Annotated in this window: 52 protein-coding genes (2 of these 52 running past the window's edge); 30 read left to right on the forward strand and 22 right to left on the reverse strand. The window is 31.6% G+C overall.

Translation table 11 applies throughout. The features are described 5' to 3' along the window. From ABMY20_RS05735 to rpsF, 4 genes are all read right to left on the reverse strand, one after another. A protein-coding gene (locus tag ABMY20_RS05735; protein WP_349264826.1) for a carboxypeptidase regulatory-like domain-containing protein crosses the window boundary here: on the reverse strand, positions 1 to 95 show its beginning. It extends 3,103 nt beyond the left edge of the window; the window shows 95 of its 3,198 coding nt (coding positions 1-95); it begins with the start codon at positions 93 to 95; its stop codon lies beyond the left edge, outside the window. Between the two features lie 106 nt (positions 96 to 201). Then, positions 202 to 648 (reverse strand): 50S ribosomal protein L9, encoded by a 447-nt coding sequence (gene rplI / locus ABMY20_RS05740; protein ID WP_047788887.1) that lies wholly within the window; start codon positions 646 to 648, stop codon positions 202 to 204. 15 nt (positions 649 to 663) lie between these two features. Continuing rightward, positions 664 to 960 carry a 30S ribosomal protein S18 gene (gene rpsR / locus ABMY20_RS05745; RefSeq protein ID WP_028892048.1) on the reverse strand — a complete coding sequence of 99 codons (297 nt, stop codon included), beginning with the start codon at positions 958 to 960 and terminating at the stop codon, positions 664 to 666. A 3-nt stretch (positions 961 to 963) separates the two neighbouring features. Then, a complete protein-coding gene (gene rpsF, locus ABMY20_RS05750) occupies positions 964 to 1,305 on the reverse strand; it encodes a 30S ribosomal protein S6 (protein ID WP_047788888.1) in 342 nt (113 codons plus the stop codon). A gap of 122 nt (positions 1,306 to 1,427) precedes the next feature. Between rpsF and ABMY20_RS05755 the strand changes: the two genes are divergently transcribed. Beyond that, positions 1,428 to 2,324 carry a sterol desaturase family protein gene (locus tag ABMY20_RS05755; protein WP_173360873.1) on the forward strand — a complete coding sequence of 299 codons (897 nt, stop codon included), beginning with the start codon at positions 1,428 to 1,430 and terminating at the stop codon, positions 2,322 to 2,324. Positions 2,325 to 2,349: 25 nt separating this feature from the next. Here ABMY20_RS05755 and ABMY20_RS05760 read toward each other — a convergent pair whose 3' ends face one another. The 3 genes from ABMY20_RS05760 to ABMY20_RS05770 all read right to left on the reverse strand — a co-directional run bounded on the left by ABMY20_RS05760 (position 2,350) and on the right by ABMY20_RS05770 (position 4,804). Further along, on the reverse strand, positions 2,350 to 3,411 hold the full coding sequence (locus ABMY20_RS05760) for a hypothetical protein (RefSeq protein ID WP_349264827.1): 1,062 nt from the start codon (positions 3,409 to 3,411) through the stop codon (positions 2,350 to 2,352). A 66-nt stretch (positions 3,412 to 3,477) separates the two neighbouring features. Further along, entirely contained in the window at positions 3,478 to 4,257 is a 780-nt protein-coding gene (locus ABMY20_RS05765) for a hypothetical protein (protein WP_349264828.1), read from the reverse strand. Then, a complete protein-coding gene (locus ABMY20_RS05770) occupies positions 4,244 to 4,804 on the reverse strand; it encodes a sigma-70 family RNA polymerase sigma factor (RefSeq protein ID WP_073184150.1) in 561 nt (186 codons plus the stop codon). The genes ABMY20_RS05765 and ABMY20_RS05770 overlap by 14 nt, the downstream gene beginning before the upstream one ends. Positions 4,805 to 5,311: 507 nt before the next feature. Between ABMY20_RS05770 and ABMY20_RS05775 the strand changes: the two genes are divergently transcribed. The 4 genes from ABMY20_RS05775 to ABMY20_RS05790 all read left to right on the forward strand — a co-directional run bounded on the left by ABMY20_RS05775 (position 5,312) and on the right by ABMY20_RS05790 (position 9,917). After that, positions 5,312 to 7,528 (forward strand): bifunctional (p)ppGpp synthetase/guanosine-3',5'-bis(diphosphate) 3'-pyrophosphohydrolase, encoded by a 2,217-nt coding sequence (locus ABMY20_RS05775; RefSeq protein ID WP_047788905.1) that lies wholly within the window; start codon positions 5,312 to 5,314, stop codon positions 7,526 to 7,528. Positions 7,529 to 7,603: 75 nt separating this feature from the next. Continuing rightward, positions 7,604 to 8,053 (forward strand): transcriptional repressor, encoded by a 450-nt coding sequence (locus tag ABMY20_RS05780; RefSeq protein ID WP_047788906.1) that lies wholly within the window; start codon positions 7,604 to 7,606, stop codon positions 8,051 to 8,053. A gap of 25 nt (positions 8,054 to 8,078) precedes the next feature. Next, on the forward strand, positions 8,079 to 9,350 hold the full coding sequence (locus tag ABMY20_RS05785) for an adenylosuccinate synthase (protein WP_047788907.1): 1,272 nt from the start codon (positions 8,079 to 8,081) through the stop codon (positions 9,348 to 9,350). A 33-nt stretch (positions 9,351 to 9,383) separates the two neighbouring features. After that, positions 9,384 to 9,917: a DUF1572 family protein gene (locus ABMY20_RS05790; protein WP_253056687.1), complete on the forward strand. Its 534-nt coding sequence runs from the start codon at positions 9,384 to 9,386 to the stop codon at positions 9,915 to 9,917. 57 nt (positions 9,918 to 9,974) lie between these two features. On the opposite strand, the gene ABMY20_RS05795 is transcribed toward ABMY20_RS05790, so the two are convergent. From ABMY20_RS05795 to ABMY20_RS05810, 4 genes are all read right to left on the reverse strand, one after another. After that, entirely contained in the window at positions 9,975 to 10,694 is a 720-nt protein-coding gene (locus tag ABMY20_RS05795; protein ID WP_349264829.1) for an SCO family protein, read from the reverse strand. Beyond that, complete coding sequence (locus ABMY20_RS05800) at positions 10,691 to 11,413, reverse strand: formylglycine-generating enzyme family protein (protein WP_349264927.1); 723 nt, start codon at positions 11,411 to 11,413, stop codon at positions 10,691 to 10,693. The genes ABMY20_RS05795 and ABMY20_RS05800 overlap by 4 nt, the downstream gene beginning before the upstream one ends. Before the next feature lie 83 nt (positions 11,414 to 11,496). Next, complete coding sequence (gene nirK / locus ABMY20_RS05805; RefSeq protein WP_349264830.1) at positions 11,497 to 12,951, reverse strand: copper-containing nitrite reductase; 1,455 nt, start codon at positions 12,949 to 12,951, stop codon at positions 11,497 to 11,499. A gap of 139 nt (positions 12,952 to 13,090) precedes the next feature. Beyond that, positions 13,091 to 14,521 (reverse strand): aspartate aminotransferase family protein, encoded by a 1,431-nt coding sequence (locus tag ABMY20_RS05810; RefSeq protein WP_349264831.1) that lies wholly within the window; start codon positions 14,519 to 14,521, stop codon positions 13,091 to 13,093. A 138-nt stretch (positions 14,522 to 14,659) separates the two neighbouring features. Between ABMY20_RS05810 and ABMY20_RS05815 the strand changes: the two genes are divergently transcribed. Further along, entirely contained in the window at positions 14,660 to 16,300 is a 1,641-nt protein-coding gene (locus tag ABMY20_RS05815) for an OstA-like protein (RefSeq protein WP_349264832.1), read from the forward strand. A gap of 5 nt (positions 16,301 to 16,305) precedes the next feature. Next, positions 16,306 to 17,484, forward strand: a complete 1,179-nt coding sequence (locus ABMY20_RS05820; RefSeq protein ID WP_349264833.1) for an aspartate aminotransferase family protein — start codon at positions 16,306 to 16,308, stop codon at positions 17,482 to 17,484. Positions 17,485 to 17,546: 62 nt separating this feature from the next. Here ABMY20_RS05820 and ABMY20_RS05825 read toward each other — a convergent pair whose 3' ends face one another. Together ABMY20_RS05825 and ABMY20_RS05830 are read right to left on the reverse strand one after the other, a co-directional pair. After that, entirely contained in the window at positions 17,547 to 18,038 is a 492-nt protein-coding gene (locus tag ABMY20_RS05825) for a dual specificity protein phosphatase (RefSeq protein ID WP_349264834.1), read from the reverse strand. A gap of 10 nt (positions 18,039 to 18,048) precedes the next feature. Further along, positions 18,049 to 18,531 carry a hypothetical protein gene (locus ABMY20_RS05830; RefSeq protein ID WP_349264835.1) on the reverse strand — a complete coding sequence of 161 codons (483 nt, stop codon included), beginning with the start codon at positions 18,529 to 18,531 and terminating at the stop codon, positions 18,049 to 18,051. A gap of 915 nt (positions 18,532 to 19,446) precedes the next feature. On the opposite strand from ABMY20_RS05830, the gene ABMY20_RS05835 reads away from it, so the two are divergent. The 6 genes from ABMY20_RS05835 to thrC all read left to right on the forward strand — a co-directional run bounded on the left by ABMY20_RS05835 (position 19,447) and on the right by thrC (position 28,137). Beyond that, positions 19,447 to 21,885 carry a PAAR domain-containing protein gene (locus ABMY20_RS05835; RefSeq protein WP_349264836.1) on the forward strand — a complete coding sequence of 813 codons (2,439 nt, stop codon included), beginning with the start codon at positions 19,447 to 19,449 and terminating at the stop codon, positions 21,883 to 21,885. Beyond that, entirely contained in the window at positions 21,845 to 22,876 is a 1,032-nt protein-coding gene (locus ABMY20_RS05840) for a hypothetical protein (RefSeq protein ID WP_349264837.1), read from the forward strand. The genes ABMY20_RS05835 and ABMY20_RS05840 overlap by 41 nt, the downstream gene beginning before the upstream one ends. 1 nt (position 22,877) lies before the next feature. Beyond that, complete coding sequence (locus ABMY20_RS05845; RefSeq protein WP_159495147.1) at positions 22,878 to 23,123, forward strand: hypothetical protein; 246 nt, start codon at positions 22,878 to 22,880, stop codon at positions 23,121 to 23,123. A 307-nt stretch (positions 23,124 to 23,430) separates the two neighbouring features. After that, complete coding sequence (gene thrA, locus ABMY20_RS05850; RefSeq protein WP_349264838.1) at positions 23,431 to 25,875, forward strand: bifunctional aspartate kinase/homoserine dehydrogenase I; 2,445 nt, start codon at positions 23,431 to 23,433, stop codon at positions 25,873 to 25,875. A gap of 2 nt (positions 25,876 to 25,877) precedes the next feature. Further along, positions 25,878 to 26,807 (forward strand): homoserine kinase, encoded by a 930-nt coding sequence (locus ABMY20_RS05855; RefSeq protein WP_349264839.1) that lies wholly within the window; start codon positions 25,878 to 25,880, stop codon positions 26,805 to 26,807. 49 nt (positions 26,808 to 26,856) lie between these two features. Further along, positions 26,857 to 28,137 carry a threonine synthase gene (gene thrC, locus ABMY20_RS05860; RefSeq protein ID WP_349264928.1) on the forward strand — a complete coding sequence of 427 codons (1,281 nt, stop codon included), beginning with the start codon at positions 26,857 to 26,859 and terminating at the stop codon, positions 28,135 to 28,137. Positions 28,138 to 28,185: 48 nt separating this feature from the next. Here the strand turns inward: thrC and ABMY20_RS05865 are convergent, their stop codons facing one another. From ABMY20_RS05865 to ABMY20_RS05875, 3 genes are all read right to left on the reverse strand, one after another. After that, the gene (locus tag ABMY20_RS05865; RefSeq protein ID WP_349264840.1) at positions 28,186 to 29,310 is read right to left on the reverse strand and encodes an alpha/beta hydrolase-fold protein; all 1,125 of its coding nucleotides are present in this window, start codon (positions 29,308 to 29,310) and stop codon (positions 28,186 to 28,188) included. Between the two features lie 85 nt (positions 29,311 to 29,395). Then, on the reverse strand, positions 29,396 to 32,953 hold the full coding sequence (locus ABMY20_RS05870) for a M1 family aminopeptidase (RefSeq protein ID WP_349264841.1): 3,558 nt from the start codon (positions 32,951 to 32,953) through the stop codon (positions 29,396 to 29,398). 3 nt (positions 32,954 to 32,956) lie between these two features. Continuing rightward, positions 32,957 to 33,838 carry an ABC transporter ATP-binding protein gene (locus ABMY20_RS05875; protein ID WP_159495142.1) on the reverse strand — a complete coding sequence of 294 codons (882 nt, stop codon included), beginning with the start codon at positions 33,836 to 33,838 and terminating at the stop codon, positions 32,957 to 32,959. A gap of 207 nt (positions 33,839 to 34,045) precedes the next feature. Between ABMY20_RS05875 and ABMY20_RS05880 the strand changes: the two genes are divergently transcribed. The 5 genes from ABMY20_RS05880 to ABMY20_RS05900 all read left to right on the forward strand — a co-directional run bounded on the left by ABMY20_RS05880 (position 34,046) and on the right by ABMY20_RS05900 (position 41,218). After that, positions 34,046 to 35,176, forward strand: a complete 1,131-nt coding sequence (locus ABMY20_RS05880) for a histidine kinase (protein WP_047787838.1) — start codon at positions 34,046 to 34,048, stop codon at positions 35,174 to 35,176. Next, positions 35,169 to 35,870 carry a response regulator transcription factor gene (locus ABMY20_RS05885; protein ID WP_349264842.1) on the forward strand — a complete coding sequence of 234 codons (702 nt, stop codon included), beginning with the start codon at positions 35,169 to 35,171 and terminating at the stop codon, positions 35,868 to 35,870. Before ABMY20_RS05880 ends, ABMY20_RS05885 begins: the two co-directional genes overlap by 8 nt. A gap of 66 nt (positions 35,871 to 35,936) precedes the next feature. Then, positions 35,937 to 37,709 carry a long-chain fatty acid--CoA ligase gene (locus ABMY20_RS05890; protein ID WP_349264843.1) on the forward strand — a complete coding sequence of 591 codons (1,773 nt, stop codon included), beginning with the start codon at positions 35,937 to 35,939 and terminating at the stop codon, positions 37,707 to 37,709. A gap of 72 nt (positions 37,710 to 37,781) precedes the next feature. Further along, positions 37,782 to 39,554 carry an AMP-dependent synthetase/ligase gene (locus tag ABMY20_RS05895; RefSeq protein WP_349264844.1) on the forward strand — a complete coding sequence of 591 codons (1,773 nt, stop codon included), beginning with the start codon at positions 37,782 to 37,784 and terminating at the stop codon, positions 39,552 to 39,554. A 41-nt stretch (positions 39,555 to 39,595) separates the two neighbouring features. Further along, the gene (locus ABMY20_RS05900; RefSeq protein WP_349264845.1) at positions 39,596 to 41,218 is read left to right on the forward strand and encodes an RluA family pseudouridine synthase; all 1,623 of its coding nucleotides are present in this window, start codon (positions 39,596 to 39,598) and stop codon (positions 41,216 to 41,218) included. Here the strand turns inward: ABMY20_RS05900 and ABMY20_RS05905 are convergent, their stop codons facing one another. Together ABMY20_RS05905 and ABMY20_RS05910 are read right to left on the reverse strand one after the other, a co-directional pair. After that, a complete protein-coding gene (locus ABMY20_RS05905) occupies positions 41,219 to 42,514 on the reverse strand; it encodes an MFS transporter (RefSeq protein WP_159495138.1) in 1,296 nt (431 codons plus the stop codon). A 68-nt stretch (positions 42,515 to 42,582) separates the two neighbouring features. Next, positions 42,583 to 43,392: a M48 family metallopeptidase gene (locus tag ABMY20_RS05910; RefSeq protein ID WP_239179568.1), complete on the reverse strand. Its 810-nt coding sequence runs from the start codon at positions 43,390 to 43,392 to the stop codon at positions 42,583 to 42,585. 132 nt (positions 43,393 to 43,524) lie between these two features. On the opposite strand from ABMY20_RS05910, the gene ABMY20_RS05915 reads away from it, so the two are divergent. From ABMY20_RS05915 to ABMY20_RS05940, 6 genes are all read left to right on the forward strand, one after another. Then, a complete protein-coding gene (locus ABMY20_RS05915; protein WP_349264846.1) occupies positions 43,525 to 44,397 on the forward strand; it encodes an alpha/beta hydrolase in 873 nt (290 codons plus the stop codon). After that, positions 44,394 to 44,861 carry a peptide-methionine (R)-S-oxide reductase MsrB gene (gene msrB / locus ABMY20_RS05920; protein WP_349264847.1) on the forward strand — a complete coding sequence of 156 codons (468 nt, stop codon included), beginning with the start codon at positions 44,394 to 44,396 and terminating at the stop codon, positions 44,859 to 44,861. Before ABMY20_RS05915 ends, msrB begins: the two co-directional genes overlap by 4 nt. A gap of 145 nt (positions 44,862 to 45,006) precedes the next feature. Beyond that, complete coding sequence (locus tag ABMY20_RS05925) at positions 45,007 to 45,561, forward strand: DUF1572 family protein (protein ID WP_349264848.1); 555 nt, start codon at positions 45,007 to 45,009, stop codon at positions 45,559 to 45,561. A gap of 171 nt (positions 45,562 to 45,732) precedes the next feature. Next, complete coding sequence (gene ffh, locus ABMY20_RS05930) at positions 45,733 to 47,061, forward strand: signal recognition particle protein (RefSeq protein ID WP_073182820.1); 1,329 nt, start codon at positions 45,733 to 45,735, stop codon at positions 47,059 to 47,061. A gap of 424 nt (positions 47,062 to 47,485) precedes the next feature. Further along, positions 47,486 to 48,370: a bifunctional methylenetetrahydrofolate dehydrogenase/methenyltetrahydrofolate cyclohydrolase FolD gene (gene folD / locus ABMY20_RS05935; protein ID WP_239179565.1), complete on the forward strand. Its 885-nt coding sequence runs from the start codon at positions 47,486 to 47,488 to the stop codon at positions 48,368 to 48,370. A gap of 214 nt (positions 48,371 to 48,584) precedes the next feature. Next, on the forward strand, positions 48,585 to 49,247 hold the full coding sequence (locus ABMY20_RS05940) for a hypothetical protein (RefSeq protein ID WP_349264849.1): 663 nt from the start codon (positions 48,585 to 48,587) through the stop codon (positions 49,245 to 49,247). Positions 49,248 to 49,839: 592 nt separating this feature from the next. On the opposite strand, the gene ABMY20_RS05945 is transcribed toward ABMY20_RS05940, so the two are convergent. The 4 genes from ABMY20_RS05945 to pepE all read right to left on the reverse strand — a co-directional run bounded on the left by ABMY20_RS05945 (position 49,840) and on the right by pepE (position 53,441). Then, positions 49,840 to 50,334 (reverse strand): hypothetical protein, encoded by a 495-nt coding sequence (locus tag ABMY20_RS05945; protein ID WP_047790848.1) that lies wholly within the window; start codon positions 50,332 to 50,334, stop codon positions 49,840 to 49,842. Between the two features lie 13 nt (positions 50,335 to 50,347). Continuing rightward, a complete protein-coding gene (gene tssD / locus ABMY20_RS05950) occupies positions 50,348 to 51,388 on the reverse strand; it encodes a type VI secretion system tube protein TssD (protein ID WP_349264850.1) in 1,041 nt (346 codons plus the stop codon). A 300-nt stretch (positions 51,389 to 51,688) separates the two neighbouring features. After that, positions 51,689 to 52,312, reverse strand: coding sequence for a JAB domain-containing protein (locus ABMY20_RS05955; RefSeq protein WP_253056720.1), 624 nt, complete (start codon positions 52,310 to 52,312; stop codon positions 51,689 to 51,691). Positions 52,313 to 52,733: 421 nt separating this feature from the next. Then, positions 52,734 to 53,441, reverse strand: coding sequence for a dipeptidase PepE (gene pepE, locus ABMY20_RS05960; protein WP_349264851.1), 708 nt, complete (start codon positions 53,439 to 53,441; stop codon positions 52,734 to 52,736). A 145-nt stretch (positions 53,442 to 53,586) separates the two neighbouring features. On the opposite strand from pepE, the gene ABMY20_RS05965 reads away from it, so the two are divergent. The 6 genes from ABMY20_RS05965 to ABMY20_RS05990 form a co-directional block, all read left to right on the forward strand. Next, positions 53,587 to 54,363, forward strand: coding sequence for a carboxypeptidase-like regulatory domain-containing protein (locus ABMY20_RS05965; RefSeq protein WP_047789566.1), 777 nt, complete (start codon positions 53,587 to 53,589; stop codon positions 54,361 to 54,363). Positions 54,364 to 54,367: 4 nt separating this feature from the next. After that, positions 54,368 to 55,180: a carboxypeptidase-like regulatory domain-containing protein gene (locus ABMY20_RS05970; protein ID WP_349264852.1), complete on the forward strand. Its 813-nt coding sequence runs from the start codon at positions 54,368 to 54,370 to the stop codon at positions 55,178 to 55,180. Between the two features lie 4 nt (positions 55,181 to 55,184). Then, on the forward strand, positions 55,185 to 55,961 hold the full coding sequence (locus tag ABMY20_RS05975) for a carboxypeptidase-like regulatory domain-containing protein (protein WP_349264853.1): 777 nt from the start codon (positions 55,185 to 55,187) through the stop codon (positions 55,959 to 55,961). 90 nt (positions 55,962 to 56,051) lie between these two features. After that, the gene (locus tag ABMY20_RS05980) at positions 56,052 to 56,849 is read left to right on the forward strand and encodes a carboxypeptidase-like regulatory domain-containing protein (RefSeq protein WP_239179551.1); all 798 of its coding nucleotides are present in this window, start codon (positions 56,052 to 56,054) and stop codon (positions 56,847 to 56,849) included. A 29-nt stretch (positions 56,850 to 56,878) separates the two neighbouring features. Next, positions 56,879 to 57,370, forward strand: a complete 492-nt coding sequence (locus tag ABMY20_RS05985) for a DUF6702 family protein (protein ID WP_073182848.1) — start codon at positions 56,879 to 56,881, stop codon at positions 57,368 to 57,370. Between the two features lie 71 nt (positions 57,371 to 57,441). Further along, positions 57,442 to 57,671 carry the 5' portion of a M1 family metallopeptidase gene (locus ABMY20_RS05990; protein WP_253680327.1) on the forward strand. The gene runs 1,999 nt beyond the window's last position, so the window shows 230 of its 2,229 coding nt (coding positions 1-230); the start codon lies at positions 57,442 to 57,444; its stop codon lies off the right edge, out of view.

A 57,671-nucleotide genomic window follows, 5' to 3' on the forward strand; every position in this document is an offset into this window, starting at 1 on the left:
TTGTCTGTTACAGTTCCTTTTATTTTTGATGTGGTTACCTGGGAATAGATGGATAAACTCAAAAAAACAAAAGAAAAAATTATTAATTTCTTCATAATAGTTCTGATTTTGTTTATGTTATAACCCAAATTTAAGCATAAAAAAAATCCGCTCGACAGAGCGGATTTATACTTTATTAACATGTATTTAACAATTTAGTTACTATTCAGCAACTACTTCAAATACGATGTCAGCTACAACAGTTCTGTGTAAACGTACAGCAGCGTTGTATTTTCCTAATCTTTTTACGTTACCTCCAGTAACTTTGATAAATTTCTTATCTACTTCAGTACCAGCCTTAGCTAAAGCTGCAGCAACATCAATGTTATTTACCGAACCAAATAATTTATCTCCCGAACCTACTTTAGAAGCTATTTTGATTTCATAACCTTTAATAGTTTCTGCTACTTTATTAGCATCTTCTATTAATTTAGCCTCTTTAAAAGCACGCTGCTTTAAGTTTTCTGCTAATACTTTTTTAGCTGAAGAAGTAGCTAAAATTGCATATCCTTGAGGTATTAGGTAGTTACGTCCGTAACCATTCTTAACGGTTACAACATCGTCTTTAAAACCTAAGTTTTCTACGTCTTGTTTTAATATCAATTCCATGTTTCTACTTCTTTATTATTTTAACATATCTCCAACGTAAGGCATTAAAGCTAAGTGACGAGCTCTTTTAATAGCTTGAGCCACTTTACGTTGATATTTTAATGATGTTCCTGTTAAACGTCTTGGTAAGATTTTACCTTGCTCGTTTACTAAATACATTAAGAAGTCTGCATCTTTGTAATCGATGTACTTGATACCGTTTTTCTTGAAACGACAGTATTTAGCTTCTTTTTTAGTTTCAATATCAAGCGGAGTTAAATAACGTACTTCCCCTTGCTTATTTCCTTTTGCTTGTTGTTCTATAGATGCCATTTCTTACTTTTTTGCAGATTTAACACGGTTTCTTCTCTTTTCAGCCCAAGCTGCAGCATGCTTGTCTAACTTTACAGTTAAATAACGCATAACGCTATCGTCACGTCTAAACTCTAATTCAAACGGAGCAATTGCTTCACCTGCTACCTTGTACTCAAATAAGTGGTAAAATCCACTTTTTTTCTTTTCGATTGGATACGCTAATTTTTTTAAGCCCCAATCTTCTTTAGAAATCATTTCTGCACCTTTAGAAAGTAAATAGTCCTCAAACTTCTTTACTGTTTCCTTTATCTGAGTTTCAGATAAAACGGGATTCAAAATGAAAACAGTTTCGTAATGATTCATAATTAAATTGTTTAAAATTTATTTTAAGCCTGCAAATATACTGCTTTTTAAGCCATAAACAAATTTTACTACTTAAATAATTTAATGATTTTGTGTAAGTTTGTAACTAAACACTCTTTTTTATGCAAACCCCTGAAATACCTAATCTAGTCCATTACGCTATTCCTTTTTTTGTTTTAACAGTTTTTATAGAGGTAATATTAACTGTTAAAGTAAAATTAGAAGACTATGAATTTAAAGACGCAGCTACATCTATTACTATGGGATTAGGTAATGTTTTTATAGGGCTGTTTACAAAAGGGTTAATATTCGGAGTTTTTTTATTTCTATATCAATATCGCCTGTTTACTATTCCTTTTACTTGGTGGGCCTGGTTGATTTTGTTATTTGCTGAAGATTTTGCCTATTACTGGAATCATAGGATTGCACACGAAAGTAGATTATTTTGGGCTAGCCATGTGGTGCATCATTCTTCTACAAAATACAATTTAAGTACTGCTTTACGTCAAACTTGGTCAGGAAGCTTTTATACGTTTATATTTTGGGCACCGTTAGCAATTATAGGTTTTCATCCACTAATGATCGTGACCCAAATGAGTATTAGTTTGTTATATCAATACTGGATTCATACCGAACTTATTAACAAAATGCCTAAGTGGTTTGAAGCTGTTTTTAACACTCCAAGTCATCATAGAGTTCATCATGCAACCAACCCTCAATATCTAGATAGAAACCATGCTGGGATTTTTATTATTTGGGATAAGCTTTTTGGCACTTTTGAACCTGAAGTTGAAAAACCAGTATATGGTTTGGTTAGCAATATAAACACTTACAATCCTATTAAAGTAGCTTTTATTGAATGGTATAATATGTTTACCGATGTTTTTACCAGTAAAACTACATTTGGTAAAAGGTTTCTATATCTTTTTAAACCTCCTGGTTGGAAACATGATGGTACTGGAAAACTTTCAATGGATTTACGTAAAGAATGGGAAGAAAATAAAAAAAGAGAAGTTTAAACTTCTCCTTTTTTTATTAATCAAATTAATTAATATCAAATCGAAGACCTAATGAGATATTCCTAGTGTCAGTATTTTTAAATAGTGGATTTAAGTCATATTTAGCATATAATCCAATTCCTTGGTAAGCAACATAAGCACTTAACCCATAGTTATATTTATTCATATTAAAATTATTCTTCTGAACTTCTTCAACTGTAACTCCTTGTGCATTTTTATACTCTAAATATTGACGAGTTCCTAGTTTAAAACCCAAGAAACCACCTACTCCTATCTGAAAGCTTTGATGTGTTCTATCTGCAATTTCTCCATCAGAATATTTTTTGTTTTTTGAAAAATCAAACTCTAAGTGCATTGGAAATGTCATTTGTACATGTCGTAACCTACTTTCTGAAAGTTGCTCTGGATGAATACTTAAGTTTGTTTCATTTCCATTTACAATATGATATTGATTGCTTTTAGCTCTTAAATTATTCCATAGAAAAGAGAAACCATATTTAAAATATGCTTTTGAAGGTTCTTTTGACAAACGTGTTTTCCAAGTAAACCCTAACTCGTAAAAATGTGATTGCCAAAATTTATAGTCTGAATCATCTAAAGAACTTAACTTGTTATTTGTTAATGCATTATTTACACCTAAGGCAAAAACAAACTGTGTTGTAGTTCTTTTTTTTCTTCTTTTCTTTTCTTTTTCTATGTCTTCTTTAGAAAAATCTAATTTAAACTTAGTTCCTGCTATACTAAAAGTACTTTCGGTTGAATTTTCTTCACTACTAAATATTTTACCATCAATTTTGTCTTGGACAAGTTGTTGTAGTTTTTGTTCTTCAAAACTAACTTTTTTCTCTATTTGAGCTGCGTGATAAGCCGCTGCTTCTTTTTTTAATGCTGTTGCTTCATCAAACGATATTGTATTCTTTTCTAATTTTGTGTTAATCTCTTTTACTCTCATCTTTAAAGAGTCTTTTTGCTGCTTAGTAATACTATCAATGCTCATTGATATTTTCTTTACTTCTTTTTCAAATACTTTTTCTTGAGATTGGGCAATAGTCGTTACAAACAACACTAATAATAGTATTCTTTTCATTTCTGTAATTTTAAATTAAACTGATAATAATTTTGAATGGTTAATTATCGATAATTAATAAGCGCTTTATTTATTTCTATCAACAATCGCTACCGCAATGTCGGATATTCTTGATTTTAGTTTTTGCATAAAGTCTCCCTTAAACTCTTCATCATCAATCGTTCTCTCAACTTCTGCTAAAATGATGCTAGGATCTATTTTTAAGTTTGATTCTTTTAATTCATCTTCAATAGCTTTTAACACATCTTCTCTTTTCAACTTATGCTTTGCATAATATTCTTTAACTTCATTTGGAGTATGTGTTACTGAAAATAATAAATCATCACTATTTACTTTAACTCTTGAATTAAATTCTTTCTTTTTTGTTACTATTGGTTTATCCATCTTTGCTACTACCTCCTCTTCTCTTGGTAATTCTTGATTTTGGATGTTTTTAAAGACTTTTTCTTCTTCTCTTAAGGTAGAACTCCTAATTACTATAATCTTTTTCTTCTTTCTTATCTGTTTCTCTTGCTTCTTTTCTTCTAACTCCACCACAGCTTCATCTGTGTTCTTAATAAATTTCTCTATACCTTTATTATTAATTTTTAGTGTATCTATTGAAGTATTAACTATAACTTCTTCTATTAGCGTTTTTGAATCTGAACCTGTAAAGTAGAGAGCTACAAAGCTTATTAATAAAGCTAAACCAGCTGCATAACCTATATATAAAAACCAGTTTCTTTTCTTTGTTGCCTCCTGATTATCTAAACGAGTCTCTAACCTTTCCCATGCTGAGTTGGATGGCTTAAGCTCTCTGTTCTTTAGCTTTTCTGCTATATGTTTATCAATATTATTGCTTGACATTTCTTACTTGATTAATTTTCTCGTAACTAGCTTGTAAATATTTACGAGCTTTAAATAATTGTGACTTAGAGGTACTTTCAGAAATTTGTAATTTTTCTGCTATTTCTGAATGCTTATATCCTTCAATAGCATATAAGTTAAAAACTAACTTATACCCTTCAGGTAACTCATCTATTAACTTTTGTATATCTTCTGCCGATGTGTTTTCAAGGCTTTCCGTTGCAGCATCATTAAAAACAAAGTCTTCATCTGATACTTGAACTGGATTCTTTTTTCGTAAATAACTAATACTAGTATTTACCATAATTCTACGAATCCAACCTTCAAAACTTCCCTCTCCTTTAAATTTTTCAATATTCGTAAAAACTTTAAAAAAACCTTGTAGCATTAAATCTTCCGCATGATGTAAATCTTTAACATACTGTCTACAAACTCCTAACATTTTTGGAGAATACTGCTCAAATATTTGTTGCTGAGCTTCTCTACTTTGTCTTTTTACTTGTTTTATAAGTGATGCTTCTTTATTATGTAATGAAATAATTTTCAAATCAATAGTTACTTTTTTGTAGCCTTACAAATATAAAGACTACCTGATTTGAAAAAAGGTTGCCCGAAGAATAAAAAAACCTCCGAACTTTATTAACCGGAGGTCAAATATCATCTTATAATGATATTTCGGGGGGACTTGTTATGTAGTTACTTAATTTTAAATAAAGTATAAAGTTATGTTATAAATCTATATGTTTTTACAGGAAAAACCCTAAATATTTTTAGGTCATGTCTGTCTATTATATGTTAACATCTGCTCCGCCTCTTTCCAGATTATTATCATAAGGGTTTGAAAAAGAAAGCTATTAGAAAAACCATCAGACACCTCTATGACTACTTGGTTAGTCGTTATTTTTTTAACCAGTAAATTATCATTATTTCTTTCGTTTTTATAATTTATATAAAAGTAACGAGCTCATATAAAACATTTGTATATAAAACTTGCTCAATATAATTCTTTATATTATTTTTATTTTAATCCAGTTAAGTAAAAGAGTTTTATTGTATGAGTTATAATGTGACGATAGAAGAAGAAAATAAAGAAATAGCCAGTAGATATAAAAATTTGTTAAAAGGTACATATCAAACATTATCAGAAGACGATAAAAAACTGATACGCAAAGCTTTTGATATTGCTGTAGAAGCACATTCTGAACAACGTAGAAAATCAGGAGAACCTTATATTTATCACCCTATAGCTGTAGCAAAAATAGTTGCAGATGAAATTGGTTTAGGTGCAACATCTATTGCTGCTGCTCTACTACATGATGTTGTTGAGGACACGCATTATACTTTGGATGATATGGAGCGCTTATTTGGAGAAAACATTGCTCGTATTGTAAGCGGATTAACTAAAATATCAAACTTAAAACAAGAGCAAGACTACTCTATCCAAGCAGAGAATTTTAGAAAAATGTTACTCACATTACATGATGACGTTAGGGTAATACTTATTAAAATTGCTGATAGGTTACATAATATGCAAACTATGGATTCTATGCCGCCTCATAAACAGGTAAAGATAGCCTCTGAAACCTTGTATATTTATGCTCCTCTTGCACATCGTTTAGGACTTTATAATATTAAAACTGAACTTGAAGACCTTGGCTTAAAGTACACAGAGCCTGATGTATATAGAGATATTGCTAACAAGATAAAAGAAAGTAAAGAAGATCAACAGAGATATATTGATAGTTTTACTAGTGTTTTAAAAGAAGCTTTAAACAAAGAAGGATTTACTTATGAAATAAAGGGACGTTTTAAATCTATTTTTTCTATCCGTAGAAAAATGCGTAAACAAAACGTAACTTTTGATGAAGTGTACGACAAATTTGCTATTCGTATTATATACAAACCAACTTCTGACGATGAAAAGTTTGATGCTTGGAAAATATACTCTATCGTTACAGACTTTTTTAAACCAAATCCTGCCAGATTAAGAGATTGGATTTCTCAGCCAAAATCAACTGGATACGAAGCATTGCATATAACTGTAATTGGCCCCCAAGCTAAATGGGTAGAAGTTCAAATCCGTTCTGAAAGAATGGATGAAATAGCCGAAAAAGGTTATGCAGCCCACTTTAAATATAAACAAGGAGCTGTTAAAGAAAATGGTTTAGAAGGATGGTTAAATCGTTTAAAAGAAAGTTTAGAAAATCAAAGTTTAGATGCTGTAGATTTTGTCGAAGATTTTAAACTTAATCTTTATGCTAAAGAAATTTATGTATTTACTCCTAAAGGAGATTTAAAATCACTTCCAAAAGGAGCCTCTGCATTAGATTTTGCCTTTTCCGTACATACCGATGTTGGTTTAAAATGTCGTGGGGCAAAAGTAAACGGGAAACTGGTTCCTTTAAGTCACGAGTTAAAAAGTGGAGATCAGGTAGAAGTACTCACCGCTTCTAACAATAAACCGAATGTACGCTGGTTAGATTTTGTTATTACTGCAAGAGCACGAGCTAAAATTAAATCAGCTTTAAAAGCAGAAGAAAAGAAAATAGCAGAAGAAGGAAAAGCTATTTTACAACGAAAACTGCGTCATTTAAAAATCAATTCCAGTGAAAAGGTTATTCATGAATTAGCAAGTTATTTTGGGCTAAAAACTAGCTTCGATTTATTCTATCGAGTTGGTAATGGAGCCATAGACAACACACAACTTAAAGACTTTGTTGCTCAGAGAAGTAATCGCTTCATGGGCTTTATTAAAAGTACATTTAGGCGTTCTCCATCAAAAGAAATATCCGAAAAAGAAGAAGTTACAAACAAATACGATGCACTTGTTTTTGGTAAAGAAGAACAAACATTAGATTATACTTTGGCTAAATGCTGCTCTCCAATTCCTGGTGATAAAGTTTTTGGTTTTGTAACTATTAATGAAGGTATTAAAGTGCACAAAAACGATTGCCCAAATGCTATTTCATTACAATCAAACTATGCTTACAGAATTATGCCTGCAAAGTGGATTGATTCCACCAAGCAAGAATTTACAGCCATTTTACACCTTTCGGGAATTGACAATAAAGGAATAGTAAATAATATTACTAAAATTATTTCCAATAGCATGGATGTATTTATACATAGTATTAATATATCTGGAGATAACGGTGTATTTGACGGAAAACTATCATTAAGTGTAAAAAATAAGACACAACTCGATAAATTAATTAACAACATGAAACAAGTAGAAGGCGTTCAAAAAGTTGAACGTGTTAATACTTTGTAAATTTCGTTTTTAACATCCTTGTTTTTTATCAAGAAATAAACGTAAATTTGTCCTTTCGTAAAATTTAAAAAATAAATGAGTAATTCAGCCGAAAATCAAGAAATTGTAAAAAAAGTATTCACTTCTTTTTTAGAAGAGAACAAGCATCGTAAAACACCAGAACGCTATGCTATTTTGCAAGAAATTTATGACGCTGAAGAACATTTTGATATTGAATCTCTATACATTAAAATGAAAAACAAAAACTATCGTGTTAGTAGAGCTACTCTTTATAATACGATGGATTTGTTGCTAGACTGTGGTTTGGTTCGTAAACACCAGTTTGAAGGTCAATCAATGGCTCGTTACGAAAAAAGTTACTTCGATAAAAATCACGACCACGTAATACTTACAGATAGTGGTGAAGTAAAAGAGTTTTGTGACCCAAGAATTCAAATCATTAAAAAAACAATTGAAGATGTTTTCGATATAGACATTCACAACCATTCACTTTATTTCTACGGAACAAAAAGAAACAACAAATAAAACACAACACTTAACAACACACTAAATGGCAGTAGATTTATTACTCGGACTACAATGGGGAGATGAAGGAAAAGGTAAGATTGTAGACGTTTTAACAAAAAACTACGATATAATCGCGCGTTTTCAAGGAGGTCCAAATGCTGGTCACACACTAATTTTTGATGGAAACAAACATGTATTACACACCATTCCTTCAGGAATTTTTCATAAAACAGCTTTAAATGTAGTAGGTAACGGAGTGGTTATTGACCCTGTTATCTTTAAAAAAGAATTAGAAAACTTAGATAAGCATAATATTGATTATACATCTAAATTATTAATTTCTCGTAAAGCACATTTAATTTTACCTACTCACCGATTATTAGACGCAGCTTCTGAAACTTCAAAAGGAAAAGCAAAAATCGGTTCTACTTTAAAAGGAATTGGACCTACTTATATGGACAAAACTGGTAGAAACGGAATGCGTGTTGGTGATTTAGAATTAGATAACTGGAAAGAGAAATATAGAGCTTTAACTGAAAAGCATTTAAGTATGTTAGCATACTTTGATGTTCAAATCGATTACGATTTAGACGAGTTAGAAGCTGAATTTTCTAGAGGAATTGAAAAATTAAAAACATTACAGTTTATTGATTCTGAAGAGTTTTTAAATAACGCTATTAAAGAAGGAAAAACTATTTTAGCTGAAGGAGCTCAAGGATCATTATTAGATATTGATTTTGGAACATATCCTTTCGTAACCTCTTCAAACACCACTGCTGCTGGTGCTTGTACTGGTTTAGGAGTTGCTCCTAATAGAATTGGTGAGGTTTTCGGTATTTTTAAAGCATACACTACTCGTGTAGGCTCTGGACCTTTCCCTACTGAATTATTTGATGAAGATGGAGCTACTATGGCGAAAGTTGGTCATGAATTTGGAGCTACAACAGGACGTGCTCGTCGTTGTGGATGGTTAGATCTAGTTGCTTTAAAGTATGCTGTTGATGTAAACGGTGTTACGCAATTAATGATGATGAAAGGTGATGTATTATCCGGTTTCGATACCTTAAAAGTTTGTACTTCATACAACTATAAAGGAGAAGAAATTTCTCACTTACCTTATAATATTGAACCAGAAAATGTAAGTGTTAACTATACAGAATTCAAAGGTTGGGAAGATGATTTAACAAAAATGACTTCTGCCGATGATTTACCTCAAAACTTATTAGACTACATCGCGTTTATTGAAAAAGAAACGGGTGTACCTGTAAAAATAGTTTCAGTAGGACCTGATAGGAAACAAACAATTAATAGATAAAAATTTAGAGGAGCTCAATTGAGCTCCTTTTTTATGATGGTAAAAGAATACTTAGAGAATATCACTACCCAGTTTAAATCGTATAAAGAAGTTGCTGATAAAACGATTGCTCAATTAGAAGAAAAAGACATACACTGGAAATACAATGAAGAAAGTAACAGCATTGCTGCTATTATTGTTCATGTATCTGAAAATATGTTGTCGCGTTGGACGGACTTTTTTACTTCTGATGGAGAAAAAGAATGGAGAGATAGAGATGCTGAGTTTGAAACTCATGATTTATCAAAAAAAGAATTGATTTCTCAATGGGAAAAGGGTTGGAACTGTCTTTTTGCTGCTTTAGATTCATTAAATGAGGAAAACTTCAATCAACCGATTCTTATCAGAAATAAACAAGTTAAGTTAATTGAAAGTATTACGAGGCAAATAGCTCATTTTCCATATCACATTGGTCAAATAGCTTATGTAGGTAAAATGATTTTAAATGATAAATGGCAAACAGCTTCTATTGCCAAAGGAAAATCTAAAGAGTTTATACAAGCTCAGTTTGAAAAAAACAACTCATAAAAAAACGTCTTTTAAATTTTTAAAAGACGTTTTTAATAGGAAACATGTTTATGGCAACTAATTTTTTACTGTTTCCAAAATACTCGCTATAGTTTCTTTATTATCTACACCTAAACCTTCTTGTTGGTGCACTAACTCCCCTTCCGGATTAAATACACTGATGATATTTGAGTGTGAAAAATCTAATGGAGAAATTTGTTTGTATTTCACAGCTAGTACATTGGCAAATTCTCTAACAGATTCTTCTGTACCTTGTAAAAAAGTCCAATGCTCATCATCCATAAAGTTTTCTTTCGCAAAGGCCTTTAATCGTTCAGGGGTATCATTTTTAGGGTCAATACTAATTAAAACGTATTGTAAGTCTTCGTTATATACTTTAGGTATTTTAGCTTCAATATTACGCATATCAGCAACCAATCTGGGGCAAGCAGCTTTACACGTAGTATAAATCATAACCATTACCAAAGTTTTCCCTCTTAAATCTTCTAAATGAATCGTTTTATTCTCTTCGGTTTTCCATTCTGATGTTAAATTGAATATAGAACTTTCAGAAATATCAGTAGCTAAAGCTAACTCTTTAGGCTCTTTTTTATCTTTCTGTGTTAAATCCATTTTACAAACCGGACAACTTCCTTCTTCTGTATATATTTTATCTCCCTCACAAAGCATAGGACATTCATATGTAGTTACTAAATTTGTGTTGCTTTTTTCTTTTTTACAAGAACTTAATAAAGTAATTGAAAAAAGAAGTATCGTTATATATTTTACTACTTTCATTGTGCTATATTTTTATCTTTTACACATCTAAAACCTAAGTTTCTCATTGTGTATTTAGCTTTTAAACTTCCACGGATAGCATAACGCATAAAAGCTGCATAATTCATTAAATCTGTTGATCCTACTGCTGCACTACCACAAAACAAATTACTATCATTGTCAACGTCTTTTCTAGATTCTCCTGATACCAATACTGAATTAAAATCAGAGGTCCATTCCCAAACCAATCCATGCATATCATACACTCCCCAATAGTTTTTAAATGTTGACCCTATAACATTATTAAATGTTCTTGGCTTTTCATACCAACTTAAAATGTATTCATTATACGTTTTTAAAGTTCTTGCATCTGATAGTTTTTGATTTGCCATTCCCACATATTCCCATTCATCTACAGTAGGTAATCGTTTTCCTTGCTTTTCACAGTAACATTTTGCTGCAAACCATGAAACATTGGTTACAGGTGATTTTAAGTTAACCTTCTCCCCTATTTCTGTATCATTTTTCCAATTAATCAGGTAACTTTTATCTGTAAAAAGTTTAATTACTTTAGATTTTCTCCACTTTGGATTTTCTTTCACAAATTGTAAAAAATCTTCATTAGTTACAGGATATACATCCATTAAAAAATCTTGAATCGTTACTCTTGCTGAATCTCTTCCGTACAAAGGAATATAACTACCACCTTTAATAGGAACCATTTTAGATTGACAATTCATATTGGAAATGCCAAAGAAAAATATACAAATTGTCAATCTTAAAATAGTTTTCATTTCTTATAATTTAGAGTTTAACTACAATTTTAGTGAGTACTTTTTACTTCCATTACAGTATTTACACTAACGTTGGTTTTATTATTGCCCCAAGAATTATAAACATAGGTTAGTACATCTGCTACTTCTTGATCGTTCAACGCTTGCTTGGTCATTACACTATTATATTTTTGACCGTTTACTGTAATTTCTCCTGTTTTACCATGTAAAATAATATCTATAGCTCTCTTTACATCAGCATTTAAATAATCTGATTTAGCTAAAGGAGGAAATGCATTTGGAATTCCTTCACCATTAGCTTGGTGACAAGCAAAACACGTTTTCGTATAAATCTGTTTACCGTCTGCTATTTTTTGCGCTAAAGATTTTTCTTGCTTAGAAGCTACAGCTTTATCTTCTTTACCATTTGGCATTTCTTGAATAGTACCTCCTTCTGGATTGTAAATACCTTCTTGTTTTACTCCTGAATAAATCTTTTTGCTTTCTTCTCCCTTTACCTTTAACATTCCTAAAGCACCTTTATTAAACGCTCTAAAAATAGCATGATCTACTAAAATAAAAGTACCTGGAACATCTACCTTAAAATCCACTATTGCAGCTCCTCCTGCCGGAATAGAAGTTGTTTGTACATCTTTGTTAATCATAGAACCACCTTCAACATGAACATTGTCAAAAATTTCACCAATAACATGGAAAGATGATGTTAAGTTAGGACCTCCGTTACCTACAAATAAACGTACTGTTTCGCCAACATTAGCGGTAATTGCATTATCTCCTGTTAAAGCTCCTACACTTCCGTTAAACACTACATAATCTGCATCTTCGTCTACTGCTTTTCTCATATCAAAAGCCTGTAAACCAGGTTCTCCGTTTTCTCCTTTTGTATAAAAATCTCCTTGCATAATATAGTATTCCTTATCTACTTTTGGTAAACCTCCTTCAGGCTCTACTAAAATTAAACCATACATTCCGTTCGCAATATGCATTCCTACAGGTGCAGTAGCACAGTGATATACATATAATCCAGGGTTTAATGTTTTAAATGAGAATGTTTTTTCATGACCAGGCGCTACAAATGATGAAGTTGCTCCCCCACCTGGACCTGTTACTGCATGTAAATCAATATTATGAGGTAATCTATTATCTGGGTGATTAGATAAGGTAAATTCTACTTCATCTCCTACTCTAGTTCTTATAAAGCTACCTGGAACAGAACCACCAAACGTCCAGTACACATATTCTACACCATCTGTCATAGTTCCTTCTTTTTCAAGAATTTCCATATTTACCAGTAACTTTTTAGCTGATCTATTACCAACAGGTGCTGGAACATGAGGCGGAGCTGTTAATTCTGCTTCTATCGTTCCTTTAACTGCTATATCTGAAGCACTTTTCATTGCAATACTTTCAGATTTTTCATTTTTACAACTTGCCATTAAAAACATAGCTGCTAAAACCATTGAAATTGTTTTCACTTGTTTCATCTCTTCTATTGATGTAGTTATTAATAATCTTATAAAAGACTTTTTTATCTTTTATACAAACAAAGCTACTAAGAGAAAAGCTTTTGAAATATGATTTTTATCATAAAAACAAAAAAAGGAGCTTAGAGCTCCTTTTAATCTATTTTTCTTTTAAAATTTCTTTACCAAATTGATGACACAACTCCAAGGTTTCTTTCACATCATCCATGGTTGTTTTTGGGTTTATCAGACACATTCTAAGTACTACTTGCTTATTTAATATTGTAGTTACTAAAAACGCTTCTCTTGATTCCATTATCTTTTGAGAAATTTTCTGATTTAATTCATCAATTTCTTTTTCTGATAGGTTTGATCCAATAGGGTTATATCTAAAATTAATTACTGCCAAGGTGGCTGGTGAAATAATTTCCCAGTTTCTACTTTTACGCAGCATCTTTTCTACATTATCAGCTAATTGGATGTTGTAAGTAACAGCTTCTTTAAAAGCATCTAATCCATATGTTTTAATAGACATATAAAACTTTAAGGCTCTAAAACGTCTTGTTAACTGAATTCCGTAATCGTAAAAGTTAATCTCAGATTCATTTCCTTCAATATCGCGTAAATATTCTGGTTTTTCACTAAAAGTACCACTTAACCAAGAAGCATCTTTTACTAATAAGCAACCAATTTCATAAGGTTGGTAAAACCATTTATGCGGATCTACAGTAAGAGAGTCAGCTCTTTCAATTCCTCGTAGAGCTTTTGCTCCTTTTTCAGCTAAAATAGCGGCTCCACCATAAGCTCCATCAATATGGAACCATAAATCTTCCTCTTCACAAATGTCAGCTATTTCATTTAAAGGATCTACAGTACCTGTGTTGGTGGTTCCCGCAGAAGCGATGTAACAAAATGGTTGCAACCCTTCTAGTCGGTCTTTTGCTATAGCATTTTTTAATTTGTTAATACTAATTCTAAACTCTAAATCTGTTGGTAAAATTCGAATTTGCTCTTTTTTAAACCCTAAAACACGAATTGCTTTAATATTTGAAGAGTGTGCCTGATCAGACAAATAAATCACCGCTTTAGAAAAATCATCACCACACTTTAAACGTCTCGCGGTAACCAAAGCTGTTAAGTTTGCCATAGAACCACCACTGGTAAAAATTCCTCCTCCTTTTTCAACAGGGAAATTATACATTTTTAGTAACCAGTTCATTGTTACAATTTCTAACTCAGCTGCTGCTGGAGAAACCATCCATCCACCAGAAAAAATATTGAATCCAGTAGCTAAACTATCAGCCATAGTACTAATAAAGTTACTAGGTCCAGGTACAAATGAATATGCTTTAGGGTGAGAAATAACTGTACTGTTTGGTATTACATTATCCATCACAAAATCTAGTACCTTTTCAGCAGACATTCCTTCGTTTGGTGCTTCTTGTAAGAAAATACTATCCATTTCTTTTCTAGAAGCACTAGCAACAGGCTTTTTTTGCTCTAAAGTAGCCCAATGTTCTGCAATTATATCTACAATTTTATATCCGTAAGACTTCATCTCTTCTTTTGATAAATCAAAATGAGCGCTCATATCTTTATAATTTTTTAATTTGCTACAAAATTAACCATTTACTAAATGACAGCCTTTTATTTATCTTGATAATTTTATTTCTTTATTAAGATTTTGGCATATTCTTTTCATTATTTTTGTGCATTAAATCGTATTATTTTGAAAAAACTATTTCTACTAACTTTTATATTATTTTCTGTTGTAAGTTTTTCTCAAACAAAAAAAATCAAAATCCTTTCTACCGAACTAAGTACTGCCGATGAAAGCAAGTACCCTGGAGCTACTATACTTATAGGAAAAGTTAAAATGTCACACGAAGGAGCTACTTTAGATTGTAAAAGAGCTCTACTTTACAAAGACAAAAACTTATTTAAGGCCATTGGTGAAGTAATTATTGAACAAGGAGATAGTATTATTCAATACAGTGATTTTGCTACTTATAATGGAAATACAAAAAAGGCAAAATCTTGGGGAAACGTAGAAATTAATGATAAAGAAATGACGTTAAAAACTGATACGCTTCATTTTGACAGAATCAACCAAGTATTATACTACCCAAACGGAGGAACTATTCGTGATACAAAAAACACTCTAAAAAGTGTAAAAGGAACTTATCTATTAAGAGAAAAAAAGTTTACTGCCAAAACAAAAGTAACAGTTGTAAACCCTGAAAATCATTTAGAGTCTAACCATTTAGATTATTATACCAATACTAACTTAGCTTATTTATACGGGCCAAGTACCATTACTAATTTAAAAGATAGCACTAAAGTATATTCTGAAAGAGGTTTTTACGATACGAATACCGATATTTCATACTTTGTAAAACGTGCAAAATTATTTTTAAAAGAACGAACCGTTTCTGCCGATAGTTTGTACTATGATAAACGTAACGGTTTTGCTTCTGCAACCAACAATATAAAAGTAGTTGATACCGTTCAAAATATGGTAGCAAAAGGAAATTATGCTGAATTATACGAACTCAAAGATTCTTTATTTATAATTGATAGAGCTGTTGCTATTTCTGTATTTGAAAAAGACTCTATGCATGTTGCGGGCGATAAAATTTTACTTACTGGTAAACCAGAAAAACGTATTGCTAGAATTTTTAACAATGTAAAAATATTCAAGTCCGATTTACAAGGAAAATGCGACTCTATTCACAGTAGTCAAGAAACGGGATTAACCAGAATGTTTAAAAATCCCATATTATGGTCTAATAAAAGTCAAATTACAGGAGACAGCATTCAGTTAGTATCTAATAAAGAAACAAATAAACTTGACTCTTTAAAAGTATTACAAAATGGTTTTATGATTCAACAAGACTCCGTTCATACAGAAAACTTTAATCAAATTAAAGGAAGAAATATTTATGGTAAGTTTGAAAAAGGAGAATTAAGAACAATGTTAGTTAAGGGTAATGCAGAATCTTTATACTACAGTAACAACGAAAAAACACAAGAATTAGAAACAATTACCAAAGAAATAGCAAGTGATATTGAATTTATTTTAGAAGATGGAGAAATAATACAAACTAAATACTTTAAAAAATCTGAAGGAAAAACTTTTCCTCCTTCTGAATTCCCTTCTGACGAAAAAAAATTCAAAGGCTTTTTATGGCGAGGAGATGAACAACCCTTAACTGTGGAAGATATTTTTATAAAAGACACTACTTCTACTGTTCCTTCAAAAAGAAAAAAACAACCTGATGTTGTAAAAGAAGCTAAGGAAATGTTTATCGAAGAAACTTCAAAAAACAAGAAAGAACAAAAAAAGCCTAATCTTAAAAAATTAAAATAATTTCTGTGAAAGACGATTTTTTTAAATACCAAGGACAAACAACCCCACATCCTTTAGCTATTGAAATTTCACACGCCAAAGGAAGTTATATTTATGATAGCAACGGAAAAGCGATGTTAGATTTTGTTGCAGGAGTTTCTGCAAATAGTTTAGGACATAACCACCCTAAGGTAAATGAAGCTATAAAAAATCAATTAGAGCATTATACACATGTAATGGTGTATGGAGAATTTATTCAAAAACCACAATTAGAATTGTGTAAAGCTTTAGCTGCTACCTTACCTCCTAACCTATCATCTGTTTATCTAGTAAATTCTGGTACCGAAGCTACCGAAGGTGCTTTAAAATTAGCCAAACGTTTTACAGGCAGAAGTGAAGTTATTGCGGCTAAAAATGCGTATCATGGAAATACACAAGGTGCTATGAGTGTTTGCGGTGCTGAACAACAAAACCGAGCATTTCGTCCGTTAATTCCAGGAAGTAAGTTTATTGAATACAACAACGAACAAGACTTAGAAAAAATCACCTCTAAAACAGCGGGTGTTATCCTAGAAACCATTCAAGGAGGTGCAGGATTTATCGAACCTAAAAATGATTACTTAGTAAAAGTAAAACAACGTTGTGATGAAGTTGGTGCCTTATTAATTTTGGATGAAATCCAATCAGGAATCGGACGTACAGGAACCTTTTGGGGATTTGAAAATTACAATGTTACCCCTGATATTATTATTACAGGAAAAGGTTTAGGTGGTGGAATGCCAATCGGAGCTTTTATTGCTTCTTTTGAAATAATGAACTGTTTAAAAGAACACCCAAAATTAGGGCATATTACTACGTTTGGCGGACATCCAGTAATTGCGAGTGCTGGATTGGCAACCGTACAAGAAATCACTTCTTCTAACTTAATGGAAGAAGCCTTACGAAAAGAAAAAATTATTCGCGATGCCTTTAAGAATCATCCTGTAGTTAAAGAAATTAGAGGAAAAGGATTGATGCTTGCTTTATTAGTAGATACTCCTGAAGCTGCCTCACAAGTAATTTTAAACTGTTTAGATAAAGGGCTAATTTTATTCTGGTTACTTTTTGAAGGTAAAGCCATTCGTATTACGCCTCCACTCACCATTTCTGATGAAGAACTAAAAAAAGGATGTGATCTTATATTGAGTGAATTAGACAAATTGTAGTTTATCAATAATTCAACACCCTAAAATAGATATAACTAAACTAGTACTTTTCATAGGACACTTTATTGGGCATAGTTTATATAATGCGACCAGTTTTCCGTTAAAAACTCTCTTATTCCACTTGGTTGATAATTAGGGTAAATCTTTTGAAAATCCTCTTTAGCCAATTCAAAACTTTGATTCTCTATTTTGCCTTTAGTTGCTAAATATAATAAACCAATACTAGGTGAACGTGACACTCCTTGATTGCAATGGATAAGAACTTTATTGCCTTTCTCTAATTGTTCATTGATGAATTCCAAAGATTTTTCGAATAGAATATTTTCGAAATATTTCCCAGTTGGTGGGTCAATCATATTTAAAATGATTCTCCTTTCTCGATAAGCAATTAGATATTCAGGATGATTTTTTTCTGGTGTTCTTCCTCTATAGCCTAGGGCTTTTCTATGGCAAGGTTCTTTACAAGCTTGAACAAAGTAGAATTCAGAATCGAATTGTAATTCTTGATAGTTTATAAGATCGCCAATAAATAGATTTTTTTCGATTTCGACCATCAATTATTATTTAGTCTGTTAATTTCTCAATATCGGTTATCATAAATTTTAGCATATCCCATTCTTTTAATTTTGTGTTTTTGTTATATACATCTTTCCTTACACTTAATAAAAATTGAGCAAATTTTTTCATAGTCAATTTGGGATTTGATTCAGACTCGTTTTTATAAAAACTTTGCATCATATTATTATAAGCCGTTACCATTTCGTCTGAACCAAATGTTATTAGGTTAAATCCAGCTTTACGATATTCAACAGAACCAATCTCCGTAATTGCTTTATCTTTCATTTTTTGATTTGACTTATTTGCAAACATTACAATTAATGGATGAAGTAAAGTGTTATATGTCTGAATTCTGCGTTCCAAAGCCCTTTCCTCTATAGCTTGTAATTCTTCTTTTCGTGATTTAAAAAACCAGGTAATTAATCCACCTATTAAAACTAAAAATGGTGCGCCTAAAGCTGTTATTAATGTAATGTACTCTTTTTCCATTGGCAGTCTATTCTAATTGTGGCTAACTCGTTTTATCTCAAACTTCAGTTCTTTTATCCCGACAAAAGCATAGGATAATACAAGGTTTAGTTTTTTCATAAACTATCAAATGTATAAAAACCAACACTTTACCTAAAATAAAGTTATCAACGAATTATTGTTATTTGTTAATTAATTATACAATTCCTGCAAACCTAAAAAAAAGCACACATATATGCTTACGGAATCCCATAAGCTCAACTATTTAGATACTAAAAGTAGTTTTAGTTGTTATTAACAATCTCTGATACCTTATTTAGAAAACCAAAAATAAGTTGACACACTTTATTGAATACTCCCGTTATTGGGTCGCTAATATCACGGCATGCTCCGTTGACACCACGGCATGGGTCGCTGATATTACGGCATGCTCCGTTGACACCGCGGCATGGGTCGCTGATATCACGGCGTGCTCCGAAGACACTACGGCACGGGTCGCTGATACTACGGCGCGCTCCGTTGACACCACGGCACGGGTCGCTGATATTACGGCATGCTCCGTTGACACCGCGGCAAGGGTCGCTAATACCACGGCATGCTCCGTTAACACCGCGGCACGGGTCGCTAATATTACGGCGTGCTCCGAAGACATCACGGCATGGGTCGTTATTATCTCGTTACGATTAGTTAATACTTTTCTCTACTATGTTATTATTTTTTTTCTTAGGATATAATAAGCTAAAAGTATTTTCATTGTTTTTTAGAACATTATTTATGCTTTTAACTCAATGTTAAAGAACAAAAGATATATCATTACTTTTCTAGCTGTAACCATGGTTTCTTTTTTTGGCTCTACAAATAACCTCACTAAAAAAACATAAACAACTGATAATTAACACTTTTTTTATTATTTTAGTTCGCAAAAAATAAAAAGCTATGTCTAAAAAACCAGTTGTAACTTTAGGTAGTAATCACCAATGTCCAATGTGTAGTGGGTCTACACCTCATGTTGGAGGACCTGTTACCCAAGGAGAGCAAAACATTTTAATTAACGGTAAACCTGTGGCAACTATTGGTAGCATCTGTACATGTAATGTAGGTATGGATACTATAGTCACTGGAAACCCAAGCATTCTTGCTAATGGTAAACCTATAGCATGTATAGGTGATATGACTGCACATGGGGGAACTATTACTTCTGGTGAGAATAATGTTCTTGTTAGTAGTAGCTCCCCACAATCAACTGTAGTGATGCCTATTGATCAAATTCCATTTCCTGATATTAGTTTTAAAGACAGAATTGGGGCTGCTTTTACTGGTAACACAAAAATGCTTAAACAAGCTGAAGCCAATCAACAAAAAATAAAAGAACTTGCTGAGCAACAAGAGCAAGAAAAAAAAGAAAAAGAACTCCCAAAATTACAAGGTGAAATTATTTTTATAAATGGTTATTTAAGCGACTTTAAAACAAACAGCGAATCACACTGGAATGCTATAATGGATTTAAACCCTGATAAACCAGGTTGGTTCACCTCAAGAGGTGAAAACACTAATGAATATAAACGTACTGATCATGATGATTATTATACTGCAGAACAACGTGAAAAAGACCTCCACAAAAGTAAATTTAGAAAAATTGTTGAAGAAAAGTTTAGAAATCCTAATACGTTAATTTTTAAAACTCCCGAAAGTAAATATTATGGTTACTGGAATGATATTGCTAATGACTACAAAGCTACAAAAACCTACGCCAAATACTTTAATGCAGAAGGTAGAGTACACTACATTAATGGTTCACATGGGCTAGGAAGTAGCGGAGCACATAGAGTTGATCATGGTATTGCTTTAGGCTATGAATGGGCTCGTTATAATTGGAAGCTCATCAAAAAAGAAAAGGTTGATGCTAAAAAAGAAGAATCTCCACAAATAGAAAGCTATTCTCCACATTATAAACCCATAACTATTGTTGGTCATAGTCAAGGTGCTTGTATGGCAGCAGGTGTAAAACTGGGTATTATTAAGTATGCTAACGAAATGGGATGGAAAAAAGTAGCCATAAATACCATTTTTTTAGGAGTGCATCAACCTAAAGGATTGTATGGAAAAAACTACGATAGTCTTATTAAGAAAAAAACACAAGAGTACATGGTTTACAAAAATGCTGTACTTAGAGGAAAAAATGAAGATAGCGGACATAAATTTTTAAGTGCTATTTCTGAATTGTATAGTCCCAAATATAAAAAGGTTTTTAACAAACGAGGTTTATTTGAACATGTAAAAGCTATTTGTTACGATTGGAACGCTTATAAGAGTAGAGCTGTACAATTTACTTTTCCGAACGACAGAGGTGATTTAGTAACTATAGATGGAGATATACCAGAAATAAAAAGTGCCTGTCACCCTAAAAGAGATAAAACGTTATTTAGTGCTGAATATTTTCATAAACAAGATAGTATTCCTTCGTATTACCAAACACAACAAAATAAAAAAATCATTGATTTGTCTATGTATGGAGCTGAAAGTGGCTATGTAGTTATTCCTCCTTATGTAGCTGAAGAACGTTACGATTACGATGCTTTAGAAAAGCTAGACTCCCCCACTATAAATCAACAAATACACGGTGTACATTGGAAGGGTTATAGTAGAGTAGTCATACGTTGGGGTGTAGCTATGAATGCCTTCAAACTAGCTAAATCAAGCTACCAGAACTATACAAAACATAAATTTACCGCAAGTGCTGTTGGTGATCTTTTAATTGGGACTTACACGTTTATAGAAAACAATCATAAAAAAATAGCGTTATATAAAAAACTAATTGCTAGTTATAACAATAAAACGATTAAAACTAACCTTACTAATTTGTTTGAAGGACATTTTAAAACTCCTATTAAGGTACCAAAACACCTCACCCGTAAATGGAGATATTCTAGCGACGAAAAGTATGCTATCATTCTATACAATTTAGCCTATGTAACTTATCAAAATATGCTACTACAATACGCTCCCTTACAAAGTGCTGATTTATATGCTCACTTTGCTCCTGTAGGACATATTTTACACACAAAATTATTACAAGACAATAGTGGGAGTTTTAATGACCAGTACGGTAATACTTCTATATTTGAACGTATAAAGAATGCTGGAAAAGATAAATTCTACAGAATGGTCTATAAGAATAATAAGGATGGTTCAGAACTAACAGAAGAACAAAAAAGGGAACAGGAAAAAACAGAAGTGGAAACAAAGCTAATTAAAAAGCTGATCGATTCTTCTATTGCTGACACAGAATATATAAATAATGTTATTAAGGCATACGTACACAAAAAGAAAAGTTATGAATCTAAATTATATGATGAAAGTAAGAACAAAAATTAGCGCTATTTGTTTGCTTTTGTTAACCAGTTGTAATTATTTAGAAAAGAAAAAAGCTATACAAAAAATGGAAAAAGAATATATAGAATATCAGGATTTACATAAACATCAAGGCTCAGAAAACTATGAAGTGTTAAAAATATTAGACTCTAACACGATAGTATATGAAATGTTTTTTGAAAAAAAACAATATTTAGTGTCTTTAATCGGCAAAAATGAAAAGCTACAAAACTTTAAATATAAAAGGCTTAAGCTTGATATTTTTGGAAATATTTTGGATGAAGGGCTGCTATATGAAACCTTAACGGATGGTACTATGTGGCATATGGATAATTATAACAATTGGTTGATAAATGGAAATGATGAAGAACAAAACTACATTGATCCTTTAACCTATAATGAAAAAAGAGATTTGAAAAGTTGGTTAATAAAATTCGATGAATTGTATAACAAAGCTTCTTATGTTTACGAGTCTTCTTGGAGTTACTATATGAAAGTAGAAAATAATTGGTATAAGTTTTTATATGATAAAAAACTATTTACTCCAGAAACGTTCGACTCCAAGGTATATGAAAAATACCCTTCCAAAATAGCTCCCGAAGAAGTACGTATGGTAAAAATTCCTGAGGTCTTTGATAACTTACTAGAAAACAAAACCCTACAGTTATCAGAATATGTAGAAATGGACAAACAAAAAAGTAGTGGTTTAAACCCTATTAGTTTTTCCTCTGGTTATTACATGTTCGAATTACATTTACCACAAGGGGATATCTTAAAATTTAGACGTTATGGTGCCATGGGGTTTAATGCTGATATGAATATATATCAAATACCTAAAGAATTAGGTGGTAGCGACGAAGTTTTTTTTATAGAACAATTACCAAGACAAACTTATCCTGATAAATCCTTTGCTGGTTTTTATGCCATACGACCTAAAAATTACAAAAAATTATCTGAGTATAAATCATATTCCGAAAAAGAGAAAAAAAATTAACATGAATAAAAAAAGTGATAATTTTGGTTGTACACATGTGACATATGGTATTGTTTTCTCTGATATCATTGCTATAATTATATGGCATGAAAAATATATATCTGGTAAATGTAGTTTTTGTACAGGCTTAGGTGAGTTTATTATTTTGTTATTGTATTTAGGAGTAGCTTCAACTATCGGAGCTTTTCTATCACTACCTTTTCATTACATCTATCACTACATTAAAAAGAAAAAACAAAATAATTAATGTTAGCTTCATAAATTCTACTAAAAACACTCAAAGTTTTATTTTTAACAAAAAAACAACAACTTTTCTTGTTTTTTAGAACATAATTTATACATTTGGCTCAATGTTAAATAACAAAAGACATATCATTTCTATTCCAGCTGTAACTACGGCTTCTTTTGTTGGCACAACAACTACAATTATTATTACAACCCTTTAGGGGTTATTTTTCTACATATCATTTCCGTATATATTTATTTTTTCAAAAGACTTGAAAACAGATAAATAGCTTAAAAAATCTTATTTTTAATTTATTATTCATTTTAAAATGAACGTTTTAAAATTTGGTGGTTCCTCAATAGCCAACCCTCAAAACATAGAAAAAGTAGTACAAATCATTGCCAATATGTCTGTAAACAGTCCACTTATTGTGGTGGTTTCTGCCTTTGGTAAAACAACAAATAAACTCATTGCATCGGCAGAACAAGCTGCTCAAAACAATGCTAATTATCTTGACAACTACCAAGAAGTTGAGCAATTACATTTTGAAGTAATTGAAAAATTAGTCCCTGAAAATCAGCAAGAAGAAGTTAAAACGTATATAGCATCGCTTTTAAAACAGCTAAAAACCTTGTTAGAAGGTTGTTTGTTACTAAACGAAATTACCCCTAAAACCCTAGCTACCATTAGTGGTTTTGGTGAACTATTATCTTCATACATTATTGCAAGCATAGCCAGTGGAGAACTGGATGTCGTATATAAAGACAGTAGAGAGTTAATCATCACTTCCAATGCTTTTGATAAAGCCCAAGTTGATTTTCAAGTGACTAACGTGAATTGTAAGGAGTATTTTGGCAATAATAAGCACCGAGTAACTTTGTTACCTGGATTTATAGCTCGTACAAAAGAAGGGAAATCGACTACTTTAGGACGTGGAGGTTCCGATTATTCTGCAGCTATTTATGCGGCTGCTGTAAATGCTAATGAATTGCAAATATGGACAGATGTTAGTGGAATGTACACTGCAAACCCGCATATGGTAAAGCAGGCATTTCCTATTCCACATATTTCGTATCAAGAAGCCATGGAATTGTCACATTTCGGGGCAAAGGTTATCTACCCTCCTACCATTCAACCGGTGTTGGAAAAGGAAATTCCTATCCGTATAAAAAACACTTTTGAACCTGAAAATGTAGGAACACTCATTTCTAAAATTACCGAAAACGGAAAACCTGTAAAAGGAATTTCTCATATCGAAAATATTACGCTATTAACCTTAGAAGGAAGTGGCATGGTAGGTGTTTCTGGCATTTCTAAACGCTTATTCGAAACATTATCGACACATAATATCAATGTGGTATTAATTACGCAAGCTTCTTCTGAACACTCTATTTGTGTAGGGATTTATGATGAAGATGCTGAAAAAGCAGCCTTAAAAATTAACGAAGCTTTTGCCTTTGAAATAGAGCGTCATAAAATAGACCCGATTATTGTAGAACAAGGGTTGGCAATTATTGCTTTGGTAGGTGATAAAATGAGAAATCACCAAGGTTTGAGCGGACAAATGTTCAGTTCTTTAGGCAAAAACAACGTAAATATTCGTGCCATTGCCCAAGGTGCTTCGGAAAAAAACATTTCTGCTGTTATCAATAGTTCAGATGCCAAAAAAGCATTAAATACGCTACACGAACAGTTTTTTGAAGAGAATATAAAGCAATTAAACTTGTTTGTTACGGGTGTAGGAAATGTTGGGGAACGCTTTTTAGCACAAATCCACCAGCAGAAAAAATACTTAAAAGAACAGTTAAAACTGAATGTACGTGTTGTAGGGATTTCCAATTCTAAACAAATGGTTTTTGATGAAGGTGGTATCAGCTTAAAATCATGGAAAGAACAATTACAAAACGGAGAAAAAAGTTCTTTAGAGCTTTTTTTCCAAAGAACAAAAGCGTTGAACCTTCGTAATTCAGTTTTTATTGACAATACGGCTAATCAAAAAGTTTCTGAAGTATATGAACACTATTTAGCCAACAATATAGGGGTAGTTACGTGCAATAAAATAGCCTGTGCTTCTGAACTCAACAATTATAAAAAGTTAAAACACATTTCACGAAAATACAGTGTACCATTTTTATTTGAAACCAATGTGGGTGCTGGTTTACCTATTATTGATACGCTTAAAAACTTAATTGCTTCTGGTGATCGAGTGCATAAAATACAAGCGGTCTTATCGGGTTCTTTAAACTTTGTTTTCAATAATTTTAATGAAAGTATTTCTTTTCATGATGTCGTACAACAAGCACAAGAACAAGGATACACGGAACCAGATCCTAAAATTGATTTGAGTGGTGTTGATGTAGCTCGAAAAATATTAATTCTTGCACGTGAAAGTGGTTATGAACTAGAACTTTCAGATATTGAAAACAATGCTTTTTTACCTGAAAAGAGTTTAAAAACTACTAATAATGATAATTTTTATGCTTCTTTAACTGAATTTGAGGCACAATTTCAACAATTATATAAAGAAGCTGCCGATAAAAATTGTCGTTTAAAATATGTTGCTGAATTCAATAATGGAAAAGCGTGTGTTGGCCTACAACACATTCCGTTTGATCATCCTTTTTATAATTTAGAAGGTAGCGACAACATTGTCTTGTTTTTTACAGATAGATATCCTGTAAATCCACTACAAATAAAAGGAGCCGGTGCAGGTGCTGAAGTAACTGCTTCTGGAATTTTTGCTGATGTCATACGAATTGGAAATAATATATAAAAATGAACTATATAAAAATATTTTCACCTGCAACTGTTGCCAATGTTTCCTGCGGATTTGATGCTTTAGGTTTAGCGCTCGAAACTGTTGGTGATACCATGACTTTTACCAAAACAACTACAAAAGGAGTCAAAATTACCCAAATAACTGGGGCTGATTTGCCATCGAATCCACAAGTAAATGCTGCGGGAGTGGTTACGTTAGCGATGTTAGAACAGCATCCAGTTGATTTTGGTATTGATATTACGATTCACAAAGGGTATACTCCAGGAAGTGGTTTAGGTAGCAGCGCTGCCAGTGCTGCGGGAGCTGCGTTTGGTGTAAATCAGTTATTAGGAAATAGCTTCACTCCGCTTGAATTAACTCAATTTGCGATGTTAGGAGAAGAAGCCACTTGCGGAACTCCAATAGCTGATAATGTTTCTGCGGCTATTTATGGTGGTTTTACATTGGTACGTAGTTACGAACCTTTAAGTATTGTAAAAATTCCTGTTCCTGCTGATTTAAGAGTGGTGGCTATCCATCCTCAAGTTGAAGTAAAAACCAAAGACGCTAGAGAGGTATTACCGAAAGAAGTTCCTTTAAAAGATGCGGTTACACAATGGGCGAATGTTGGCGGATTGATTAGTGGATTGTATACCAACGATTATCAATTAATCGCAGACTCTTTAACAGATATCATTGTTGAACCTGCTCGTAAACATCTGATTCCTCATTTTGATGAAGTGAAGCAACAAGCAATTAAAGCAGGAGCTTTAGGAGCAGGAATTTCAGGTTCAGGCCCTACAATTTTCACTTTATGTAAAGGGGATGCAACTGTCGAAAACGTTTATAAAACCATTCAAAACACGTATCAAGACAAACAAATTGATTTTAACATGATTCTTTCAAAAATCAACACAGAAGGAATTAAAATTTTAGAAACTAACTAATATTAAATGTTCACTAAGCGTAGTCGAAGTGAAAAACAAACACGAAATTATGAACTATTATAGTCTCAATCATACATCACCTAACGTTAGCTTTGAAAAAGCTGTAGTAAACGGATTAGCTCCTGATAGAGGATTGTATTTCCCTGAAAACATAACTCCATTACCTAAAGAATTTATTGAAAACATTGATGAGTATTCTAATGAAGAAATTGCGTATGAAGCCATTAAACAATTTGTAGGTGATGAAATTCCGCAAGGCATTTTACAAAAAATCATCAAAGAAACCATCAATTTTGAGTTTCCTGTGGTATCTATTGAAGAAAATATCGGTACACTAGAATTATTTCACGGACCAACCATGGCTTTTAAGGATGTGGGAGCTCGTTTTATGGCTCGTTGCTTGGGGTACTTTAATCGCGATAAAAATCAACAAGTAACCGTATTGGTAGCTACTTCAGGCGATACTGGAGGTGCTGTTGCTAATGGATTTTTAGGAGTGAAAGGTGTAGATGTGGTCATCCTCTACCCTAGCGGAAAAGTAAGTGATATTCAAGAGAAGCAATTGACTACTTTAGGACAAAACATTACTGCTTTAGAGGTTGATGGTGTTTTTGATGATTGTCAAGATATGGTTAAAACTGCTTTTTTAGATGCTGAAATCAACCGTACGTTAACCTCAGCAAACTCTATTAATATTGCTCGTTGGTTACCCCAAATGTTTTACTTTTTCTTTGCCTATAAACAAGTTTATAAGCAACATAAAGAAGTAGTTTTTTCAGTACCTAGTGGAAATTTCGGGAATATTTGCGCAGGGATTATGGCGAAAAAACTAGGCTTACCTATCAAGCATTTTGTGGCTGCAACCAATGTAAATGATACTGTTCCTAATTATTTGGCTAGTGGTGAATATCAACCTAAACCTTCTAAAGCGACCATTTCTAATGCCATGGATGTTGGAAATCCGAGTAATTTTATCAGAATTCAAGAATTATTCAATAACGATTTAGCGCTTTTAAAAGCTGCATTTTCTTCTTTTTCTTTTTCTGATGACGAAACTCGTGACGCTATGAAGAACATCTATAAAACCTCAACCTATATTACAGATCCACACGGAGCTGTTGGGTATTTAGGTTTGAAAAAACACGAATTACAAAACGAGTATGGAATTTTCTTAGAAACAGCACATCCCGTAAAGTTTTTAGATGTTGTAGAAGAAGTTTTAAATGTAACTGTTGAAATTCCACCACAAATAGCATCTGTAATAGACAAACAAAAAGAAGCTATACAAATTAGTTCCTATCAAGAATTGAAAGATTTTTTAAATGCTTAACACAAAAATGCCTCAAAAGTGAGGCATTTTAAATTTTATAAGGTTCATTTACAATTTGCCCTTTGCTTCTTGTAAGCCTTCTTTCATAACTTCGTCAAATTGAGAGTTTGGATAATCTTTTATACCTCTTTCAAAATACTTACTGGCATTTTTATAATCCTTATACTTTAAATAAAACTGCCCCAGCCTGTTTTGCCAGTATGCGCTTTTATATCTATTGGTTTCTAAAACGTCTTTAAATTCTTCCATAAAAAAACTAAAGTATTTAAAGTTATCACGTTTCCATGCTAACCAAATCAATGCATTTTTTGTACTATTATCTATTTTTCCGTCACCACCAAAACGTTTAGCTCTTTCTTTGAAATAAGATTTTAGATAAGGGATTCCTCCTGCTTTTTCATAGGCATCAATACTTTCAAACACCAATGAATCGTAGTTGTGATAATAATACATGATTCCCTTGTACATAGCTAAATGAGGCATTGTTTCATGTACCTCATCATTAAACAACTCATACTTCCAAAGTAAATTTTTAGGATTGTGCTTTTTTAATATTTTATTAAACTCTTCTGTAGATTCAATATAATATATATCTCTTTTAGAATTAGCCATGTATAAATACACATCACTATCTGATTTAAAATTTTCAACTAGCTTTTCAGAAGCATAGCCTCCATCCGTTATAATTGCTCCTTTAAATAAATCGTTTTCCTCTAAAATAAGTTTACTTATATAATATGCAGCAGCCTCCCAACCATAAATAACACGTTCGTTCGTAGTTCTAAATTTATCATCTATAAATTTGATTACTTCGTTTTTTAAAAAAGAGGTGAACTTTTGTCTCTCTCTATTAAATAATGTTCTTCTTAAAGGATTTTCATTTTTTATTCCTACAACAATCATTTCTGGAATTGCTCCAGGTGTTCTCAATGATTTCTGAATAGCTACACCATTGGTAAAAAACCACTGACCATCTAAAATGTACAAAACAGGATATGCTTCTTTTGAAGTAGTATAACTATCGGGTAAATAAACCTGAATCTCTCTATCTTGATTTAAAATAGTTGATTTAATAGTATAATTAGTTCCTATGGTTACCTTTCTTTCTGGTGTTTGAGAAAATAAATAGAGGGACCAAAATAAAGTGAGTAATAGCGTAATATGTTTAGTCATTTGATAAAAAGTTTAAACTCAAATGTAAAAATATGATTGCCATATAATTAACATTTGAGTTTTTTTATAAATACTTTAACTAAAATTAAAGTTCTATCACATTATCTACTAAATTTTCATCATTTCTTGTTCCGTAAGGATCTATAGCAATATAACTAGGTTTTTCATTTACTATGAATGAAACTTCTGTGAGTTCTTTATTGATTTGTTTAGACTCATAATACAACACAGTACTATTATCTTTTACTTGTAAAGGATGGGTTGTAAAGATTCCTATTTTAATAGGCTCGTTAATCCCTATTTCTTTAATATCTCCGTTTGATAGTGTTTCAAATCGTTTCGCTTTTATTGTTGCTTTAACTTCATAGGTTCCATCCGGCAACTCCTTATACGAACTTTTTTCTACAGCTATATCATAAGTTATTACCCTTTTAAACCAATCATTTACCAATGGGTGATATTCTTTGGGAGTAATCTTATATATTTCTTCAAGTAATTCTATTGTATGTGCTTTAGGAGAACTTTCAAATCGATGTCGGTGTGTAATGGTTTTTACTATGTCATTAACTTGCTTCTCCCCTATCAAATCTCTTAATGCCATTAATACGGTATAAGCTTTACCATAAGAAATATAACCTTCTTCTTGTACTTTATAAATTGGAGGTTCAATGTTTTCACCAAACGCTCTTCCTAAAAAATATCTCCTGCGTGCATCTTCAGCTAACTCATATAAAACACCTTTTCCGTACATCTTTTCTAACACTACGGCTTCTGTATATTTCGCTAATCCTTCTACTAATAAAGAACCACCCGCTACTGGCTTAGCTATTAACATATGCCCCCACCATTGATGTGCTACTTCATGAATTGTTCTTTTAGCGACTAAATTAAAGGTGTTTTCATCACGAACATCTGACAAGTATAAACGATCTTCTGTCATACTAATAACCCCTGGATGTGCAAATCCACCAAATCCCCAATGTGAAGGAACTTCTGCGATTCGAACATGTTTAAAATTATACGTTCCAAAATTTTCTTGACAATATGCTAAGGTTTCTTTTGTACTTTTCTCTATTTCATCAATATTAAAATCGTGACTAGCGTTGTAATATTGTTCTATAGAGATTCCATTATATATTGCTTTTTTAGTTGTATATTTTGCAGAAAAATAGGCTACCATAGGTAATATTTTTCCTTTGGATTTGTAGTGGTAATAGTTTCTATCGTTTTCTGACCAAGTTTTAATTAAATCTCCTGAACTTATGGCTATTTGGTCTTTATTTGTAGAAACAACTGTTTCAAAACGCACTTTTTCAATTTTAATATCTTCTAAGGCTATATGCACATCTGAGTTATCATCCTCATCTCTTTCTGGTAATCCTCTTTTTTTACGTTCTGTTTTATCCAAAATTTCAAATCCAGAAGCATATCCTATAATAGGCTCAAAATTTCTAAAAGTTATATAGGTACCATTGTTAACAATACTTTTGTCTTCTTCATATCCTTTTAGTTCTTTTTCTATAACAAAAGTATAAGCTACAGAATCGTTGGGTTGTAGTTTCTCTTTAAATTCAAACACATAGGCTCCATGTGTAGTATCTTTTGTTGATAAACGAGCTCTTTCTAAATGAATTTGTTTTATAGGTATTCGTTCAGTTATTAATAATTTGGATACTGCTTCATTACTCTTGTTTTTTAACACATAATTTGCCTTGACAGTATACTTTCTTTTCTTCGGAAAAATAGCTACTTCTGTTTTTTGAGAAACTGGATATAGCTTTTCTAACGTTTGATAATGTTTATACTTACGTTCGTAATCTTCACTAAGATTTAAGTTATCATCATTCGTATGGTAATCTGAAAGAAAATTGGTATTGTAAAACACTAAGCTTCCTGCTCCAATAACTAACAAAGAAAAGCTTAAAAGTAATATCCTCTCTGTTAAGTTATAACCTTGCTTTAGTTGCTTTATTTTATACGAAAACCCTTTTACCATTCCTCTATTCCAAACTTTAAAAGCTATTAAAACAAATAAGACTCCTATTCCTAGCCAATACAACCCTAAATGATTAAACTGTGTAGTATTGCTATTATACATAGCCATATCTCCCAAGGCTACTCTAGGCATAAAACCAATACTTGTTAAAGGGTGTTCTAAACCTAAAAGGTTAGCTTTCATACTTATTATAACTAACAAACCAAAAGCTCCCATTCCTACATACTTACTTTTAGCTATACTATTTATAAACACGGCTAGCATAGCGTATATGATAAGCTGTAAACCATAATAATAAAATACAGAAGCATACATACCAATGTTTATACTTTCAAAACCTAAACTAACTTGAAAAGTAATACACATAAATATTCCTAAAGCAATTAATAATATGGGTAATAATGATAAACTGATAAACTTAGCCGCAAAAAACACCCAATTTTTAGTTGGAGTTGCCCCAATAATTAAATTAAAATTTACGCTATGTTCTCTCCATACTATTTCTGAACCATAAAAAATTAGTAATAAAAGACCGAAAAGGGTTAACGGATTTGTAATAAGTTCTATTAGTTGATTTGTAAATGGATATACACTTACTCCGTATTCACGTCCTTCAACAAAGTTTGCATACAACTCAGAAAAAACAATTAGTAACCACATAGCTACAATTACTAAAAAAGGTAAACTTTTAAATACACTGTTTAACTCTAAACGTACTAATGACAAAAGCCCTTTTATTTGTGCTATAAAATTGTATGTTCCTTCTATTGCTTTATAAGGAGTTAGCTGTTTTATATTATTTTTTAATGTTTTTTGTTTCTTTACTTTCTTCGTAATTTTTCTAAAAGAAAACCTTTTATAGGTAAGGAACAATATTCCAAGAGAAAAAGCTATCCAAAGTATTCTATTCCATAAAAACAATCCTGAAAAAGAAAGTAACTGCGTATTCTTCTGATGAGCTGTCCAATACTGAGTTTGCTCAAAAAAAGCTGCTATTCCAAAAGAATCTGCTATTGCGGCTACCGACATCATTTCTGGTGATGCAGGAACAGATTGGGCTAATAAGGGTGAATTTAAAAAAATAGAACTCACAAAATACAACATATAAATGCATACTGCACTTGCGTAAGTTGCAATGCTATTTTTAGTAAATATACTCACAGAGAATATTAAAGAAGTACATATAAAAATATTAGGTAGTACTATATAAAACCAAGGCTGTATATAATTAAGTAAACTAAAAGTTCCTAACCTTTCTACATCTAAACCAGAAAAGTAGTTTCCTAATATATAGCCGACTATAAAAGGAGAAAAAGCCAAAACACTAAATATAAATGCTCCTAAAAATCGACTCCAAAAATAATGCTGTTTTGTTATTGAAGAGCTATAAATTAAGCCCTCCATATGATGCTGTTTGTCTCTTATGGCAGCAGTTACCGTAAAAAACATAATAATAAAAACACTTCCTAAAGTAAAAAGACCTGTATGAAAATAAACTTGATAAACAGCATTAAAGTTTACTCCAGTAGGCGCATAACCTTGACTTCCTGTAAAATAACCTAATCCTAAAAATAATATTGAAAATATTGGAAAGGCTCGTTGTTTTAATTGATAATACGTTTCAAATTGTAATAATTTCTTAAACATAGACTAGACTTTTTTATGGTGAAACAACGTAGTGAAATAGTAATCCTCTAAGTTTGGAGTAATTCTTTCAAATCCATTTGATAAAGTAACTTCAGAGAAAACCCTTATTTGTGTTTCGCCTGATACTAATTTGGTTGAAATTATATCATATGTCTTTCTATAGTGTTCAATATCACTTTTAGCTATAATTTTTGTCCAAATATTGTTTTGAATACTCTCTACCAGCTCTTTTGGGTTTCCTTGAGATATAATTTGTCCTTCAGATAATATTGCCATTTTAGTGCATAGGTTTCTAACATCTTCTACTATGTGAGTAGATAAGATGACTATCACATTCTCTCCTATTTCACTTAAAAGATTTAAAAAACGATTGCTTTCTTCTGGATCTAAACCTGCCGTAGGCTCATCTACAATAATTATTTGAGGGTTTGCCAACAAAGCTTGCGCAATTCCAAAACGTTGCCGCATTCCTCCTGAAAATGTATGTACCGCTTTTTTTCTGTGTTGATAGAGGTTTACTTGCTGTAATAAAGAAGTTACTTGCTCTTTTCGCGCTGAGTTATTTGTAATACCTTTCAGAATAGCTAAATGATCTAACAATCTTTCGGCTGATATTTTAGGGTACACACCAAATTCTTGAGGTAAATACCCTAAGTATTTTCGTATTTCTTCTGGCTTATTAATAATATTACAGTCGTTAAACACAAGTTCTCCTGAAGAAGGCTCTTGTAAAGAAGCGATAGTACGCATTAAAGAAGATTTACCTGCTCCATTGGCACCTAACAAGCCAAACATTCCGTTCGAAATTTTTAAGTTAATTCCGTTTAATGCTTTAACTCCGTTAGGATATGTTTTTGTAAGATTTCTAATTGTTAATGTATTCATATGTGGTTAGGTATTTGTTTTCTACAAATCTCCAATACCTTACCTTTCTGATGAATTAAAAATGATATATCAGCTTATTTTTAACACACATAATATTTATTTAAGTACTAACTAAAACTCAACTAAAAAAGCTACTTATTCGTATAAAAAACAATAGTGTTTGTCAATATAATTGTGAAAACAGTTTTACATGAGTAATTTTGAAGTATGATTGATTTTTTAAAGAAATACAAAGCTTTTCTTATTGGCTTTTTAATTATAATTCCATTATTTATTTTATTGGATTACATAAATGTTCTAAATATCCCTAATGACCAGCCAGTTGAGGTTATTGTAATCATTATTTTTTGGGCGTTAGTTGTAGGATTACCCATACATAATTATCAATATTTAAAAAGGAAAAAGAAAGCCGTAATTGGTATTACTGTTCTTTTTATCCTATTTTTTATTACAATAGTTATTGATTCTTTTATGAAGCTCCCAGATAATCCAATCACATTCATTTTATTAATAATATTTTGGTGCGGATTAGCTTATTTTTTAGTGCCTAACTTCATTAAAAAATATTGGAAATTCATAGCCCTTCTATACACTCCATTACTCTTATACTTTTTTTATCTCAGATTGTTTTCTGGTGATTTAGAAGCTTATTTAAAGGTAAAACAAGAAACCCCTTTTTATATATTCTTTTTGCCTATTCCTATTTTCTTTTTTCTTTGGATTTTTGAACAATGGAAATGGGTACAAGAGTTAAAAAAAGAAAAATCTAAAACTGAATTATCACTATTAAAAACCCAAATAAACCCGCATTTTTTCTTCAACACATTAAATAACTTGTACGCACTTACAGTAAAAAATTCCCCTCAAGCACCAGAAGTTATTTTAAAATTATCTGACATGATGCGCTATACCATTTACGATGGAGAAAAAGAAACAGTAAAAATTTCAGAAGAAATAGAATACCTAAATAACTACATCGAACTACATAAAATCCGATATAAAAAGTCTGTAGAAATTACTTTTAATCACGACATCGATACCTCTTTAAACATTCCTCCCTTATTATATATTATTTTACTTGAAAATGCCTTTAAACACGGTATAGAAACACTTGCAGAAAATGCTTTTATTCATATAAATTTATATGAAGATGCTCATTTTATTTACTTTGACATAGAAAACAATTTTGATCCTAGTGAACTCAATAATTCTAAAGGTATTGGATTACAAAACCTAAAACGAAGATTATCTTTGCTATACAAACAACAACATGAACTAAGTATTAGTTCCACAAATAATATCTATAAAACACAGTTAAAAACACCAAAGCATGCTTAACTATATAATTATTGATGATGAGCCTTTAGCTCATGAAATTATAACAGAATTTTGTAGCATGCTCCCTCATGTTCAATTAGTAAAAAGCTGCTATAATGCTATGGAGGCTATGCAATTTTTAAATGAGCATACTGTTGATTTTATGTTTTTAGATATAAACATGCCCAAGTTAAAAGGCTTGGATTTTTTAAAGACGCTGTCTAATCCACCTAAAACCATTATTACCACTGCATACAAAGAATACGCTATTGAAGGATTTGAACTCAATGTTGTAGACTATCTTTTAAAACCTTTTAGTTTTGATCGTTTGGTAAAAGCTGTTAATAAAGTATCAGACACTTTACCTATCAAAACAATCAACAAAGAAAGTATACAGACAAGTCAAATCAATACTCGTATTTTTATCAAAGGAGATAAAAAACACCATCAAGTTGATTTAAATGATTTGTTATTTATAGAAGCTTACGGAAATTATACTAAACTATTTTTAATAGATGAAATGATTATAAGCCACGAAAAGATTTCTCATTATGAAACTATCTTAGATGAAAACAATTTCCTAAGAGTACATAAATCATTTATTGTTGCTGTAGATAAAATAAAGTTTATAGAAGGGAATCGTATTATAATTCATGAGCATAAGGTTCCTATTGGTCAAACCTATAAAAGCCTAGTTAGTAAACTTTACAACTAACATCTATTTTATTTTTCTTTTATCTCTTTTATTTTCATAGATTTATGCATCACCAAAATCATTTACATGCATATATCTTCAAAAGTTACACGTCTTTTTGATTTCCCATATCACCAACTAGAAAACTACCCACAACAAGATTGCTTAGTTTCTAAAGAGAATAATGAATGGAAAAGTATTTCTACTAAAAAATATATTGAAGATACTAACATCATAAGTAAAGCTTTATTGAATCTTGGAGTGAAACCAGGAGATAAAATTGCTGTAATTACTTCTGTAAATCAACCAAAATGGCATTTGTTAGATATTGGAGTTATGCAAATTGGTGCAGTAAATGTTCCTTTATACCCTACTTTTTCAGAAAAAGATTACGCTTATATCTTAAACCATTCCGATAGTGTGTATTGTTTTGTTTCTGATGATGAACTCTATCAAAAAGTAATCAAAATTCAAGAACAAACACAGCTCAAAAAAGTATTCACTTTTGAAGAATTAGATGTAGATTATGGGTGGAGTTCTTTCTTAAGTCTTGGTAACGAAACAGCTCTTCAAACAAAAGTAAACGAATTAAAAGAGTCTATAAATCCATCTGATTTAGCTACTATTATCTATACTTCAGGTACTACTGGAACTCCAAAAGGGGTTATGCTCTCACATAATAACATTGTTAGCAACGTTTTTGCTGTTGGAAAAAGACTTAATCTACAAGACAATCAAAAAAAAGTGATAAGTTACCTTCCTATTTGTCACATTTTTGAGCGTGCAGCCTCTTATTACTGTCAATATATGGGCTTTGAAATTCATTTTGCTGAGAGTATTGATAAAGTTGGAGATAATTTACGGGAAATTCAACCTCATTTTATGGCTGTAGTACCTCGTTTATTAGAAAAAGTTTTCGATAAAATTGTAGATAAAGGCAGTAACTTATCTGGTCTAAAAAAGCGATTGTTCTTTTGGGCATTACAATTAGGTGAACAATATCAACCCTATAAAGCAAACGGTTGGTGGTACGAATTCAAGCTTTCTATAGCACGAAAACTTATTTTTTCTAAATGGAAAGAAGCTTTAGGAGGAAATTTAGAGTTTATGCTAGCAGGTAGCGCACCTACTCAAGCTAGGCTTGTTAGAATCTTTACTGCGGCAGGAATCCCAGTTTTTGAAGGCTACGGACTTACCGAAACCTCTCCTGCAATTTCTGTTACCGATATGCGAAACAACGGGTTTAAAATAGGAACTGTTGGGAAGGTAATTGAAAATGTAACTGTAAAAATAGCTGAGGATGGGGAAATCTTAGTGAAAGGACCTAATGTAATGATCGGCTACTATAAAGATATAGAAAAAACTAACGAATCTGTTATAAATGGTTATTTCCATACAGGAGACATTGGAGAACTAGATAATGAAGGATTTTTAAAAATTACAGATCGAAAAAAAGAAATCTTCAAAACTTCAGGTGGTAAATACATCGCTCCTGCTATCTTAGAAAGTGAGTTGAAGAAGTCACGTTTTATAGAGCAAGTTATGGTAATTGGTGAAGGTGAAAAAATGCCGGCTGCATTAATTCAAATTGCTACTGAATTTGTTCAAGAATGGTCAAAAAGACACCACCATACAATTGCAGATATTACTACAGATGAGAAACTACTCAAACGAATTCAAAAAGAGATTGATATTTGCAATGAAAAATTTGGGAAGTGGGAACAAATAAAACGCTTTGAAATTACTCCTGATGAATGGTCTATCAATTCGGGTCATTTAACTCCGACATTAAAAATGAGACGAAAAATAATCTTAGAAAAATACAATAGTTTGTGTCAAAAAATATATAATCCTCAATAAATCAACCAGTAAACTACAACTTGTGCAATCGGGGTATTTTTCATACTTTGCAGAGCCCAAAAATTTGAACATATGTCGATTGAAATTACACGCCTTTTTGATTTTCCTTATTATCAACAAGAAAACTATAATTTAGATAACACATTTACCACAAAATACAACGGTAAATGGCAATCTATTTCAACCAATGAATATATTAAACAAGCCAATGCTATAAGTAGAGGTTTGTTACGATTAGGAGTACAACCTAATGATAAAATTGCTGTAATTTCAACAAATAATAGAACTGAATGGAATGTTTGTGATATTGGAATATTACAAACAGGAGCTCAAAACGTTCCTATCTATCCAACTATCTCTAAAGAAGACTACGAATATATTTTAAATCACTCAGAAGCTACTTATTGCTTCGTTTCTGATGAAACTATTCTAGAAAAACTAAACCAAATAAAAGCAAATACTCAACTTAAAGAAATATTTACTTTTGACGATATAACTGACGAAAAAAGCTGGAAAGAGGTTTTAAAATTAGGAGAAGACGAAAGTAATCAAAATGAAGTTGAAGAACGTAAAAATGTTATTACAACTAACGATTTAGCAACCCTAATTTATACTTCTGGTACTACTGGACGCCCAAAAGGCGTTATGCTTAGTCATAAGAACATTGTATCAAATGTTTTAAGTAGTGAGAAAAGAGTACCATTAGTATATGGACAAGGTCGTGCATTGAGTTTCTTACCTGTGTGCCATATTTTTGAACGTATGCTTCTATACCTATATCAATACTGTGGTATCTCGATTTATTTTGCTGAAGCTATTGATAAATTGAGTGAAAATGCTCAAGAGGTTAAACCGCATGTAATGACCGCGGTTCCTAGATTGTATGAAAAAATTTATGATAAAATTTATGCCAAAGGAGCCGACTTAACAGGAATTAAAAAGAAATTGTTCTTTTGGGCTATTGAGTTAGGTTTACAATACGAACCTTATGGAGCTAACGGATGGTGGTATGAAAAGAAACTAAATGTTGCTAGAAAACTTATTTTCTCTAAATGGCAAGCTGCTTTAGGTGGAGAATTAAAAATAATGGTTTCGGGTTCTGCCGCGTTACAACCACGTTTAACTAGAGTATTTACAGCTGCTGGAATGCCGGTAATGGAAGGTTATGGTCTTACCGAAACTTCACCTGTAATTGCTGTAAACGATATGCGTAATGGAGGTTTTAAATTAGGAACTGTAGGTCGATTAATTGATGGTGTTGAGGTTAAAATAGCCGATAATGGAGAAATTTTAGTAAAAGGACCAAATGTAATGCAAGGATATTATAAAGATCCTGAAAAAACTGCTGAAGCTTTACAAAACGGATACTTCCATACAGGTGATAAAGGTGAATTATGTGAAGATGGTTTCTTAAAAATAACTGGACGTACCAAAGAAATGTTTAAAACCTCAGGTGGTAAATACATTATTCCACCATTACTAGAAGGTCAATTAAAACAATCTCGCTTTATTGAGCAAGTAATGGTTATTGGTGAAGGTGAAAAAATGGCTGCTGCATTTATTCAACCAAATTTTGAATTTGTTCGTGAATGGGCAATTAGGCACAATATAACTGTTGGAGATAATAAAGACTTGGTAAATAACCCTAAAGTAATAGAGCGTATTCAAGAAGAAGTAGATTACGCCAATACTAAATTTGGTAAATGGGAAACTATTAAAAAGTTTGAGTTAACCGAAGAAGAATGGTCTATTGACGGAGGACAGCTTACTCCTACCATGAAAATGAAACGAAACATTATCAAAGAAATGTATAAAGACTTATACGATAAAATTTATAGAGATTAATCGTTTAAAGTGTTGTGAAAGCAACACTTTTTCTTTTTATTATGACCAAAATTATTTCTTTTTCTTCGGATGTTTCTACTATTGAATTACCTAAAAAATTCGATTATCCTTATAATTATTCACCTCATACTCTAGCACAAATAGCTGCTAAAGAACTACAAGAATATTTAACAAATCAAACTGATTTTTCGCACAACTTTGGAATTAAAAACCCTAAGGATACTAACTCACTAGGAAAAATGTTTGGAGTCTTAGTTGTGCAAGATCAAAATGGAACCTTAGGTTATTTAGCTGCATTTTCTGGTAAACTAGCTGAAAGCACACAACACAAACATTTTGTGCCCCCTGTATTTGATGTTTTAAATAAAAACGAATTCTATCTTACAACAGAAGAACGACTTAATGAGTTAACCCATAAAATAACAAGTCTAGAAAGTTCCTCTGGTTTTATTGATGCAAAAAAAGCATATCAAAAAACACAACAACTGCACAAAAAGCTTTTAGCTGATGAGCAATCAAAAATTAAACAACGAAGAAAACTTAGAAAAAAACTAGGGCAACAAAACAATCAGTTAAATATAAATGAAGAGTTTTACTTGCGTGAATATGAAGTGTATTTAAACGATAAAATAGCGGCATCAAAAAAAACGTATCAAGAAAAGCAACATCAAGCTCAGGAGTTAAAACAACAGCGCACAAACCTTTCAGCTTGGACACAACAAGAAATATTTAAAAAGTATGCGTTTCTTAACTATCAAGGAGAAACTAAAAACTTATTAGATATTTTTACAGACTCCACTCAAAACATTCCTGCTGGTGCTGGTGATTGTTGCGCTCCTAAATTACTTCAATATGCATACAATCATCAATTAAAACCTATTTGTATGGCTGAATTTTGGTGGGGAAAACCTTTAAAAACTTCCATAAGAAAACATCAATATTTTTATCCTGCGTGTACTGGTAAATGCAAGCCTATTCTAACGCATATGTTACGAGGAATGACTGTAGAAGAAAATCCGTTAGTTGCTCTATTAAAGGAAGAAAAAGAAATTACAATTATTCATGAGGATTCTGATTTGTTAGTCATCAACAAACCACATGAGTTATTATCGGTAGCTGGAAAAGAAATAAAAGACTCTGTGTTCAGTCGTATTCAAAAATTATATCCAAAAGCAACAGGTCCGTTAGTAGTACATCGGTTAGACATGTCAACTTCTGGAATTCTCTTAGTTGCTAAAAATGAAGAAACTTATAAAGCTTTACAAGCACAATTTGTTCATAAAACTATACAAAAACGCTATGTGGCTTTATTAGATGGTATTTTAAAAGAAGATAAAGGAAAAATTGAGTTACCCATTAGAGTAGATTTAAACGATCGCCCTAAACAACTTGTGTGTTACCAACACGGAAAAGAAGCATTGACTACTTGGGAAAAAGTTGAAGTTCTAAACAACAAAACAAAAGTATACTTTTATCCTATAACTGGACGCACGCATCAATTACGTGTGCATGCTGCACATAATTTGGGACTAAACACTCCTATTGTAGGTGATGATTTATACGGAAACAAAGCAGATAGATTGTATTTACATGCCGAAAAAATCACATTTGTACACCCTACTTCAAAAAAACAAGTCAGTTTTACCTCTCCAGTTCCTTTTTAGTTATTCTACGTATTTTGTCTTTTTTAGTGTGCTTAAAATGATAAATGAGGCCAAAAAGAAAATAGCTAAACACAACACACTCCATTGCATAGAACCTGTAATCCAATTTAGTGTTCCATATACAGCAGTTCCTAAAACAATGGCTATTTTTTCAGTAACATCATAAAAACTAAAATACGTAGCATGATCTTCTGTTTCTGGCAATAATTTTGAATACGTAGAACGTGTTAAGGTTTGAATAGCCCCTTGTACCAATCCCAGTAAACCACCTAGTCCATAAAAGTAAATAGCTACATTTTCTTGAGATTTATCTAACATGAAAGCACAAAAACAAACTAACATCCATACTACAATAGTTACTTTTAAAGCTGTTATATTCCCCCATTTTTCTGAAAACCTTGAAAATAAAATCGCTCCTAAAATTGCTACTATTTGTACTAATAAAATGGTAATTATTAAACTTGTAGACGACAAGCCTAATTCTGAAGAACCAAAAATAGCAGCCATTAAAATAATAGTTTGTACACTAATACTTAACAAAAAGAAAGAAATTAAAAAACGTTTTAACGTTGGATAGTTTAATACTTCTTTTATCACTATTTGTAACTCTTTGTACCCTTTCCATATATAATCTTTTTCAGGCTTTTTATTATACACATTACCAGGTAATCGTTTAAAGGTTATTTGAGCAAAGCCTAACCACCATAAACCTACCATGACAAAAGAAATTCTAGATGCCATTCCTGCACTAATTCCTAGAGTTTCTGGGAACATAATCATCGCCAAATTGATGAGTAATAAAATTACAGAACCTACATAACCATATACAAAACCTTTGGCACTGGCTCTATCTTGTTGTTCAGGATGGGCTACTTCGGGTAAATAAGCATTATAAAACACCAAACTTGCCCAAAAGCCAATACTTGCTAAAACAGTAAATAAAATACCTATCCATACAGTATCAATTCCATCAAAAAAGTACAAACTCATTACCGATAATGCTCCTAGGGTACAGAAAAACTTCATAAACTTTTTCTTACTTCCTGTATAATCTGCAATTCCCGATAATATTGGAGAAATAAAAGCCACTACTAAAAACGAAAAAGACAATGCATAACTATATAAACTATCTGGATGCTCCCAGTCCATTCCTAAAAAGCTTACAATTTTACCTTCTGTTACTCCGCTATAATACAACGGAAAAACAGCTGTGCTAATTACCAATGAATATACTGAGTTGGCCCAATCGTAAAATGCCCATCCGTTAATTAGCTTCTTATCTCCTATTTTATACATATAAATTCTAATAAAAAAAACCGCTCATATAACATGAACGGTTTGCAATATACTATAATTTATCAATCTTATTTACTCGTAGGCACGTTGTATTTTGCTGCTAACTTTTTAGCTTCTGGTAAAAAGTTTCTTAAAGTCTGAATACGAGTTTGATTAGATGGGTGTGTACTCATAAACTCTGGAGGAGCTCCTCCGCCTGAGCGTTCACTCATTCGTACCCATACTTCAGCAGCTTCTTCTCCTTCATATCCTGCCATAATCATAAAAACTAACCCTAACTTATCTGCTTCGGTTTCATGTTCTCTACTAAATGGTAACATTACTCCTACTTGAGTTCCTAAACCATACGCCATATTCCACATTTCAGCATTTTTGCTATTTTGAGTACCTAAGGCTAGAGCAACTCCTCCTAATTGTTGTAATTGACCTGTAGACATACGTTCTTGTCCGTGTTTTGCAAATGCATGAGCAACCTCGTGCCCCATCACAGCAGCAACCCCATCTTCATTAGCACAAATAGGCATAATTCCTGTATAAAACACCACTTTTCCACCAGGTAAACACCAAGCGTTAACTGTTTTATCTTCTACTAAATTAAATTCCCATTCATAAGCATTTGCTTCTGTAGTCATTCCATTAGCTCTCATAAAACGATCTACTGCTGCTGAAATATTTTTCCCTACTCGTTTTATTTGATTTGTTTGTTTTGTATTTGTAGATAATTTATTCTCTTCTAAAAACCCTTTGTATTGCGCAAAACTTGCAGGTAAGATTTGAGCATCGTTTACAAAATTTAATCTTTTTCTTCCCGTAATTGGCACAGTGCTACACGCTACTAAAAAAGCAGCTAAAAATGTTAGGGCTATAATTTTTTTCATTGTTTAATAGTTTAAAATTCTATGTTCTTGGTTGTATCTTTTATGACACGAAATTAACTTATTTGTCACAAACTTGATAATATATTATGTCTTTAAAGCTACAAATTCTATCTTTATCTTAAAAACTAATTCATGAATTTTACGCATTCAAAAACAGCTTTACCTAGTATTAAAATTCCTAAACCTGTCATACTTTTAGCTAAAATTTTACAATCTATATCTACTAATAAAGCTGCTAAATTTGGTATAAGGCTTTTTACTACTCCTGTTAACTTTCCTATTCCTAAGAGAGAAAAAATAATGTTAGAGAGTGCTCAAAAGAAAACAATAAATGTACCATCTATTTCAAAAGATATTCAAGTATTATCATATGGTTATTCAACTAAAAAAGTATTATGGGTACATGGTTGGGCAGGAAGAAGTACTCAATTATATATGATTGCTGACAAACTCTTGGAAAAAGGCTACATGGTTATTTCTTTTGACGGACCTGCGCATGGAAAGTCTACAGGAAAAACTACCGAAATGCCAGAGTTCTTAGAAACCATTACTGAACTCAACAAACAATTTGGACCTTTTGATGCTGCTATAGGGCACTCGTTTGGCGGTGTATGCTTGTATAACGCTCTTTCAGAAAATTTTGCTGTAAACAAATTGGTTACTGTTGGTGCTGCTGATAAAATATCAGATGTTATTTTAAACTTTACTAAAAACTTACAAGTAAAACCAGTTATAGCTCATAAAATGAAACGCTTATTTGATAAAAAATGGCAACGAGATATTGATATACACTCCTCTAGCGTAAAAGCTAAAGATGTAAAAATACCTACTTTAGTTGTTCATGATTCATTTGATGGCGATGTTGATGTAAGTTGTGCAATAGCAATACGTCAAAACTTACAGAATGGAAAACTTTTAATTACGGAAGGCTTAGGACACACCAGAATTCTTCGTAACTCAAAAGTTGCTTCCAAAATTGTTGATTTTATAAGTAAAGAACCATGAGAAAATTAGTTGTTTTATTCCTTTTAGCAATAACAGTTAGTACTACTGTAAATGCTCAAAACAAGAAAAAGTACGCGGTAAACAAAACCAACAGTGAGTGGAAAAAGTTATTAACTCCAAAACAGTACTATGTACTTAGAGAAGCGGGTACAGAACGTCCAAACTCAAGTCCTTTAAACTTTAACAAGAAAGAAGGAACCTATGTATGTGCAGCCTGTAAAACCCCACTATATAAATCTGAAAACAAATACGATTCAGGTAGTGGATGGCCTTCTTTTGATAGAGCCATTAAAGGAAATGTAGAACTAGATACAGATTATAAACTAGGATATGCTCGAACAGAATTAAAGTGTAATACTTGTGGCGGACATTTAGGACACTCTTTTAATGATGGTCCTAAAAAAACTACTGGTAAACGTCACTGCATTAATGGAGTTGCTTTAGAGTTCATCCCTAATAAATAAGTAAATTAAGGCTGGTTTTAACCAGTCTTTTTTATTAGCACCATCAAAGAATTTAATACCAAAGGCTTGCCTCAAAAATCATGAACTTTTTTCCTGTAAATGCCTCGTGAGCTTGCCCCGAGGTACTATACCAAAACATTACGCCATGCAAAACTCTTATTTAGAAAGTGTAAAAAAACAAATAACCTATTATAAAAATTTAGGCGATAAAACTTTTAATCAACTTACCCAAGAAGCGCTATTTTACCAATACAATCAAGAAAGCAACTCTATTGCGGTAATTGCAAAGCATATTGCGGGTAATATGTTATCTCGTTGGACTAACTTTTTTACTGAAGATGGAGAAAAATCGTGGAGAAATAGAGATGACGAGTTTATAAATACTTTTACAACCAAAGAAGAAATGATTGCCTATTGGGAAAAAGGTTGGGATTGTTTTTTAAACACTATTAACTCTTTAGAAGAAACTGATTTAGAAAAAATCATCTACATAAGAAACCAAGGGCATACAGTAACCGAAGCAATAAACCGTCAAATTTGCCATTATCCGTATCACATTGGGCAAATTGTATTTTTAGGCAAAATGCTACAAAACGAAAAATGGGTATCGCTATCCATTCCTAAAAATGCTTCTAAAAACTTCAATCAACAAAAATTTAGTCAAGAGAAAAGTCGCAAACATTTTACGGATGATTTATAGTATTTACTCCTCTTGTTACCAATACAAAAACTAAAAAAAGTGACTACTACTCTTACTAATTATTAAAAATCGGACACTTTTATACAATAATGCAGAAAAAATCTACTAACAAATTGCTAAAAACTAACAACTAATAACTAAATTTGTGCCTCTAAAAAATGAAGCCGATACATGTTTAATAATTTAAGCGAAAAGTTAGATAAGGCGTTACATACGCTGAAAGGACACGGAAAAATTACCGAAGTTAACGTTGCAGAAACTTTAAAAGAAGTTCGTAGAGCTTTATTAGATGCCGATGTTAACTTTAAAATAGCTAAGAATTTTACCAAAACAGTAAAAGAAAAAGCCTTAGGTCAAGACGTATTAACAACGTTAAACCCTGGGCAATTAATGGTAAAATTGGTTAAAGATGAATTAACCGAATTAATGGGTGGTGATACCGTTGGTATTAACTTAGGTGGTTCACCTACTGTAATTTTAATGTCTGGTTTACAAGGTTCGGGTAAAACAACCTTTTCTGGTAAGCTAGCTAACTATCTTAAAACTAAGAAAACTAAACAAGTTTTATTAGTAGGATGTGACGTATATCGTCCTGCCGCAATTAACCAGTTACGTGTTGTTGGAGAGCAAATAGGTGTTGAAGTATATGCTGAGGAAGGAAATCAAAATCCTGTAGAAATTTCTCAAAATGCTATTAAGCATGCAAAAGCAAACGGTAAAAACGTGGTAATTATTGATACCGCGGGTCGTTTAGCTGTTGATGAGGAAATGATGACTGAAATTTCTAACATCCACAAAGCTGTAAGCCCACAAGAAACCTTATTTGTGGTAGACTCTATGACAGGGCAAGATGCTGTAAATACTGCCAAAGCCTTTAACGATGTATTAAATTTTGACGGAGTTGTTTTAACTAAGTTAGATGGTGATACTCGTGGTGGAGCTGCTTTATCTATTAAATCGGTAGTAGACAAGCCTATTAAATTTATAGGTACGGGTGAAAAAATGGATGCAATTGATGTATTCCACCCTAGTCGTATGGCTGATCGTATTTTAGGAATGGGAGACGTTGTTTCGTTAGTAGAGCGTGCCCAAGAACAATACGATGAAGAAGAAGCTAGAAAATTACAAAAGAAGATTGCTAAAAATCAGTTTGGTTTTGATGATTTCTTAAATCAAATCAATCAAATTAAAAAGATGGGTAGCATGAAAGATTTAGTAGGTATGATTCCTGGTGCTGGTAAGGCCTTAAAAGATGTTGATATTGACGACGATGCTTTTAAAGGAATTGAAGCTATTATACACTCTATGACTCCTGAAGAAAGAAGTACTCCTTCTGTTATAAATGCGAGTCGTAAAAAACGAATTGCCAAAGGATCCGGAACTTCGGTACAAGAAGTTAACCAGTTGATGAAGCAATTCGACCAAATGAGCAAAATGATGAAGATGATGCAAGGTGGTGGCGGAAGAAAAATGATGCAAATGATGAAAGGCATGAGATAATGTTAAAAAGATAGGCTTCTGCCTGTCTTTTTTTATTTAGTTTACAGTACCAAAGTAAACAGTATTCAGTAAGCTGTATTTATGAGTTTTAAAACTATTAAGTTCTTTCTATGTCATGTCGAGTGATTTTTCTGACTAAAAGGAAGATAAATTGTATCGAGACATTTGGAACTAGTTCTCGATACATCTCCCTCCGGTCGATACTCGAACTGACATATAGTATTTGAACTTAATTTATGATTAAAAAATAATACTTCTACTGAAGTAACTTTTAAAATATTACTATTAAAAACAAAAGCAAAGAAGTTGGGAAACTAATCAATTATATGATTAAAAATCCTGATAAGTTTGGAATATAACAACACAACAATTACAACACAACAACTGTATACTGGAGACTGTATACTGAAAACTTAACAAGACTATGATTTTACTAGACGGTAAAAAGACATCAGCAGACATTAAAGAAGAAATTGCTTTAGAAGTAGCAGCATTAAAAGCAAACGATAAAAAAACACCGCATTTAGCAGCGATTATCGTAGGTAATGACGGAGCAAGTTTAACCTATGTAAATGCAAAAGTAAAGGCATGCGAACGTGTAGGTTTTGAATCTACTTTACTTCGTCTTCCTGAAGATACTACTGAAGAAGAACTATTAAACGAAATTGCTATTTTAAATATAGATAATGATATTGATGGTTTTATAGTACAATTACCCCTACCCGATCATATTGATGAACAAAAGGTATTAATGGCTATAAACCCTGATAAAGACGTAGACGGTTTCCACCCTATGAATGTTGGTAAGTTAGCCTTAAATTTACCTACGTATATTTCTGCCACTCCTTTCGGAATTTTAGAATTGTTAGACCGTTACAATATTGAAACCTCTGGTAAAGATGTAGTAGTTATAGGTCGCAGTCATATTGTAGGAAGCCCTATGAGTATTTTACTGTCTCAAAAAAGAAAAGTAGGAAATGCAACGGTTACTTTAACACATAGTAGAACAAAAAACTTAAAAGAGGTTACTAAAAGAGCAGATATTATTATAGCTGCTATTGGTATTCCTGAGTTTTTAAAAGGTGATATGGTAAAAGACGATGTAGTAATTATTGATGTAGGAATTACTCGTGTTGCTGACCCTTCTAAGAAAAGAGGATTTAGATTAGTAGGTGATGTTGCTTTTAACGAAGTAGCAGAAAAAGCATCGCACATTACACCTGTACCGGGTGGTGTAGGTCCTATGACGATTGCAATGTTATTAAAAAACACTTTATTAGCTTGCGAACGTAGACAAGAAAAAGCGTAATAAAACAACTTTATATATAATTGAAAAGACTGCCTGAAGGCGGTCTTTTTTTATAGAAAACAGTTTATACATTTCTCTTACTCTGCTATTAATTACCTTTTTATTATATTAGCTAGCACTAATTAAAAATTGCAATAAATTACGTTTATACTTCCTTTTTAGGATATATAAGAACACTAAAAGTTTTTATATAAACCAAACTTAAAAAAATACTATGAGTTCTACTATAGGAATAATACCTACTAAAAATACCGAAGTTATTTTTGGAGAGATAATAAACCTGTCTGAAAAATACATTAACTCCTCTCTAAATATAATTCAATTAAGAGAAAAAATTAAACTTCAAATACATATTCTAAACTATGATGAAGTTGAAAATAAAGAATCTTATCACGAAGTTGATTTAACAGATATATTTGAATGGAGAAAAAATCAGTTACTCATCTTTTCTATTAAAGGGGTTTCTGGTGTTATAAAAACTGATTATGATGTAATATTTGACCCTGAAACTTCTCCTGATGATCCTTGGTGGAAATTAAATACGTATAAGAATGAAACCAAGACTGTTCTTAATTTAGAAGATAAACTTGAAAAAGCAAAAAAAACAAACAAATCATGGTTTCTACATAGTTCAGATGAAAAGGACAAAGTTATAAATATCTGTGGTGCTATTATTAGTGCTTCTATTGCTGAATTAACCTTTGGCCTTATATCTTCTACTGACCAAACATGGGGATTTGGACAGTATTTTGTTGAAAAGGAAGAGTTTTTAAACTTCTACCTTCATCCAGAAAAAAATATTACTGCTCCTTTGAAGACAGAAAAAGTTATAAATAACTCAAGTTTTTGGCACAAACTAAAAAGACTATGGAGTTAGCTTAAACTTATATTTATAAATGAGTAATAAAATAAAATTTTACATATTAAGTTCAATTATAAACTTTCTGCTAATATTCTTTGCAGTCATTGTATCTGGTTTAATTACCGAAGAATATTTAGTTTCTGGTATGTTTGTTACTCAAAAAAATGGAGGTGCAGACTTTTTGTTCTTAAGAAGAATATATATGTTTTCAGCTTTTTTGTTTCCTTTTTTAATTTATATAATTAAGAATTACAAATACCACGGTCTTGTTATTTTTATAATTAGTTTAATAGTAATTTTTTCTAGACAATTAGTTTATTATTATCAACTACCTAACGAGTACTACTCTATACCAAGAAGTTTTAAAGAAACTATTTTACTTATACTTTCTACATCTGTAACTGTGCATTTTTCGCAAATGATAATTGGCAAAAAACTACTGCCAACATTATATAAAACTTACAAAGGCAGATTTTCCTAATCGGAAAATCACGCCTTTTTATTAGTTTATGAACGTAGACAAGAAAAGACGTAATAAAACAACCTCATATATAATTGAAAAACTACTTTAATTCCATTGCATACGTATAGACTCAATTTTCTGTATCTATTTTACTGCTTCAAAAAAACTTTGCTTTCTATCTAAAAAATATTTTAAAAAGACTTCGTTTGATTTATCAAACTTTTTAAATCCGTTATCATCAATACCTATATAGTTGCTCATTAATTTATTCTTACTATATAATTTATAAAGTGTTAATGTGTCTTTATTGTTAACTATATACAAAGTGTCTTTTTTTCTTAAATTCAAACTTCCTGCAAACTCTTTATTACTATTTGAGTAATAAAATAAAGAATCTTTAGAGACTTGATAATTTATAGGAGATAATATTCCACTTAGATTAGAATATCTATACATTTTATTTTTACTAAAATAAATTTCAGTATAATCAAAGAGTTCTTGAGAGTTCTTGTCTTCTAAAGAGTTTAAAGAATAAATAAACCAATCTCCATAAACCTGTTTGTTTTTTCCTTCAAGCTTTTCTTTTTTACCACAAAAAACAAATAGAGCTGATAATAAAATGAATATTATTTTTTTCATGTATAGTTAATTTTTATTTTTCTCTTACTTTTTTCTCAAAAAAACCTCCTCGTTGTACAGCTTGATAAACTCTAGAGAATAAATCTGTCCCAGTAATTCTCATCGTCATAGCATTTCCACCTCCTTTTAATTTAATACTATAAAAGTAAATTACTTCATTCTTAGCATTTTTTCCAGAATCCATTGAACTAACAATTGATATCTCATACAATTCTCCTGATTTTCCTTTTAAACCTTCATCAAAAGTCATAACCATTGAACCTCCTGCATCTCTGTAATACTTTTTAACGACATTAGTAGTCATCGACCCCATACCAAACCACTTTTCTGCCATGCCCTTTTTTCTTTTAGATTTAGTATAGTTCACTATGTCATCTAATATTAATTTACCTCTATCTGACTCTGTTGTTTTATCAATAAAATGATACCATGCAATATATGAACTTAACACTTCTTCTTTCGATTTAGAAAAGCTTATCTTCTCAGGTCTCATTATCTGTTGCTCACTACTATCTTTATCACTACTTGCTATTGCGTTATTTTTATTTTCTTTCGCCTTATAAGGAGTATCTTCTATAGGTCGTATAAAACTCTCTTGCCAAGGTTTTATATAACGAGTTCTACTTTTTCTACGCCAATCGGTACTATTATTAAAAAAACGATAATCTTGCATTGCAGGCGATATGGTTAACGTAACATACATACCATTTTGGTTATCAAAAACCTCATGGTAATTTATAAGTACACCGTCTTGAAAATTGTATTGGAATAGCTCTACTCCATCAAAATCATCTTCATAAAAAACTACTTTACCATCTCTTAATAGATAAAGATTAAAAGGGTGACGTATTTTTTTATTGTCTTTTCTATCCGCTATGATCCATTCAATAAAGGTATCATCGTACATTTCTGGTTTAAAAGTAACGGTAAAAGCACCTCCCATTAGGGCTGATGTAGGTTTGCCGTTCCAGTCAGTAAGTCGAATGTAATTTAAACTGGTAGAGATTAATTCTCGTTCCTCTCCACATACAAAGAGCTTCGCTTTTATGTTCATAGATATATTTTTGAAGGGTTAACAATTTTTTACCCTAAATATATAAAAAACATTAAAAAACAAATAGGTAGCATAATGATTTTTAAGTTATTTACTATAAAGTGCTGTATGCTAATAACTACCAATTAGTTTTGTACGAAACTTGTACGTATGTAAATAGTATTATGTACTTAATAAGTTACTAAGTAGTACTTGTCTTTTTGCTTCTTTACTTCTATTTTTGAGTACTTGAGTAGTTTTATCAGGAAAAATAAGGGTATTAACAAGTTAATTTTGTTGCCTTATAATTAGAAATTTATTTTATGACCTTTTCACTCGTAGTTTTTTTACTTCTTCAATGGTAAGACCTGTGTTTTTAGCAATTAATTCATTATCAAGACCACTTCTTTTAAAAGCTTTGGCAATTTCAATTGCTTTATTCTTTTCAGCAATTTCTGAAGCCTCTTTTTTAAGACGCTGTTCCAGTACATACTTAGGAACATATTTGGTACTTTTTGCTAACTCTTGTAAAAGACCAACATCAGCAAAACTCAAATAACTTTTATCAGAAATAATTAAATGATCTATTACATGTGTATTTACTATAATACCTACTTGTATTAACCTATCTGTTAGGTTTTTGTCATTTTCTGACGGAGTTAACTCACCACTTGGGTGATTATGACATAATATTATTTTTACAGCTCTTTTTTGCAATGCAAGACTAAAAACTTCCATGGGTTCTACCAAAGTAGCATTAATAGTACCTAAACTTATTAACTCAATAAAAAGAATACGGTTGTTGTTAGCTAAACCAATTACCCAAAAGTGTTCACGGTTTTGGTCTATCTTACTTTCACGAAGTAATATTTTTTGCATTATTCCGTAGATATCATCGGAATTTAAGATTTTTATCTTCTCTTGTTCTGTCAATTTTATGTCCATATCGTAAAAATAGGATTTTTTCAAAGATAGCTTATATAGTTTTTATAGAAAGTAGTTTTTTTAGCATACGTTGCTCTCTCATTTTTTATAGCTTAAAACAACATTTGTTACCTATTAAACCTGAATTATAAGGAGACCATGGCGAAGTAATCTGTTTATTTAAATTTCTATTTATAAAGTACTATTAAACTTGATATGTATAATGGAAATGTCTTTTCGCGCCTAATGCGAAAGACATTTAGTGCTTAGTAGAAGTGACATTTGGTGCCTAATGGAAAAGTCTTGATAATAAATAAGCCCAACAAGTTCGTTTCTTAACTTATCAGGCTTTAAATGGTTATTTTCTTATAGTAAGCCACAGTAACAATAAAAATAGCTTATAAGAATTCTTTTTTAACTATAAAGTATTTCTTTTAAGGGGTTAAAAATACTGGCTAACCTCTGTATTTGTATCTAACTCCTCAGCTTCCTTTCCTTGTTTAAATAAACGTGCGGTGTAAGTTCCTCTTAATATAATTGAATCTCCGTTAACCTCTAGCCAGCTACCTTCACGTAACCCTAGCACTGGTGTTTCATTAAATACATGATATTCTTTAATGCGTGTTTCACGCGTTTCACCCATGTGCGTAGAATCTGGATTTGGGTCTAAATAATGTGCGTTGATATTAAACGGAATAAACCCTAAGGTTTTAAAACTTGGTGGATACACAATAGGCATATCGTTCGTATTCATCATCGTTACTCCACAAATATTACTTCCTGCACTGGTACCTAAATACGGAGTTCCGTTTTCAACCGCTGTAGTTAAATCAGAAAGTATATCGTTTTTATATAGTTGATTTACCAATTCAAACGTATTACCTCCTCCTGTAAAAATAGCCTCCGCTTGCTGAACAGCTTCCTTTGGATTATCAAACTCATGGATACCCACAACTTTTTTATCAATAGTAGCAAAAGCCTTACGAGCTACAGAGGTATACTCCTCGTAGGTTTTTCCGCTTGCTCGTGCATACGGTATAAATAATATGGTAGAGGCTTCTTTAAAAAAGTTAGTTAAGGTTGGTAAAATATATGCTAGGTATCCACTACCATGAACGGTAGATGTGCTAGCTATAAGTAGTTTCTTCATTTGTTTACTATCTATTTAAGTTTAATTAGCATGAGTTTTAACTCCTCAAAATCAATCTTTAATTATGCTTTATATACTTCAAATTAACAAAAATTTACCATGTCCTTAAAACATTTTTAAGACAAGTAGGTAGTTTATTTGTGATATGAGAAAATTGTTACTTGTTCTTTTTACCATAACTACCTGTGCTATAACTGCTCAAAACACTCCTAAAATTATTACGGGTACTGTGTTTATAGATAGTATTGCTACCCAAGATGTACATATTATTAATAAAAAACTAACGCTTGGTGCTGTTTCTAATGAAAACGGGCGTTTTGAAATTTTAGCTTCTGAAAACAACGTTTTACTTATTTCTCATCTTAACTTAGAGTATAAAGAGGTTACCCTTACCAAAGAGCATATTAAAGCTAAAAACATTGTAATTTTTGTTGATAGTAAAACGCACATGTTAGATGAGGTTGTGCTTGAAAAGCAAAGAAGTATTTTAGAAATTGATTCCGACATTCTTAACAACGCCCCTGTTGTAAATGCTAAAACCTTAAAACTACCTTATGCCAATGTTATACAACCAAAAGATGAAAAAACAGTAAAGATAGAATCGGGCTTAGCTATTAGTGTAACGGGGCTTATAAATGCACTTAACGGAACAAACAAACGAAAAAAACAATTAAAAAAGATTACTGTTGAAGATAGAAATATTGAAAAAATTAGAAAACACTTTACAGATGGCTTTTTTATACGTCAACTAAAAATAAAGAAAGAAAACATCAATCAATTTTTACAAGCCTGTATTTCTAAAGGAATTATAAACCTGTATAATAAAGACAAGGTTTTAGAACTTACGGCTGTTTTAATTGAAAATAGTAAATCATCCCCTTACCTACTAGAAAATGAAAATATAAGAGTTACCAAAAAATAATTGCATGATTAAACAACTACCCATCACACTTTTACTACTAATTACTTTAGGAGCCACAGCTCAACAAAAACGAAAATTCGTTTACGGAACTTTAAATGATGAACTTGGTGCTATACCCAACGCTCATATTATCAACCTAAATACCCAACAAGGTACATTTAGTACCGACTTTGGTAAATTTAGAATTTTAGCAAAACCTAACGATACTTTACAAATATCTTTTGTAGGATACGAAACCCAAAAAATTAAGCTTACCCATATTCATTTTGGAATACAAGAAAATAAGATTACCCTAGTTAAAATTCCTTTTGAATTGGATGAAGTGGAAGTAAAAAAACACAACTTAATAGGTTCACTTGCCATAGATACTAAACAAACACCTAAAGATATTGGTATGGAAAAAGCTAAAAAGGCTATTGATTTTTCTATGATTAATTTTCAAGGCCCTATTATTATGCCTATTGATGAGATTGATAAAATGGGGGTTCCTAATATGAGAAAAGTAACTGACCCTACTGCTAAATTTGCTGGTGTTGGAGGCGCAATTAGTTTAGGGAAAGATAATTATTCTGAACAACTAAAAAGAACCCGAAAAACAATACAGTTTAAAGAGGATTTTCCTAAAATGCTCCTCTCAGCATTTGGAGAGTCTTTCTTTTTTAAAGAGCTTAACATACCTAAAGACAAGTATCTTCATTTTTTAGAATATTGCAATCCACTAGAAATAGAAAAATTATATAAAGAACAACAACTTTTAAAAGTCATTGCTATCTTACAACAAGAAAGTAAGAGCTATTTAAAAGCAATTAATAACTAAACACATGAAAAATATACTCCCTTCAATTATTTGTCTGTTTTTTATAATAAAAGCTACAGCACAAGAAAGTAGAAAATTCTTTTACGCTATAATACAAGATGAAGTAAGTGCTGTTCCTAACGCACATGTAATAAACCTTAACACTAAACAGGGAACTTTTACTAATAATAATGGTGAGTTTAGGATTTTAGCCAAAATAAATGATACTTTACAAATTTCGTTTGTGGGCTATGAAACTAAAAACTTTGTAGTAGATGTCAATCACTTCGGAATGCAAGAAAATTACATTCAATTAAAAAAAGTACCTATTGAACTGGATGAAGTAGCGATAGAAAAACATAATTTACTCGGGCATATTTCCTCAGACACAAAACATATAAAATCTGAAAAAGAAATTAATGCCGAAACATTAAACCTGCCCTTTGCCGGTTCTAGAATACTTACTCCTGCTGAAAGGAGGTTACACACTGCTACTTCAAGTTATGGAGGTATAGCAATTGACCCTTTACTAAATTGGATTTCTGGTAGAATAAAAAAACTAAAAAAGTTTAAAGCTATAGAAAACAGAGAAAAAAGAATAGAAAATATACGTAACAACTACCATATAGTTATTGAGCATGAAATAAAAATACTAAAAGAGGATATTGACAGGTTTATTTATTTTGCTGAATCTGCCGATGACTTCAATACTCTTTATTTAAATAATGAAGTAGCAATGATTACATTTTTACAAAAGAAATCAAACGAATTTAAAAAACTTAACCCTAAAAAATACAATTAAAACCTCTTCCCTATTTCGTTGTTATTGGTTACGCTTTCTTAAAATATTTCGTACCTTTAGGTGTATACTAATCTAACCTAATAAAGTACCATGAAGAAAGTTCTAATAGCCTTATTATTTTTATCACAATTCGTATTCTCTCAAGAAGAACGAAAAACACTTTTTGGAATTGTTTATGATGAAAATGGTGTGCTAGAAAATGCTCATATTGTTAACTTTTCAACAAACCAAGCCACGTTTTCTAACGAGAATGGAGAATACAGACTTTTTGCTAGACCTACAGATTCTATTAGATATAGTAGTATAGGTTATAAAACCATTTATGAAAAACTAACCAAAGCCGACTTTAATACCTACAGAAAAAGAACTACTCTTGAAAAACAAGATTATGAACTAGATGAAGTTTTACTAAGAAACAACGAATTATCAGGTGAACTTGCCAAAGACCTTAGAAAGGTAAAGCGTGATAAAAACTTAGAAATAGCAAGTAAAGCTACCGACTTTTCAAATGTTAATTACAGTAATTACCATTCAGACGATTATATAAGTAAACACGTAAAACCTAATGTGGTAAATATTGACCCTACAAAAGCTTTTGAAGGAATGGGTACTACCAACACGTTTCCTGTAAAAAACTCAGAAAAACTAATAAAACTTCGTAAAGAATTAGCTTTTAAAGAAAATATGCCTGCTAAATTACTTAATGAATTAGGAGAAGACTTCTTTTTTGTTGAACTTAAAATTCCGGTTGATAAATATTATCACTTTTTAGAATATTGTAATCCGTTAGGAATAGAAAAACTATATCAAAACCGTGAAGTGTTAAAAGTTATTAAAATATTTAGAAAAGAACATACAGGATACCTCAAACTTATTGGAAAAGATTAATTTGGCGCAATAATTGACCTTTATTAACCATGAAAAAACTTTTTGTTCTCTTATTAGTCCTTCCCTTACTATCATTCACTCTGCATAAATACTATGTTGCGTTAACTGAAATTGAATACAGAGAAGATACTCAAAGCGTACAAATGATTATGAATGTTTTTATGGATGATATTGAGCTCGCCATAAATAAAGATTACAATACCAACCTACAAATTGCCACTAAAAACGAATTAACATCTATTAATGAATACTATTACAAATACTTAAAAACTCATTTTAAAGTTATTATTAACAATGAAGAAAAAAACTACAAGTTTATAGGTAAGGAATACGATGGTAATATTGTTTACTTTTATTTAGAGATAGAAAATGTTTCATTGCCAAAATCAATAAAAATAGAAAACAATGTTTTAGTTGAGCATTTCCCTGATCAACAAAACCTTATTAAAGCAACTGTTAAAAAGGAGCGCAAAAGTTTGTTTTTATCAAGCAATAATGATAAAGGTTTGTTAAATTTTTAATAAAGCTTCTTTTTTAGTAATAAGATTTCATTAACTTTCCGCTTATTTATTCAAAAACTAACAAGCATATAATGAGAAAATATTCTACGCTATTATTTTCAGCGCTCTTTGTATCAGCTTCTTTATTTGCCCAAGAAGCACCTAAAAAAGAACGTCAACAAGGTCATACCGACCAAAACAAATTTCGACAATTAAAAGATGTATTAGCTACTCCTAACGATCAACGTACAGCATCAGGAGCACCTGGTCATGCATACACACAACAAAAAGTTGATTATGTAATGAACTTACGCTTAGATGA

This window comes from Tenacibaculum sp. SSH1-16, assembly GCF_040104435.1.
Taxonomy (GTDB): domain Bacteria; phylum Bacteroidota; class Bacteroidia; order Flavobacteriales; family Flavobacteriaceae; genus Polaribacter; species Polaribacter mesophilus.

Excerpts from the sequence above, each read along its gene's own strand:
- rplI (WP_047788887.1), bottom strand. The coding sequence starts at position 648 with ATGGAATTGATATTAAAACAAGACGTAGAAAACTTAGGTTTTAAAGAC.
- rpsR (WP_028892048.1), bottom strand. The coding sequence starts at position 960 with ATGGCATCTATAGAACAACAAGCAAAAGGAAATAAGCAAGGGGAAGTA.
- rpsF (WP_047788888.1), bottom strand. The coding sequence starts at position 1,305 with ATGAATCATTACGAAACTGTTTTCATTTTGAATCCCGTTTTATCTGAA.
- ABMY20_RS05755 (WP_173360873.1), top strand. The coding sequence starts at position 1,428 with ATGCAAACCCCTGAAATACCTAATCTAGTCCATTACGCTATTCCTTTT.
- ABMY20_RS05760 (WP_349264827.1), bottom strand. The coding sequence starts at position 3,411 with ATGAAAAGAATACTATTATTAGTGTTGTTTGTAACGACTATTGCCCAA.
- ABMY20_RS05765 (WP_349264828.1), bottom strand. The coding sequence starts at position 4,257 with ATGTCAAGCAATAATATTGATAAACATATAGCAGAAAAGCTAAAGAAC.
- ABMY20_RS05775 (WP_047788905.1), top strand. The coding sequence starts at position 5,312 with ATGAGTTATAATGTGACGATAGAAGAAGAAAATAAAGAAATAGCCAGT.
- ABMY20_RS05780 (WP_047788906.1), top strand. The coding sequence starts at position 7,604 with ATGAGTAATTCAGCCGAAAATCAAGAAATTGTAAAAAAAGTATTCACT.
- ABMY20_RS05785 (WP_047788907.1), top strand. The coding sequence starts at position 8,079 with ATGGCAGTAGATTTATTACTCGGACTACAATGGGGAGATGAAGGAAAA.
- ABMY20_RS05790 (WP_253056687.1), top strand. The coding sequence starts at position 9,384 with ATGATGGTAAAAGAATACTTAGAGAATATCACTACCCAGTTTAAATCG.
- ABMY20_RS05795 (WP_349264829.1), bottom strand. The coding sequence starts at position 10,694 with ATGAAAGTAGTAAAATATATAACGATACTTCTTTTTTCAATTACTTTA.
- ABMY20_RS05800 (WP_349264927.1), bottom strand. The coding sequence starts at position 11,413 with ATGAATTGTCAATCTAAAATGGTTCCTATTAAAGGTGGTAGTTATATT.
- nirK (WP_349264830.1), bottom strand. The coding sequence starts at position 12,951 with ATGAAACAAGTGAAAACAATTTCAATGGTTTTAGCAGCTATGTTTTTA.
- ABMY20_RS05810 (WP_349264831.1), bottom strand. The coding sequence starts at position 14,521 with ATGAGCGCTCATTTTGATTTATCAAAAGAAGAGATGAAGTCTTACGGA.
- ABMY20_RS05825 (WP_349264834.1), bottom strand. The coding sequence starts at position 18,038 with ATGGTCGAAATCGAAAAAAATCTATTTATTGGCGATCTTATAAACTAT.
- ABMY20_RS05830 (WP_349264835.1), bottom strand. The coding sequence starts at position 18,531 with ATGGAAAAAGAGTACATTACATTAATAACAGCTTTAGGCGCACCATTT.
- ABMY20_RS05835 (WP_349264836.1), top strand. The coding sequence starts at position 19,447 with ATGTCTAAAAAACCAGTTGTAACTTTAGGTAGTAATCACCAATGTCCA.
- ABMY20_RS05840 (WP_349264837.1), top strand. The coding sequence starts at position 21,845 with ATGAATCTAAATTATATGATGAAAGTAAGAACAAAAATTAGCGCTATT.
- ABMY20_RS05845 (WP_159495147.1), top strand. The coding sequence starts at position 22,878 with ATGAATAAAAAAAGTGATAATTTTGGTTGTACACATGTGACATATGGT.
- thrA (WP_349264838.1), top strand. The coding sequence starts at position 23,431 with ATGAACGTTTTAAAATTTGGTGGTTCCTCAATAGCCAACCCTCAAAAC.
- ABMY20_RS05855 (WP_349264839.1), top strand. The coding sequence starts at position 25,878 with ATGAACTATATAAAAATATTTTCACCTGCAACTGTTGCCAATGTTTCC.
- thrC (WP_349264928.1), top strand. The coding sequence starts at position 26,857 with ATGAACTATTATAGTCTCAATCATACATCACCTAACGTTAGCTTTGAA.
- ABMY20_RS05865 (WP_349264840.1), bottom strand. The coding sequence starts at position 29,310 with ATGACTAAACATATTACGCTATTACTCACTTTATTTTGGTCCCTCTAT.
- ABMY20_RS05870 (WP_349264841.1), bottom strand. The coding sequence starts at position 32,953 with ATGTTTAAGAAATTATTACAATTTGAAACGTATTATCAATTAAAACAA.
- ABMY20_RS05875 (WP_159495142.1), bottom strand. The coding sequence starts at position 33,838 with ATGAATACATTAACAATTAGAAATCTTACAAAAACATATCCTAACGGA.
- ABMY20_RS05880 (WP_047787838.1), top strand. The coding sequence starts at position 34,046 with ATGATTGATTTTTTAAAGAAATACAAAGCTTTTCTTATTGGCTTTTTA.
- ABMY20_RS05885 (WP_349264842.1), top strand. The coding sequence starts at position 35,169 with ATGCTTAACTATATAATTATTGATGATGAGCCTTTAGCTCATGAAATT.
- ABMY20_RS05890 (WP_349264843.1), top strand. The coding sequence starts at position 35,937 with ATGCATATATCTTCAAAAGTTACACGTCTTTTTGATTTCCCATATCAC.
- ABMY20_RS05895 (WP_349264844.1), top strand. The coding sequence starts at position 37,782 with ATGTCGATTGAAATTACACGCCTTTTTGATTTTCCTTATTATCAACAA.
- ABMY20_RS05900 (WP_349264845.1), top strand. The coding sequence starts at position 39,596 with ATGACCAAAATTATTTCTTTTTCTTCGGATGTTTCTACTATTGAATTA.
- ABMY20_RS05905 (WP_159495138.1), bottom strand. The coding sequence starts at position 42,514 with ATGTATAAAATAGGAGATAAGAAGCTAATTAACGGATGGGCATTTTAC.
- ABMY20_RS05910 (WP_239179568.1), bottom strand. The coding sequence starts at position 43,392 with ATGAAAAAAATTATAGCCCTAACATTTTTAGCTGCTTTTTTAGTAGCG.
- ABMY20_RS05915 (WP_349264846.1), top strand. The coding sequence starts at position 43,525 with ATGAATTTTACGCATTCAAAAACAGCTTTACCTAGTATTAAAATTCCT.
- msrB (WP_349264847.1), top strand. The coding sequence starts at position 44,394 with ATGAGAAAATTAGTTGTTTTATTCCTTTTAGCAATAACAGTTAGTACT.
- ABMY20_RS05925 (WP_349264848.1), top strand. The coding sequence starts at position 45,007 with ATGCAAAACTCTTATTTAGAAAGTGTAAAAAAACAAATAACCTATTAT.
- ffh (WP_073182820.1), top strand. The coding sequence starts at position 45,733 with ATGTTTAATAATTTAAGCGAAAAGTTAGATAAGGCGTTACATACGCTG.
- folD (WP_239179565.1), top strand. The coding sequence starts at position 47,486 with ATGATTTTACTAGACGGTAAAAAGACATCAGCAGACATTAAAGAAGAA.
- ABMY20_RS05940 (WP_349264849.1), top strand. The coding sequence starts at position 48,585 with ATGAGTTCTACTATAGGAATAATACCTACTAAAAATACCGAAGTTATT.
- ABMY20_RS05945 (WP_047790848.1), bottom strand. The coding sequence starts at position 50,334 with ATGAAAAAAATAATATTCATTTTATTATCAGCTCTATTTGTTTTTTGT.
- tssD (WP_349264850.1), bottom strand. The coding sequence starts at position 51,388 with ATGAACATAAAAGCGAAGCTCTTTGTATGTGGAGAGGAACGAGAATTA.
- ABMY20_RS05955 (WP_253056720.1), bottom strand. The coding sequence starts at position 52,312 with ATGGACATAAAATTGACAGAACAAGAGAAGATAAAAATCTTAAATTCC.
- pepE (WP_349264851.1), bottom strand. The coding sequence starts at position 53,441 with ATGAAGAAACTACTTATAGCTAGCACATCTACCGTTCATGGTAGTGGA.
- ABMY20_RS05965 (WP_047789566.1), top strand. The coding sequence starts at position 53,587 with ATGAGAAAATTGTTACTTGTTCTTTTTACCATAACTACCTGTGCTATA.
- ABMY20_RS05970 (WP_349264852.1), top strand. The coding sequence starts at position 54,368 with ATGATTAAACAACTACCCATCACACTTTTACTACTAATTACTTTAGGA.
- ABMY20_RS05975 (WP_349264853.1), top strand. The coding sequence starts at position 55,185 with ATGAAAAATATACTCCCTTCAATTATTTGTCTGTTTTTTATAATAAAA.
- ABMY20_RS05980 (WP_239179551.1), top strand. The coding sequence starts at position 56,052 with ATGAAGAAAGTTCTAATAGCCTTATTATTTTTATCACAATTCGTATTC.
- ABMY20_RS05985 (WP_073182848.1), top strand. The coding sequence starts at position 56,879 with ATGAAAAAACTTTTTGTTCTCTTATTAGTCCTTCCCTTACTATCATTC.